Raw genomic sequence first — 56276 nt, forward strand, 5'->3', positions numbered from 1 at the left:
TAAAAAAGTCCTGTTTGATTTTTTACTGTTATAGATATTGTATATATTTTTTGATTTTCAAGAAAAATTTAATACTTGCCGTATAAGACACCCAGTTCCACCGAAAAAACAGATGGCCGCTTGTATGGTTTGTTTTGATTTGTTATAATATTTCTATACTTTTTAGGCAAGAGTTAAACAAAATGGTAGCCCAAAAGAATTTGTGTGTGTTAATTCTCGCGGCCGGAAAAGGCACGCGAATGAAATCTTCTCTCCCCAAACCACTACACCCGGTTTGCGGGTTTCCGATTATCTCATATATTTTAAAAGCCGCCCATGCGTTGCGCCCGGCGGCCATTGGCATTGTAGTAGGAAACGGGGCCGAACAAGTTATGCAGACCGTGAAAGACGGTTTGCAAGCATGGGGCGTAAATACACCGTTAGTATTTGCCGAGCAAACCGAACTGACCGGATCCGGCTCTGCAGTTAAAGCGGCTGTGCCTCTTCTAAAAAAATTTGAAACCGTACTTATTCTAAATGGCGATACGCCGTTACTTCGCGCCGAAACATTAGAAAAAATGGTCACTGATTTTACTAACCGCCAAAGCGGAGCGATGGTATTGGGTGTCAATGTGCCTAACCCGTTTGGATACGGACGCGTTGTTCGTAACGCGCAAGGCGGGTTTGAGTCTATTGTAGAACAAGCCGACGCGGATGAAGAAACCCAAAAAATTACCGAAATTAACAGTGGTATGTATATTTTTAAATCGGATTTATTGCAAACCGCGCTGACACAATTAACTCCGCAAGGGCCGAAGAATGAGTATTATTTAACCGATACCCTTTATCTGATTAAACAAATGAATCAGTCGGTAGATGTCTTTTGCGCAGATGACTTTACCGAAGCATTAGGTATTAACAGCAAAGCACAATTGGCCGAGGCCGGACAAATCTTATATGCCCGCACCGCTGCTCGTTTAATGAACGAGGGCGTTACACTTATCCAACCCGAAAATACCTTTATTGATGAAGGTGTCCAAATCGGGGCCGATACCATTATTTACCCCGGTACTTATATATTAGGGAAAACGACTATCGGCAAAAACTGTGTGCTGGAAGGCGGCGTGTATGTAAAAGATTCCGTACTTGGCGATAACGTAACCTTAAAAATGGGAACGTACGTGGAAGAATCTACGGTGGAAGCAACGTGCCAATTAGGGCCGTATGCACATTTGCGTCCGCAATCGGTACTTAAAAAAGGGGCCAAAGTAGGTAATTTCAGCGAAGTAAAAAAATCAGTCATCGGTGAAGGCTCCAAAGTAAATCACTTAAGTTACATTGGGGATACCCAAATGGGGGCCGGCGTGAACGTCGGTGCGGGAACGATTACCTGCAATTACGATGGTAAAAATAAACATCAAACGATTATTGAAGACCATGTGTTTGTGGGATCTAATGTCAATTTTGTGGCACCTGTAACGGTGCATGAGTATGCAAAAATCGGTGCGGGCTCTACTATTACCAAAGAAGTAGCAGCCAAATCGCTGGGCATTGCCCGGGCGCGCCAGGTCGTATTAGAAAACAAAGGGGTCAAAAATGACTAAAAGTGTAAACGGTGATTTGCGGATTTTCTCGGGCAATTCCAACATTGCATTAGCGCAGAAAATTTGCGGACATTTGAATATGGACTTGGGCAAATTGCGTGTGGAGCGGTTTGCAGACGGCGAAATTGATGTGCAGATTTTGGAAAGCGTCCGCGCGCACGATTGCTATATCGTACAGCCCACCTGCCCGCCCGTCAATGAAAATTTGATGGAACTGCTGATCACTATTGACGCGTTCAAACGCGCCAGTGCCGGAAAAATTACGGCGGTAATTCCGTATTTCGGTTATGCCCGTGCAGACCGGAAATCTTCCCCGCGCGTGCCGATAACGGCTAAACTGGCCTGTAATTTAATTACCGAAGCCGGAGCCGACCGTATTATGACGGTAGATTTACATGCCGGACAAATTCAGGGTTTCTTTGATATTCCGGTGGATCATTTGCGGGCACGCAAAGTATTTTTAGACTATTTTTCACAATTTGACCACAAAGACATTGTGGTCATCTCTCCCGATGTGGGCGGCGTGGAACGCGCCCGCAAATTTGCCGCACGCATGGATGCGGGGCTCGTGATTATTGATAAACGCCGCCCCAAACCCAATGAAGCGGTGGTGTATAACGTCATCGGGGACGTGCAAGATAAAGTAGCCATTATTTTTGATGATATCGTGGATACGGCCGGAACGCTGACGACCGTAGCCCAAAAAATCAAAGAACGCGGCGCGCGTGAAATCTATGCGGCTTGTACGCATGGCCTTTTGTCGCGCAATGCAATAGAACGCATCAATAAATCCGATATCAAGAAGTTGGTCATTACCGACTCTTTGCCTATCCGCGATTTAGGGCCGAAAGTGGACGTGTTGTCGGTTTCGTATTTGCTGGCCGACGCTATCAAACGTAACCACGACGGACGTTCAATCAGCGATATGTTCAATTAACCCTTTTGATAAAGGAGTTGGAGGAAAAAAATGGAAAAAGTAACTATACAAGCCGAAAGCCGTGAAGGTATCGGCGTCAAAGGAACGCTCTCGCAAATCCGCGCAGAGAAAAAAGTTCCGGCCGTAGTTTATGGCGGTCATAAAGAACCCGTAAGCATTACCGTAGCCGTAAAAGATTTAGAAAAAATCATGAAAGCCGGTAAAAATACTTTGGCAGAAATGGACTTGAACGGTGCTAAAGAATTAGTGCTCGTTAAAGAAGTACAATTCCACGCCGTAACCGATAAACCGATTCACGCCGACTTTCAACGCGTCAGCATGAAAGACAAAATGGACGTTGTCGTTCCGCTTAAATTGGAAGGTATGCCTGCCGATGTGGCCCAATACGGTGCTATTATTGAACACATCTTGCGCGAAATTGAAGTGCGCGCTTTGGTCAGTGCTATCCCGCACGAAATCGTGCTTGATATTACGCCCATGACCATTAACAAAGGTCTTTTGGCCGGGGACATTAAACTGCCCGAAGGCGTAGAACTCATTACCGATGCGCAAGCGCCTGTGGTGCACTTGGCTATCCCGAAAGATGATACGCCGGCGCCCGCTCCCGCTGCCGATGCGGCTGCAGCCCAACCGGAAAGTTCTTCTACCAAAGGTAAAAAGGACGAAGAAGGGAACTTGGCTAAAGACAATAAAGACGCCGCCAAGGACGCTAAGAAATAATCTATGGCCATTCTCCTGGTGGGGCTGGGAAACCCCGGTGACCAATATGCACGTACGCGCCACAATGCCGGTTTTCGGGTGGCAGATGCGTGCGGAGCAAAATGGGGAGCCGAGTGGAAGGACTGGCAAAAACTGGGAGAATATGCCAAAGTTTGTGTGGGCGGAACAGACGTATATTTGTTAAAACCGCTTACCTATATGAACGAATCGGGCCGGGCTGTTAGCAGCCTGGCCCGGTTCTATAAAATCGCGCCGCAAAATTGCGTGATTTGTTTTGATGAAGTTGCGTTGCCTATCGGGCAACTACGCTTACGCAAAAGCGGATCGGCCGGCGGTCAAAAAGGCATGAAAAGCGTGATTGAGCAATTAGGCACGCAAGATATCGTACGTTTGCGCGTAGGTATCGGGCCGAAACCCGAAAAAATAGACCTTGTCAATTTTGTGCTCGGCAAATTTTCTGCCGCCGACGAAGAAATCCTAAAACCCACCCTTGAACGCGCTGTCGGCGCATTGGAAACATTTCTTACCCAAGGCATTGAAAGAGCCATGGGCCAAATCAATTAAATTTTTCATACAACACTATTTTTGCGCCAAGTTATTGATTAAGCGTGTAGTACATATATCCAGTTTTTTGGCCTTCGGGCGTGAACGCACCCCACCCCGCTCGTTGAACTCCCAAGGATTTACATAATTTAACGGCCTGCTTATTTGCCAGATTGGCTACACAATACGCCGCACCGTCTTCTACTGTCATGTGATGAAAAGAAAAGGATAGATCGGATCTCCCACATACGACTGCCGGTGTGAAACCGCTGCTATGTATAATACAACAATACATTTCGTTATTTGACCCACAAGTGTTGCCATCTACTTGTGAGGAAGTGAATCCGGCGGGCAAATCTACGGCTAAAGAATCAAAATCGGTGGCCCAGGTACCATTGGCGGTAAAATATATTTCTGAGGCTTTAACTAATGCGTTGGCGGTACTGCGCAAGTTGGCAAACCGCGATTTGTTGACGGCTTGTGTATATTGCGGCAAGGCCACGCTCGCTAAAATACCGATAATCAAAACCACTACTAATAATTCAATAAGCGTAAATGCTTTTGTGTTCATATAAAATTCTCCTTACTGATTTTTTGTTACTATAATTATTATCGTTTTTTTTTTTGATTTGTCAAGGGCGATTTGGCAGAGTGCGCAAGTTATTACGTATTTGCGCGTTTGTATTGCCCCGAAATTCAATTAGATAGATTCTTTATTATAAAATATCCCCCGGATATTCTGCCGGGGGACATTTTGTGTTAATGAATAGTGTAGTAATTATAACCCGTTTGATTTCCGGTAGGAGAATTGGTGGAATCGGTTTTGATAAAAGTGGAGCCCACCAAACTTTTACATAATTTATCGGCGTTGGCATTAGTGGCTTTGGCTGCGCATAAATCTTTTTCTTTCAAAGGATTCACTGCCTCAATGGTATCTAACAAGTAAATATAAGAGAAAGAATAGTCTGCCCGACCGCAAGTTACACTGGTGGCCCAAGAAGCATCCTTTTGGCGCAGACAACAAAAGAAATCATTATTATAAGCGCAAGAACGGTGGGGACTGTCTGTATGTACCATTGTTAACCCGGCAGGAGCATCCACACTTAATTCATCAAAATTGTCGGACCATTCTCCGTTAGCCAAATGATAGGCTTCCATGGCTTTGATGTATGGTTGGGCCATACTTCGCAAGTTAGCAAAGCGCGATTTATTGACGGCAAGCGTATATTGCGGCATGGCCACGCTTGCCAAAATACCGATAATCAAAACCACTACCAATAATTCAATAAGTGTAAATGCTTTTGTATTGTTCATAATTATTTATTCGCTTTATTTTTTATAAAAAATTATTCTAACACACAACCCAAATCTTTTCGTTTTTCTCCGCCAAACCATTGGCAAACTTCCAATGGGGCTGGATACGTTTGTTCCATCATAACGGTGGTCTCTTTTTTTTGCAGAAACCAAACGGTACGCGCTTCCATAATGATTAACGGGGCCGTTTTATTACCGTTGACGGTCAAACGCAAAATCGGGGTGATGCCTTCCAAATCATCCGACCCGTAAAATTTTCGTTTGCGCTCGGCATCTACTTTGCATTGTTTGGCAGTACATTTGAAAAAATAGTCCCAAGGCGTTTTTTCGGGCAAAGAAATTCCCAACAGAAAAAATTTTGTTTCGGAATCGTTTGTATAGGGCATCTTTTTGTGAACGGTATAAAAGCGTTCCAGTTGTTTGCCGATGGCTCGTAATGTTTTGGTGGCTTGTTGCACTTGCAGACGTGTTTGTTGCGGAGTAACTTCCGCATGAAGGGCTGCCGTCGCAACTACAAAACAAATTAAAAGAATGATTTTTTTGAACATAACCTACTCTTAAACATAGTATAGTATTTTTTCTGTTTATTGTCTTAAAATGCAGGGCCGGGTGATGCGCGTGTGCCGGATTTTGCAAATTAAATTACTGCAGGACTAGGCCTACCCCAGTTGCAGGATTTTTTGAGTAAAATTTAGTGCAAGGCTAGGCGACAGGCATATGCCGGATTTTGCAAACTAAATTACTGCAGGACTAGGCACGAACGAAGGAGTAATACTGTAGGAACTCGCGCGTTAGCGCGGAAGTATGCGACTGAGTGAGTAACAACGTCCTGCAGCAATTTAGGACGCAAAATAAACCCCCGCGTATTATTTCGGGGGTTTAGCTCATTGTCGTTTTCATTTGACGTATGTTCCTCTTTCCGCCGGGGGCTACAATTCCGGGTCTTCACGCAATCGGGGGATACGCCGTACCCGCCACAACTGCAACCAAGGAAAAATGTGCATTCCCTGCGTACTTGTAATGATAGTATAAACGATTTGTAAAAAATTTCAAGGGGTATTTTGAAAAAATTTTTCTCGTCGGAAAAATCAATTATTTATTAAATTTTTCCAATTTATGCGCGAGCCATTTTTCAAATAAACGGTTGCTCAGCCACAACGGTGGGGTGGCAAGCAGTGTCAAATAAATAGTACTGCGCGGAATTTTTACACGTTGTGTTACATCTAACAAACAAGTTGTTTTATTTATTTTTTGTAACGTGTCGGCGGCCCATAATACCGGCCATGCTACGGCGGCACGTTGCCCCGGATGTGTTTTAGGCAGTAACCGGAAATACTTTTTCCCGGCTTGCAAACGGTTGATCCCCCAGGAAATCCACTTTTGTTTAATAGGTTCAAATCGCGCACTGTTTTTTGTATCCAATAAATCATGGGGGGTTAAATTGTATTTTTGTAAATCTTCCAGCGGAAAATAACAACGGCCGATTTGTAAATCTTTGGGCAAATCGCGCAAAATATTGACGATTTGTAAAGCATCCCCGATGTGCTCGCCGAGTTCAAAAAATGTTTCTTTGTCGGCGGGAATTGTAGCGGTTTGATAAATTAACTGACTCCAAAATTTCCCCGGTTTTCCGCCCATTAAACGGCAATAATTTTCCAATTCTTGCTCGGTTTGAAAAGCAACGACGGACGCATTTTTCTCTTGCGGAAAAGTTTGTAAATCAATTTTCATTCCGTTGCACACGGCACGGGCTACTTCCAAAATAAACGGCTTTTGTTCTTCGGAAATTCGGTTGAATGCGTTTAGGCACGGGCGTAAGTTTTCAATCAAAATTTTTTCGTATGGGTTTTCGCTGCCGCCTTCAATTTCGTGAGCGAGTTGGGTGATATCGTCCGCAGGTTGCTTTTCAATAATAATCGGGAATTTTTCTATCCAAAACAAGCGGCGTTCGGCGGGGAGCAAAGGCGTATCGGCAATCGTGTCGGCATACCTACATAATAAATAGGCCACCGAAAACGCCGGGCGCATCGCTCGCGGAAGCGCTTGCACGCTTAAATATAAACTGCGTGACGTGTTTTTTAATAACGTTTCCAAGTCCATATATATAAGGATAGCAAAATATGGATAACGTTGTTACATATTCATGGAATAATAATTGTAAGCAGATTTTCCGCCGTCCGGCGTCCAAAGCCCTTGAGCAGAAGCAAGTTTGGTCCCGCCGAAACTTTTGCACAATTTTTCAGCGTTGGGGTCAGTCGTTTTGGAAAAACATAAATCTTTGTTCAGGATAGTTGCTCCCGCATTATCAAAAACGTACACGTAAGCAAAAGAGTAATCTTTCCGTCCGCAAGTGAACGAATTGGCCCATGACCCTTGCGTATATTTTATACAACAAAAAATATCATTATTGTACGCGCACGAACTAACCGTTCCCGCGTTGGTTTGTACGGTTAATCCAGCCGGCGCTTCCACGCTCAACTCGTCAAAGTTGTTAGGCCAATCTCCGTTAGCCAAGTGGTACGCTTCAATGGCTTTTATATAAGGATTGGCCATGCTGCGTAAATTGGCAAAGCGCGATTTATTGACGGCAAGCGTATATTGCGGTAACGCCACACTGGCCAAAATACCGATGATTAAAACGACTACTAATAATTCAATAAGTGTAAATGCTTGGTTGTTTTTCATAAAAATCTCCTTATTATATTATTATGTTTTTTTTGCAATATATCAAGAGAAATTGTGTTGAGTAAATAATCCGCTTGTTTTTATCTGTTGCAATTTGTTATAATAAATAAGTAATAAATTAAGCAGTTATATGTGCGTTGCGAAACCGCGCAGAAACCGCAAAAAAATAGTAAGTTCTTTTTTATAATGTCAAAAAATGTTGATTTCTCCGACGGAGAAAAAAATAGTTGACAAGTTTGCTAAAAACTGCTATACTAATTACATAAGGAAACAAAAAGGTTTGTTTCCATAGAAGTTTTCAAGAACCCTTTTTCAAGTTTTGAAAAGATAAGAAAAACGGGTCTTGACATTTCTGTCTTTTTTTGATAGACTATTTAGGTAGTCTTAAATTGATCTTTGTAAAAGCAAAAACTTCTGTAGTAAAGTAAATTGCAAACAGAAAACTTTTCGGCAGCGAAACATCTCCTTATATTAGAAAAGGCAGCCGATGGACTGAGCCGAGCTGATCAAGTTAGTTTTGCAACTTACCTAAACTTAATATGTATTTAATCTTATCCCTTCGGCCTTAGCGCCATGACCGGTTTGAATAACCAAACGGTACATAAAAGATTAAATGTTTCGTATTTTTTCCAAGGCAAAAAGTAAGCCGTTCGAAGTAAAACAAGAAAATACTTGACAAACTTTGAAAAATATGCTTTAATATATATGTAGCCGAGAGAAAAGGCTACAAATGAAGTTAAAAATTCCATTGCTTTTTTGAAATAAAGAAAAAGCAACGAGGAATTTTCGCTCTGTGAAAATTTGAAGCAATGTGCGAATGGGCGATTTGAACCGGAAGAACCCGCAAGGGTAAAACAGTTCAAGGCTCATTAAGTTAAGTCCTATACTTTTAAAAATAGGACACCAAGTTAATTCAAACAAGTAGAGTCAAAAGTCAACAGCTCAATGTTAGCGATTGGTTGCCTTTAAACCGCTTGCGATTTAAAGGTAATTAATTCTAATGGAGAGTTTGATCCTGGCTCAGAGTTAACGCTGGCATCGTGCATAACACATGCAAGTCGAACGGGACTTTGCGCTGTAGCAATACAGTGTAAAGTTTAGTGGCAGACGGGTGAGTAATGTATAAGAAACCTACCTCTGAGTGGGGAATAACAGTCCGAAAGGATTGCTAATACCCCATAACATAATGAAAAGGCATCTTTTTATTATCAAAGATTTATCGCTTGGAGATGGTCTTATATTCTATCAGCTAGTTGGCAGTGTAACGGACTACCAAGGCAACGACGGATAGCCGGCCTGAAAGGGCGACCGGCCACAAGGGCACTGAGACACGGGCCCTACTCCTACGGGAGGCAGCAGTGGGGAATTTTGGACAATGGGCGCAAGCCTGATCCAGCAACGATGCGTGGAGGATGAAGGTTCTCGGATTGTAAACTCCTTTTGTAAGGGAAGAAAAAAATGACGGTACCTTACGAATAAGCCACGGCTAACTACGTGCCAGCAGCCGCGGTAAGACGTAGGTGGCAAGCGTTACTCGGAATTACTAGGCGTAAAGCGCGCGTAGGCGGAATGTTAAGTCTGTTGTGTAATCTCTGGGCTCAACCCAGAAACTGCAACGGAAACTGGCGTTCTTGAGTGAGGCAGAGGAGATCGGAATTCCTAGTGTAGCAGTGAAATGCGTAGATATTAGGAGGAACACCGGTGGCGAAGGCGGATCTCTGGGCCTTTACTGACGCTCAAGTGCGAAAGCTAGGGGAGCAAACGGGATTAGATACCCCGGTAGTCCTAGCCGTAAACGATGATAACTAGGTGTGGGAGGTATCGACCCCTTCCGTGCCGCCGCTAACGCATTAAGTTATCCGCCTGGGGAGTACGGCCGCAAGGTTAAAACTCAAAGGAATTGACGGGGACCCGCACAAGAGGTGGAGTATGTGGTTTAATTCGACGCTACGCGAAAAACCTTACCTGGGCTCGAACGACTGGTGGTAAGTTTTATGAAAGTAGAACTGACCCGCAAGGGAGCCAGCCGAGGTGCTGCATGGTTGTCGTCAGCTCGTGTCGTGAGATGTTGGGTTAAGTCCCGCAACGAGCGCAACCCCTATCCTGTGTTGCCTAGCAATAGGATCTCTCAGGAGACCGCCGCGGATAACGTGGAGGAAGGTGGGGATGACGTCAAATCATCATGGCCTTTATGTCCAGGGCTACACACGTACTACAATGGTATAGACAGAGGGTAGCAATACCGTAAGGTGGAGCCAATCCCTAAACTATGCCCCAGTTCAGATTGTGGGCTGCAATTCGCCCACATGAAGCCGGAATCTCTAGTAATCGCAGATCAGCACGCTGCGGTGAATACGTTCCCGGGTCTTGTACACACCGCCCGTCACACCACGAAAGTCAATGGCAACAGAAGTATCCAGGTCGTCTGGGTCCTAAGTTGTGATTGGTGATTGGGGTGAAGTCGTAACAAGGTAGCCGTACCGGAAGGTGCGGCTGGATCACCTCCTTTATTCTTTTTTCTTCGGAATTAAGAATAGGTCGGTAGTCTTAAATTGGTGCGCTAACGCGCTATCCGTTTCAAGTCGGCCACTCGCACATAGCAAGGTTTATAGAGCTTAGGCTCTTTATTTTGAAAATAGCTTGGGCTCGTAGCTCAGCTGGTTAGAGCGCACGCTTGATAAGCGTGAGGTCGAAGGTTCAATTCCTTCCGGGCCCACAGCAACTTGTTTAAGGGGCTGTAGCTCAGTTGGGAGAGCGCCTGCTTTGCAAGCAGGAGGTCGTCGGTTCGATCCCGATCAGCTCCACAACTTTCACCTAACTAAAACCTTGCAACCATAAAACGTTGCGTCAAATTTGAAGTTCTTTGAAAATCAGATAACTTATACTCAATCGTCTCTTGTAAGACTCCGAAAGTCCTAACTTATAACGAATAAAAAGTCAGGCGGGCAGCAAAGAGAATGAAAGTATATTTTAGAAAAGCCAAGCGTTTGTATATTTGATATGTGATAAAAATATACTTACACTTACACAATGATGCATGAGACAATTAACTTAATGTTAATGGTTATCATACCTAAAAATATAGATAGCAATATCTAGCATTTGAAATGACCAAAATCTGTAGGATTAAAGAATATGGTCAAGCTACAAGGGTGTATGGTGAATGCCTTGGTGCCAGAAGTCGATGAAAGACGTGATAAGCTGCGATAAGCCACGGGTAGGAGCAAATATCCTTTGATCCGTGGATCTCTGAATGGGGGAACCCTTACAGGTGAGAGCCTGTAAATCATCACTTGAAGGTTAAGTCTTCGGACTTGAAGATAGGGTGATAGAAGACAACGTAGGGAAGTGAAACATCTCAGTACCTACAGGAAAAGAAATCAAAGAGATTCCCTGAGTAGTGGCGAGCGAAACGGGAACAGCCTAAACCAACTCCCGCACGGTGCGCATTACGGTGCGTAACGTGCGTGGGTTGGGGTTGCAGGGCTTGCGATATGGAATGTGTTGACGGTTAGTTGAATGGTCTGGAAAGTCCAACCATAGCGGGTGATAGTCCCTTAAACGAAAACTGAAGACCTCCTAGCGAGTACCTAAGTACCACTGGTCACGTGCAATCCGGTGGGAATCAGGGGAGACCACTCTCCAAGGCTAAATACTCTCTGGCAACCGATAGTGAACCAGTACCGCGAGGGAAAGGCGAAAAGAACCCCGAGAGGGGAGTGAAATAGAACCTGAAACCGTACATCTACAAGCTATTGTAGCACTATGCCCGCAAGGGAATGTGCGACAGTGTGCCTGTTGAAGAATGATCCAGCGAGTTAATGTGCCGAGCAAGGTTAAGGGCTGATGAAGTCCGCAGCCGTAGTGAAAGCGAGCCCGAATAGGGCGATTAGTTCGTCATATTAGACCCGAAGCCAAGTGATCTAACCCTGTCCAGGCTGAAGTTTGCGTAACAGCGAATGGAGGGCCGGAGTGTTAAACGTTGAAAAGTTTCTACATGAGGTGGGGTTAGGGGTGAAAGGCCAATCGAACTTGGTGATAGCTGGTTCTCCCCGAAATAGCTTTAGGGCTAGCGTTGAAATTTAACCCGAGGGGGTAAAGCACTGGTAGATTTAGGGGGAGCGACCCTCCTTCCGATGTCTGTCAAACTCTGAATACCTCGGCGTATATTTCAGCAGTCAGTTCGTGAGGGATAAGCTTCACGTGCGAGAGGGAAACAGCCCAGACCGTCAATTTAGGTCCCAAAATGTATGCTAAGTGGTAAAGGATGTGGATTTACTTAAACAGCTAGGAGGTTGGCTTAGAAGCAGCCATCCTTTGAAGAGTGCGTAATAGCTCACTAGTCGAGTGAATCTGCGCCGAAGATGACTCGGGGCTAAGCATACTACCGAAATTACGGATTGCATAGAAGTTCGCTTTTATGTAGTGGTAGGGGAGCGTTCTTGGCCGCTGCGAAGGTATACCGTAAGGAGTGCTGGAGCGCCAAGAAGTGAGAATGCTGGAATGAGTAGCGATAAGGAAGGTGAGAATCCTTCCCGCCGAAAATCTAAGGTTTCCTTGAGCAACGTTCGTCGGCTCAGGGTCAGTCGGGCCTAAGCTCAGGCCGAAAGGCGTAGGCGAAGGACATCCGGTTAATATTCCGGAACTATGATAAGCGCGTCATAACCTAGGGAGGGACGCAGGAGAGTAACCCCGTTGGCTACATGCCAATGAAAGGCCGTAGGCATCTTCGGATAGGCAAATCCGTCCGGAGGCTAAGCCGAAAACCGAGACGAGTGATCGCAAGATTACAAAGGGGGCCAATCACGCTGCCTAGAAAAACTTCGTAGGGAGTTCTTATCATAACCGTACCGTAAACCGACACAGGTGGATGGGGTGAAAATCCTAAGGCGCGCGAGATAACCATCGTCAAGGAACTAGGCAAACTAGCTCCGTAACTTCGGAAGAAGGAGTGCCCAAGTACTGGCTAGCAATAGTTGGGAAAGGGTCGCAGTGAATTGGGCTTCGTGACTGTTTAACAAAAACTTAGGGCTCTGCTGAAATCTCAAGATGATGTATAGGGCCTGATGCCTGCCCGGTGCCGGAAGGTCAAGGGGAGTGGTTAGCCGCAAGGCGAAGCTGCGAACTTAAGCCCCGGTAAACGGCGGCGGTAACTATAACCGTCCTAAGGTAGCGAAATTCCTTGTCGGGTAAGTTCCGACCTGCACGAATGGCATAACAAAGAAGCCGCTGTCTCGACGGTGGGCTCGGCGAAATTGTGGTTCAAGTGAAGACGCTTGATGCATGCAACAAGACGAAAAGACCCTATGGAGCTTTACTGTAGCTTGTTATTGACTTACGGTTTACAATACGTAGTATAGCTGGGAGCCTTTGAAACATCCTTTGAGGAGGGTGCGGAGGCAACAGTGAAATACCAGCTTTTGTGGATTGTGATTCTAACCTATTACCCGTGAATCCGGGTTGGGGACAGTGGCAGGTGGGCAGTTTGACTGGGGCGGTCGCCTCCTAAAGAGTAACGGAGGCGTTCTAAGGTTCCTTCAGGCCGTATAGAAATCGGCCATTGAGCGCAAAGGTAGAAAGGAGCTTGACTGTGAGGACGACGGTCCGAACAGGTGCGAAAGCAGGACTTAGTGATCCGGTGGTCCCTCGTGGGAGGGCCATCGCTCAACGGACAAAAGCTACCCTGGGGATAACAGGCTGATCGGGCCCAAGAGTTCACATCGACGGCTCGGTTTGGCACCTCGATGTCGGCTCATCACATCCTCCCGCTGAAGCAGGTGGGAAGGGTTGGGCTGTTCGCCCATTAAAGTGGTACGTGAGCTGGGTTCAGTACGTCGTGAGACAGTACGGTCTCTATCTGTTGTATGCGCAGGAAACTTGAGAGGAGTTGTCCATAGTACGAGAGGGCCTGGATGAACGAACCTCCTGTATATCAGTTGTCTGTAAACAGGCATAGCTGATTAGCGGTGTTCGGTAGGGATAAACGCTGAAAGCATATAAGCGTGAAACCCGCCTCAAGATAAGGTTTCCCTGGTAGATTAACTACCCAGAAGACCCCCGGAAGACTACCGGGTTGATAGGCAGAGTGTGTAAGCACAGTAATGTGTTCAGCTAATCTGTACTAATAGGTCGTGAGGCTTGGCCATATTCTTTAATCCAATAGAATATGTAAGTGAAACACTTGCGCTTTTCTATTATCTGACGTTAGAAGTCCGCGATGACCCGTCTAGACAACGGCGAGCAAGATTCTAGCGAGAAAGGAATTGTTGTAGCAACGGTTCCTTCCAAATTTGTTCTTTTAACATAGAGGCTTTGATGAGACTGATATTAATTCCGACGAGGTCACACCCGTTCCCATTCCGAACACGGCAGTTAAGCTCGTAAGGGTCGATGGTATTGGCACCCAATTCGGTGCTGAGAGAGTAGATCGATGTCGGTCTCATCAAAGCCTTTATCCTTTTTATATAGGAATGTATTATAAATCAATATGCACCGAAACAGTAATTTTTACTGTTGCGGTATTTTTTTGTTTTATTGTATCAAGCGAGATTTTTTGCTATATTTATAAAAATCCCAACGAACGAGGAATTTTCTCATGAAAAACAACAAAGCATTTACGCTCATTGAATTATTAGTTGTCGTGTTAATCATCGGTATTTTAGCGGCGGTAGCGTTGCCACAATATCAAAAAGCGGTGGAAAAATCACGCGCGGCGCAAGCGCTTGTTGTATTAAAGGCGGTGTATGATGCGGCCGAGGCCTATTACGTAGCCAATGGCACGGCTCCTACCACCATGGAAGATTTGAGCGTAGAAATTCCTTGGACAGGATCTGAAAACTGGGCATGGGGAGAAGCGCACTCCAATGCGGATTGGACGGTTGAATTTTATACTTCCTCTGCAGGGACGCCGGCGGTAAGTGTAGGGCGGCTGACCGGGAAATATGCCGGAGCCGGTTTCTTTATCTTCTTAAACGAAACCCACTCTGCCGATATCCCGGCGGGGGTTCCGGTTTGCGCAGAAAGAATTACCTATGGCTTTAAGCAATTTTCCGCTCCGGCCGGCTCGTATTGCCATGACATTTTCAAAGGCACGCTGGTTTATACAGATGCTTCCCGCTATTATACATTGCCTTAAAGGCTCTTGCGCGGGCAACTTGATTTTGTTATAATAATTATAAGAGTTGCGGATAACACGTTTGCAAAAATGTTTGCAATTGGCAACTTTTATTGATAAAATATAAAAGAAGTTAGTTATCAGATTTAACGAGAACCATGATTCCCCCCGACGAAGAAACGGAGGATGGGGAGTCTGTGGCTGTCGTTTTCTCGCTCTAAAAACGAGCAAAACAACAGCGGTTCTTGATTAAAAAAACAGGCAAGAAAATGAACCTGACAAAAGACCAAAAGAAACAAAAGTCGCAAGACCTTGCTTCTGAAATTACCACAGGCGGCACGGTATTTTTCACAGCCTATCAAGGTTTGAAATTTACCGAAATGGAAGCCGTTCGCCAAGCGTTAAACCCGGCGGGAGCCAAATTCCGCGTGGAACGCAACGCGATTGTGGAACATGCTATCAGCCAAGCCAAAATTGAAGGAGCCGATACGAAACTCTTTCAAGGGCCGACCGCTATTGCGGTAGGTGGCGATATCGCCGCCGTAGCCAAAGCGCTGGTTGATTTTCAGAAGAAGAATGCGGCTTTGAAGCTTCGTGCTTGCTATTCCGAAGGTGTCTGGTACAACGAAGATCAAGTTAAACAACTCGCTACCATCGGTACGAAAGAAGAAAACTTGTCCAAGTTGGCCGGCGCGCTTTACAGCGTGGTTGCACAATCGGCGCAAGTATTGCAAGCTCCGATACGGGATTTTGCCTACGTTATCAAAGCTGTTGAAGACAAGCAAAAATAACGCAACAAGGTATCAGTTGGCTTAGTGCCAACTGATGCCCGGTAAAATCTAAACCCGCCAAGTGCGGTAGTAGTCCCGCAAGGGGTAAAGGTACGGGCTTAACCCGGTTAAGCAGAAGGCCGCTACTCTAGAAATAAAAGGAAAAAATAAAAATGGCTAAAATGACCAAAGATGAATTAGTAAATGCTATCGCTGAAATGACCGTTTTGGAACTCTCCGAACTCGTTAAAGCGATCGAAGAAAAATTCGGCGTAAAAGCTGCTGCTCCGGCCGTTGCCGTAGCCGCTGCTGCTGCCCCGGCTGCCGGTGCTGCCGCTGAAGAAAAAGACGAATTCAACGTCGTGTTGACTGCGGTTGATGCCGCCAAAAAAATCGCGGTAATCAAAGTGGTGCGCGAAGTAACCGGTTTAGGCTTGAAAGAAGCCAAAGACCTCGTAGAAGGCGCCCCGAAAGCCGTAAAAGAAAACGTTGCCAAAGCCGAAGCGGAAGAACTCAAAAAGAAAATCACCGAAGCCGGCGGCACCGTCGAACTCAAATAGTTCAACCGATGCACTATATCCCAACCCCCGGTTTTGGGGGTTGGGATGAGATATCCCCCCGATTTTGGGGTTGGAATTCGTACCCTCGGGTACGCTAACGGAAAAGCGCGGGTGCGCGCGCTGGAAAAAACCGTTACAATTTCAGGAAGATAAACGATGATTGAAAAACAGACCAATTTTGGCAAAATTTCCACTAAACTACCGTTACCGGATTTGTTGGATATGCAAAAGCAATCTTTTGTGGACTTTTTGCAACGTGATGTGTCCCCTTCCAAACGGGAATTAAAAGGCTTGCAAGCCGCTTTTGAAGATGTATTTCCTATCGAAGCCCCCGACGGAAGCATGCGCTTAGAATTTTTAAAATATGAACTGGGTACTCCCCGGTACGCTACCCCGGCTGAAGCCACCGTACGCGACAGCACTTATTCTGTCCCGCTCAAAGCGTGGTTACGTTTGTATGTCAAGCAGAAAAACGGGAAAATGAAAGAAGCGTCCGACCAAGATGTTACCTTGTGTGATTTGCCCATGATGACCGATGCCGGCTGTTTCGTTTTCAACGGCGCAGAACGCGTTGTTGTCAGCCAGATGCACCGCTCGCCGGGCATTATTTTTGAAGAAGATGAAGAAAAGAAACAGTCCACGTTTGGTAAACGCTTATACGTCGCGCGTATTATTCCGTATCGCGGCGCGTGGATTGAATTTTCGTTTGACTTAATGAACGCCTTGTGGGTTCGCATTGACCGCAAGAAAAAAGTACTCGCGTCCACCTTCCTGCGCGCGTGTGGTTTGGAAACGAACGCACAAATCATCCAAACCTTCTATAAATGCGAAGATGTAGAAGTCAAACCGACCCATATTGATTCCATTATCGGCCGCTATGCCGCCGACGATATTTATGATCCGCAAACGGGTGAAGTTTTGTGGAACTTAGATGAAAAAGCCGCTTTACCGATTGATGATAAATTATTCAAAACTTTAATTGAAAAGAAAGTCAAAACGATTAAAGTTATCTGCGGCAAACCGCGTCAAGATGACCCCGGTATTTTGGCTACGTTAGAGCACCGCAAAGATTCTATCCGCACCGCGGCCGAAGCGCAAGCCGAAATCTACAAGAAAATGAGAGGGCAAGATTTCGTCGTAAAAGAACAAGCGGAATCGTATCTTAACAACTTGATTTTTGACAACATCCGCCGCTACGATTTAAGTTTCGTCGGTCGTTATAAAATCAACAAAAAGTTTGCTAACATGTTTGATTTGATTAGCAAATTCAAATTCAAAAAATTCCAAAAACCGGCTGACAACCGCCGCACGCTCGCGCCGGAAGATGTCATCGTTACCGTTAAATACTTGCTCGCGCTTAACGCCGGGGAAGATATTCAAAAAGAATATGGTGATGATTTCTCGTTCAAAGTGGACGATATTGACCACTTGGGCAACCGCCGTGTTCGCGGAATTGGGGAATTGTTAGAAAACCAAATTCGTATCGGTTTAAGCCAAATGGCCAAAACCGCGCGTGACCGCATGAACCGCGAACTTACGTCGTTCACACCGCGCGCTTTAGTTAATGCCCAACCGGTACAAGCGATTGTCCGCAAATTCTTCGGTACGTCGCAATTGTCGCAATTCATGGATCAAATTAACCCGCTGGGCGAACTTACGCACAAACGCCGTTTATCCGCGTTAGGCCCCGGTGGTTTAAACCGTAAACGCGCCGGATTCGAAGTGCGCGACGTACACTATACGCACTACGGACGTGTCTGCCCGATTGAAACGCCGGAAGGTCCGAACATCGGGTTAATCACTTCGCTCGCGTGTTATTCTAAAGTTAATAAATACGGACTTATTGAAACACCGTACCGCAAAGTTGTCAACGGAAAAGTAACTAACCAAATTGACAATTTGACCGCCGATACGGAAGATGATAAATTCGTCGCGCAGGCCAACACGCCGCTCAAAGCCGACGGCACCATTGCTACCGATGCGGTAGCGTGCCGCTTGCGCTCCGATTATCCGGCTGTGTCTCCTAAACAAGTTAACTATATGGACGTCTCGCCCTTGCAAGTTATCAGTGTGTCTGCCGCGTTAATTCCTTTCTTGGAACACGACGACGCCAACCGTGCTTTGATGGGTTGTAACATGCAACGCCAGGGCGTACCGCTGCTCATGCCGGAAGCCCCGTATGTGGGAACCGGTATTGAACACGAAGTAGCGCGCGACTCCGGTACCTCTATGGTAGCCAAACGCGACGGACGTGTCCAATTTGCCGATGCTTCCAAAATTATCATTGAAGCCAAAGACGGCTCTACGGACGTATATGATTTGTTGAAATTCAAACGTTCCAACAACGATACTTGTATCAACCAACACCCGATTGTTAAAACCGGCGATAACGTAAAAGCCCGTCAAGTAATTGCCGACGGTCCGTCTATGGATAACGGCTATTTGGCTTTAGGGCGCAATATGCTCGTCGGGTTTATGTGCTGGGAAGGGTACAACTACGAAGACGCTATCTTGGTATCCAGCCGCTTAGTGAAAGATGATGTGTTCACCTCTATTCACTTGCACGAATTTACGTTAGATGCGCGTAACACCAAATTGGGTGCGGAAGAAATCACCCGCGATATCCCCAACATTGGTTCGGATGCGCTTTCTCACTTAGACAATGAAGGTATCGTATTACCGGCTACCGTAGTAGAACCGGGTGATATCTTGGTTGGTAAAGTGACGCCTAAAGGCGAACAACAATTAACACCGGAAGAACGGTTGTTAAAAGTTATCTTCGGTAAAAAAGCCGACGACGTGGTGGATGCGTCCTTGCGCGTACCGCCCGGAACGAGCGGTAAAGTAGTGGGTACCCGCGTATTTGTACGCAAAGAAAAACTCACTAAAGCCGAAGAAAAAGCGCGCTTACAAGCGTTGGAAACGGAAAAAGATGCGACGTTGGACTTGCTCAAAGAACAACGCAAACGCGCATTAGATAACGCCAAAGCCACGATTAAAAATGCCGCCGCCTTGCAAAAAGAAACGGCCCGCATTACGTCGCTTTATAAATTGATGGAAAAGAAAGCGGTAGAACATTATGAACGGGAAATGGAATTCTCCAAACAAGGGGACGAACTCCCGGTGACCGTTAATAAATCTATCAAAGTATATATCGCTTCCAAACGCAAATTGCACGTCGGTGATAAAATGTCAGGCCGCCACGGAAACAAAGGGGTGGTAGCCCGCATCTTGCCGCAAGAAGATATGCCTTTCTTACCCGATGGCACGCCGCTTGATATTGTGCTTTCGCCGTTAGGTATTCCTTCTCGTATGAACGTCGGCCAGTTGTTAGAAACGATGCTCGGCTGGGCTGCGCACTACTTGCACTACAATGCCGCAACGCCTGTGTTTGACGGTCCGAGCGAAGCCGAAGTAGTCAACGAAGTCCGCAAAGCCAAAGAAAAAATCTTGGATGATAAAGGGCTTAAAGGCAAAGCGCGTGAAGAATATGCCGCTAAATACTTGCCGGACGATTACTGCCGTATTACGCTTTACGACGGACGCACCGGGGAACCTTTTGAAGAAAAAGTGACCATCGGTTACATGTATATGATGAAACTGATTCACTTGGTAGAAGACAAGGTTCACTCCCGCTCTACCGGTCCGTACAGCATGATTACCCGCCAGCCGCTTGGCGGTAAAGCCCAATTCGGTGGTCAGCGCTTCGGGGAAATGGAAGTGTGGGCCATGGAAGGGTACGGCGCAACGTACACCTTGCAAGAGTTCTTGACGGTTAAGTCTGACGATTTCGCCGGCCGTACGAAAATGTATGAATCTATCGTCAAAGGCGATGCACCTGCTCAACCGGGTGTACCGGAATCTTTCAAAGTACTTGTTAAAGAACTTCAAGCGTTAGGTTTAAGCGTGGACTTGCTTAAAAACGTAAGTGAAGATGAAAAAGAATCCGCCTCCGAAACCGAAGGAAAAGCGGCGGAAAAACCGCAAACCGAAAAGGAGGCCAAGGCCGATAAATAAGCCGGGGATTTGAAACCATGCAAACGAAAAAAGTAAAACAATTAAGCGAATTAAATTTCTTTGACTTTGATGCTATCAAGTTAGGGATTGCCAGCCCGGAACAAATCTTGGGTTGGTCTTATGGGGAAGTAAAAAAACCGGAAACGATTAACTATCGCACACTCAAACCGGAGAGAGACGGTCTGTTCTGCGAACGTATTTTCGGGCCGACCAAAGATTACGAATGTTCCTGCGGTAAATATCGTTGGGTTAAATTCAAAGGTATTAAGTGCGACCGCTGCGGTGTAGAAATTACCGAATCCAAAGTCCGCCGCGAACGTATGGGACATATTGAACTGGCCGTGCCGGTTGCCCATGTGTGGTTCTTACGTAAAAATCCGTCACGTATCGGTATCATGTTAGATATGCGCACGATGGATCTTGAACGCGTGGTCTATTATGCTTCTTACGTCGTTATTGAAGATTGTATTGATAGCGTTACCGGACGTGTCCTTTTCAAAAAAGGCACCTTGCTTTCCGACAGCCAAGTCCGTGAAGCCCGCAAAAATTACGGGGCCCGCTTAAAAGTAGATATTGGTGCGCCGGCTATTAAAACGCTTTTGGAAGGTATTGATTTTGATAAAGAAATCCCTGCCTTGCATGAACAACTTAAAAATACGCAAAGCGAAGTGGAACGCACGAAACTTATCCGCCGTGTAAAAACGATGGAAGAGTTCAAAGAAAGCGGCAACCGCCCCGAATGGATGATCATTAGCGTATTACCGGTTATTCCGCCGGACTTGCGCCCGCTCGTGGCGTTAGACGGTGGCCGTTTTGCCGCGTCTGACTTAAACGATCTCTATCGCCGTATCATCAACCGCAACAACCGTTTGAAACACATTGAAACGTTGCGCGCTCCGGAAGTGATGATTTACAACGAAAAACGCCTCTTGCAAGAAGCCGTTGACGCACTTATTGAAAACGGTGCTCGCGGTAAGTTCTTCATCGGCGCCGGTGGCAGACCGCTTAAATCGTTATCCGATAACATTAAAGGTAAACACGGTCGTTTCCGCCAAAACTTACTCGGTAAACGTGTAGACTATTCCGGTCGTTCCGTTATCGTCGTCGGGCCGAACTTGAAACTCCACCAATGCGGTCTTCCGAAACTCATGGCGCTCGAACTTTTCAAACCGTTTATCATTGGCGAACTCATGAAGAAAGAAGGCGTAACCTTGAAATCGGCCAAGAAGATGTTGGAACGTGTCCGCCCGGAAATTTGGGATATTTTGGAACAAGTTACCAAAGCCCACCCGGTCATGTTAAACCGCGCTCCGACGTTGCACCGCTTGGGTATTCAAGCCTTTGAACCGGTACTTATTGAAGGTAAAGCCATTCAGTTGCACCCCTTAACTTGTGCGGCGTTCAACGCTGACTTCGACGGTGACCAGATGGCTGTGCACGTACCGCTCTCGTTAGAAGCGCAAATGGAAGCCCGCACGTTGATGTTGGCGTCCAACAACATTTTGTCGCCCGCTTCCGGCAAACCGATTGCCGCTCCGTCTCACGATATGGTATTAGGTATCAACTTCTTGACCAAAATCAAAGACGGCGATATCGGTGAAGGTTCTATCTTCGGCAGCAAGGAAGATGCGCTTGTCGCGCTTGAATATGGCAAACTTTCGTATCACGCCAAAATCAAAGTGCGCGGCATTAACGCGATCCCCGAACCGGGCCTTTCCGCCAAAGATGAAAAAGATGCTTCCAAATGGAAAGATTATACTTCCGTCGGTCGCATTATTTTCAACCAAATCTTGCCCAAAGGATGGGAATATATTAACAAGACCATCGGTAAAAAAGAATTGGGTGCCTTGGTAGATGAATGCTACAAGAGCAAAAAATACGGCCGCTACGAAGCCGTGCAATTCTTGGATAAGATTATGAAGATGGGGTATCACTATGCTACCTTGTCCGGCTTATCTATCTCTATTGCCGATATGACGATTCCGTCCGTCAAACAGAAATATATTGACGACGCGAAAAAACAAGTCAAACAAATTCAAGCGCAAGCCGAAGCCGGTATTATTACCGAAGGCGAACGCTATAACAAAGTGATTGATATTTGGACGCGTGTAACCGATGATGTGGCCAACGAACTCTTCAAAGAAATGAAAAAATTTGAAGAAGCCAAGTTTGACCCCACCAACAAGGAACACAGCGGACAACGCTTTAACTCCGTCTATTTAATGGCTGACTCCGGTGCCCGCGGTTCGCGCCAACAGGTACGCCAGTTAGCCGGTATGCGCGGTCTAATGGCTAAACCGCAGAAGAAACTGACCGGTGGTCAGGGTGAAATTATTGAAAACCCGATTACCGCCAACTTCCGCGAAGGGTTGTCCGTATTAGAGTACTTTATTTCCACGCACGGTGGACGTAAAGGTCTTTCCGATACGGCGTTAAAAACCGCCGACGCGGGTTACTTAACCCGTCGTTTGGTGGACGTAGCGCATAACGTAGTTATTACCGAAGAAGACTGCGGTACACATAACGGTATCGTAGTAAAATCTTTGATGAGCGGTGAAGAAATGGTGGAACCGTTAGATGAACGCATTTTGGGCCGCACTTCGCTAGAAGATGTGGTAGTCAAAGTGAAAAAAGCCGACGGCACCGAAGAAGAAAAAACCATCATCAAAGAAGGCGATTTAATTACGCTTGAACAAAGCAAACAGGTTAAAAAATACGGGGTTGAATCGGTACGTATCCGCTCCGTACTTACCTGCGAAGCGCCTTACGGCGTATGTGCTAAATGCTACGGTTTGTCGTTAGCGACATCTGCTAAGAGTAACCCCGGCGACTCGGTGGGTATTATTGCCGCCCAGTCCATCGGTGAACCGGGTACGCAGTTAACCTTGCGTACGTTCCACATCGGTGGTACGGCCTCGCGCGTGCTGTCCCGCAGCCAAGCGGTGGCCGAAATTGACGGTAAAGTTACTTTCAAAGATGTTAAAGTAATTACGAACCGCTATGATAACAAAATTTGTATCTCCCGCAACGGCTCTATCTTTGTGACCGCCGGAAATGGTACAATAAAAGAATATAAGATTCAGTACGGTGCTTCTATCTATGTAAAAGATAAAGAGACCGTCAAAAAAGGTTCCTTACTGGCGGAATGGGACCCGCACTCTATCCCGGTGTTAGCCGAAGTCACCGGTAAAGTCCGCTTGACGGACGTGGTGGAAGGTATCACCTTGCAGGAAGAGCGCAACAAAGTAACCGGCGTCATTGAACGCAAGATTACCGCCAGCCGCATGGGCAAGAAAAACCCGCGTATCAGCATTGAAGGCAAAGAAAAGAAAATCAATTTCCCGTTGCCTATTGATACGATTTTGATGGTAGAAAACGGTGAAGAAGTAGAACCCGGCGACGTGCTTGCCAAAATCGGGCGCGAAGCGGGCGGCACCAAAGACATCACGGGCGGTTTGCCCCGTATTGCGGAATTGTTTGAAGCGAGAAGACCGAAAAATCCGGCGATTATCTCCGAATTTGAAGGGATTGTCAGTTTGGAAACGTCTCCGCGCGGGTTGATTGAAGTTGTTGTACGCAACGAAGAAACCAACCAAGTCAAACAATACAGTATCCCGCAAGGGAAACACCTTGTAGTATATGAAGGCGACCATGTCGGCGTAGGGGAAGCCCTTACCGACGGCGCCATTGACCCACACGACGTGCTGCGCGTGAAGGGTGAAAAAGAAGCACAAGAGTTCCTGTTAAACGCCATCCAAGAAGTGTACCGCTTGCAGGGCGTAACAATCAACGACAGACATATCGAGGTTATTGTCCGTCAGATGTTAGGGAACGTAAAAATTCTGGATGCTGGGGATACCCACTTCCTAAAAGGTGAAGTTTTAAGCCGCGCCAGCTGGCTCAGAGAAAACGCAAAAATGAAAGCCGCCGGCAAACGCATGGCGGAAGCCGAAACGATCCTTTTAGGTATCAGTAAGGCCTCTTTAGCATCTGAATCTTTTATCTCCGCGGCTTCGTTCCAAGAAACCACCAAGGTTTTGACGGACGCCGCGATTACCGGGCAAGTAGATGAACTTGCCGGTCTGAAAGAAAACGTCATTGTAGGCCATTTGATCCCGGCGGGAACTGGTATTTCTGCCCGGAAAATTGCCCATGAGTTTGAACAAAAACGTAAAGAAAAATAAACAGGAGAGAAGTAATGCCAACAGTAAACCAATTAGTAAAATACGGACGGGCGAAAGAGTCCACCCGGACTAAATCCCCGGCGTTGCAAGCCTGCCCCCAACGGCGCGGCGTTTGCACCCGTGTTTATACCACGACCCCTAAAAAACCGAACTCTGCGTTGAGAAAGGTCGCCCGTGTAAAACTCACTTCCAAGATGGAAGTAACCGCTTATATTCCGGGTGTGGGCCACAACTTGCAAGAACACTCCATCGTGCTCGTACGCGGCGGACGTGTGAAAGACTTGCCGGGTGTGCGTTATCACATCATTCGCGGTGCGCTTGATGCGTCGGGCGTAGAAAACAGAAAACAAGGCCGCTCGCTTTACGGTGTAAAACGCCCTAAAGCCGGTAAATAATTTTTAGGAGTTAAAAGAGAATATGCCAAGAAAAGGTTTAAGACCCAGAGACAGAAGACCGCAACCCGCGCCGGATTATAAATATAATTCCGTGCTCGTGTCCCGGTTTATTAACAAATTAAATTTTGAAGGTAAAACTTCCACCGCCGAACGCATTTTAGATGATGCGATGGCTATTATTGCGGAAAAAACGAAAGAAAATGCGTTAGACGTATTTACCAAATGCATTGAAAACGTCCGCCCGCTCGTAGAAGTAAAAGCCCGCCGCGTAGGTGGTGCGAACTATCAAGTTCCTACCGAAGTAAAACCCTTACGCAGCACCTCTTTGGCGATGCGCTGGTTAATCGGTGCCGCCCAAAGCCGCAAAGGCCGCCCGATGGCTGAAAAATTAGCCGAAGAAATCATCTTGGGCGCCAAGAAAGAAGGCACCGCGTTCAAAAAACGCGAAGACGTGCACAAAATGGCTGAAGCCAACCGCGCGTTTGCCCATTTCAAATTTTAAGCGGGAACTCAACTATGGCTGAATTTAAAACCTATCCGTTAGAGAAAATCCGCAACATCGGTATTATCGCGCACATTGACGCCGGTAAGACCACCACGTCCGAACGTATTTTGTATTACACCGGTAAGGTGCATAAAATCGGTGAAACGCACGACGGTGCGTCTGTAACCGACTGGATGGAACAAGAACGCGAAAGAGGTATTACGATTACCTCCGCCGCTATTTACTGCGTTTGGAAAGATTGCCAACTCAACATTATTGACACTCCCGGCCACGTGGACTTTACGGCCGAAGTGGAACGCTCGCTGCGCGTGCTCGACGGCGCGGTATGCTGCTTTGACGGCGTACAGGGTGTAGAACCGCAATCTGAAACGGTATGGCGTCAAGCGGATAAATATCACGTTCCGCGTATTGCCTATATTAACAAAATGGACCGCATCGGGGCTGATTTCATCCGCTCGGCGAACTCCATTAAAGAAAAACTGGGCGGTAATGCGTGCCCGATCCAATTGCCTATTGGCGCGGAAGACAAATTTGTTGGCGTCGTTGACCTCGTCAAGATGAAAGGGATTATCTGGGATGGAGACCATAACGGTGCTACCTTCAACGAAGTAGATATCCCGGCAGACCTCGTGGATCAAGCCAAACAATACCGTACAGAAATGATTGAAAAACTCGCCGATTTTGACGAAGCCATTATGGAACGTTACTTAAACGGCGAAACCGATTTTTCTGTTGAAGAAATCAAAAAAGCGATTCGCCGCGGTACCTTAACGGGTAAATTCTTCCCGGTAATTTGCGGTTCTTCGTACAAAAACAAAGGGGTACAACCTTTGTTAGACTGCGTTAATGACTATCTACCCTCTCCTGTGGATGTCCCCGCCGTCAAAGGTACGAACCCCAACACGGGCGAAGAAACGTTCCGCAAACCGTCTAACAGCGAACCGTTCTGCGGGTTAATCTTTAAAGTACAAACCGACCCGTTTGTAGGTAAACTCAGTTTCTTCCGCATTTATTCCGGTACGATTAAAGCCGGTGATGCGGTGTTCTTCCCGGGTAAAAATGCCACCGAACGTTTCGGCCGTATGATGCGTATGATGGCGGATAAACGTGAAGAAGTTAAAGAACTTTCCGCCGGGGAAATTGCCGCTACGGTGGCTATCAAAAACTCCCGCGTAGGTCAAACGATCTGCTCGCCGGATGCCCCGATTGTGCTCGAAAGCATCACGTTCCCGGAACCGGTAATTTCTATTGCCGTAGAGCCGAAATCTAAAGCCGACGAAGAAAAAATGTCCAACGCGTTGGCGCGCCTCGCTGAAGAAGACCAAACCTTCCGCGTCCGCACCGATGAAGAAACCGGCCAAACCGTTATTAGCGGTATGGGCGAACTTCACTTGGACATCATCGTTGACCGCATGAAACGCGAATTCAACGTGCAAGCCAACGTCGGTGCGCCGCAAGTCGCCTACCGCGAAACCATCACCAAGACGGTGGAACAAGAAACCAAATTCGTCCGCCAGTCCGGTGGTCGTGGTCAATACGGGCACGTATTCTTGCGTTTGGAACCGCAGGAAAAAGGTAAAGGGTTTGAATTCGTTAACGAAATCACCCAAGGCCGCATTCCGAAAGAATATATCCCGGCTATTGAAAAAGGTTGCCGCGAAGCATTGGACTCCGGTGCTATGGCAGGCTACCCCTTAGTGGATATTAAAGTGGCCGTATTTGACGGTTCGTTCCACGAAGTAGACTCTTCCGAAATGGCGTTCAAAATCGCTGCTTCTATGGCTCTCAAAGAAGGTGCCAAAAAAGCCAACCCGGTCATTTTGGAACCGATTATGAAAGTGGAAGTAGTCGCGCCGGAAGCCAACCTCGGTGATATCATCGGGGACCTCAGCAGCCGCCGCGGTCAAATCGGCGAAATGGGTGTACGCGGAAACGTCCGCTACGTCCGTGCCGAAGTGCCGCTTGCCGAAATGTTCGGTTACGCTACGAACGTACGCTCCTTGTCTCAAGGCCGTGCGTCGTTCACGATGGAACCGAGCCACTACGCCGAAGTGCCGGCCAACGTTGCCAAAGCGATTGTTGAAAAACGCTCTGCCGACAAAGCCGCCGTCGCCGCGTAAGTTAACTAGATTGCAACAAAAACCCCCGCTCATTCAAGCGGGGGTTTTTTATATGTAAGTGTTCATAGTTTATGGGGCTTTGTCCGTAATAATTTTTTCTTCCAATAAATCGTAAGCCACGTAGCGTGCTTCCAACAGATTTCCCCCTTCTACCAAACCGGAGCCCGACCACCATACCTTTTCAATATATAATTCCAAATACTGGGCATTCGGTAAATGTTCCACGATGGTGGAATAGGGGAATTTGTTTTTGATGGACTTGCTGAAAATAGTTTTTCCGTTTTCATCTTTTAGTCTAACCAGAGAAACAAATTCTTCGGGGCGCAAATCTACGATTTTTTTCCCGTCTAAAATAAGGGGGAAAGTAGCATGTGCCGTATCGCCATGATATGCTGCTACTAATGTTTGCAAATACAAATTGCGCGCAGCGTAGCCGGTATGAAAAGTGGGGGTATTTTCTCTGCGCACGGCCCCCGTAACGGTGCCGACCACTTCTCCGGCGGCATTGAGTAACGGACTTCCGCACAATCCGGGCAATACGTCCGGATCACCTGCCATGGGGAAACGTAATGAAATCAACGTGTTTTCCAGCAAAGGGATATGAGACATAAGCGTCAATTGTTCGGTGGAAAAGCCAACCAGTTGCAAAAGTTCCCCTTTTCGCGGCTCTTGCGTGGCTAAAGTTAAAGGTGTGAGAAATGCTTCATCTTCCGGCCGGAATTTTACTAAAGCAATATCCGGTAAGGTGGGGGCGGACAGTTGAACAATTTCTGCGGGAATATCGGTTTCAATTCCATCTTTTAGTATGCGGGCGGTAAACGATTTCCCCACTTTTCCATGACCGTTCCATAAAGGCATGGCGTGTTGGGCGATGACGCCGAAAATTTCTTCTTTCCCTTGATAGGTTGTCTTAAAGACAAAACCGGAATGTGCGTGTGCGTCTTCTTGCCCTTTGGGAAGCGCCCGAAACACACTTTTGATAAATAAAACTTGCTTTGGCGTAATAGGGGCAGGCGGTATGGGATCGTTAACGGGCGGAATAGTAACTGCCGGTACGTTTAGGCCGTTGGGGACCACGTTGCTAACTTCGGCCGGCAAAGAGCGTGTCGCTTGCGCCATATTCATTTGGATACGGGTGGCCGTTGTGGTAAGTTGGGCGGTAATTTCTTCTATTTGCCGAGTGCTTCCGTAAAGAACGGTATGAACAATTTCTTCCGGAGATAAAATCGTTCGGGTAACAGTAACGACCGCGTTGCCGCCTTGTGCGTTTGCCAAAGCCGCGCCAAAAATAAACAAAATAACTGCCCAAAGAAAGTTCAACTTTCGCATACTTTATTTTATCTTACCTGCCTGGGGACAACAAGGGTCAAAAGGCCCATATTAAGGATGGGCCTTTAAATAGCATGTGTATAGGTTTTATAAGATAATTTCTATCGGTAGGCCGCGTAACTCGGCGTTACTCTCGCGCATGGCTTTTAAGTCGGCCACGTCGGTTAAATGAACGGAAAGCACAATTTCTTTTCCCTTGGCTTTTAAGGCTTGGCGCACCGCGGCTAATGTTTGCCCGGTAGCCAAAATATCATCAATATAGATAAATTGGGAAAAGTTATCTAATAAATCGCTATCCACTTCCATATTGTACGAGGTATATTCGTTGGTAATATGAAACGCATAGGGGTTGTTGGGAATTTTGCCCTGTTTGCGAATCAAAATCAAGGGCAAGTGTAAAGTGTGTGCCACGGGCGCGGCAAACAGAAATCCGCGCGCTTCGGGAGCGATAATGGCGGTTTTGGTTAAGTCAGCGCCGGACTTTTTAATCGTATCGCAAAAAGCGTCAATAACAGCCGCATATTGCGACGGGTTTTGTAACAGCGGGTTAATATCAATGAAATTGATACCCGGTTTTGGATAATCTTTTACAATGTTAAGTTTGAAGTTTAATGTCATAGTATTTATTTTTTTAACAACAGTATTGTATCCTGTATAAGAATATAAAGAGATAAATATAAAGATAATGATAAGGGATGAAGGAGTAATTGCGCTCCGATTAGTTGCCAATTGCCGCTAAAAAGAACCCGGACCATAAGACCTAATGATAGCAATACAAAGGGCAACGCCATCAAAGAGAGTATAATAAAGTTTTTACGTTCATCAATTCGGTTGATAATTTGCCCGGTACAATGGATGGTTTTCTTAAAGTACAGAACGGCTAAAATGGCCAGTCCGATAGTTACCAATATTATCGGCCATGACATCAAGAGCGAAAATCCTACCGATAAAACAACCCCGGGGACCACAATCAGCCCTATAAGAATTGTTTTGGCGATGGCGGACATCTTCATCATATTAAAAATCCAATCCTGCTTCGGCGCGTTGCCGGGCAGATGCCTTTTGGGCTTTCTCCAGTGTGGCGCGCACGTGATCTACGGTTTGTTTGGCTTGGCTTTGGGTTTGAATATGCTGCGGCTGATTAGTGTTTGTAGTCGTTTTTTGATACGGCGCAATCATCAGTTTAAGCAAAAGGCCGATCAGTAACGCGGCCAGTAAAAATCCGATAAGCGAAAATCCTTTTTTCATATCTTCCCCAAAACAGTTTTTCCGCTAGTTAGTATAGCAAATTTTACAAGGTTTCATTCCGAAAAAAGTAGATGATAAGATGATTTTTCAGATTTGAGCCGTATTTGCGGGGCAAGTTGCCCGTATAGGCGTGCCTGTATGGCCCGTCAAGGGCAAGGGACCGCAAAGACGGCCAAATGTGGAAAATTGTATCGGCGGTAAGCAACAAAATTCAAAAAATTGTTTTTTGAATTTTGTGCGTTTGATAAATTATTGCGTCAAGCCGTTATTTATAGTACAATATATCCATCAGGATTTTAGTGCGGCGCAATTTTATGCGCAAGGGTGAAACCGCTAAAAATTGCGTGCACAAACGCCCGCTAATTTGATATAATAAAATGGTATTAAATTAGCAGTAAGGCAAAAAATTCCTAACCGGCTCGACGAAGAAATCGAACCGGAAAGGGGTTTTCTGCCGATAAATTTTTTGTAGAAATTTGTTACAAAAACAGAGAAGGAAAAATTAAAAATGGCAGAAAAAACAGCAAAAAAAGCCAATACTATTGGCCAAGAAAGAATCCGCATTAAATTGCGTTCTTATGACCATCGCATGTTAGACGCCTCTGTTGCGCGCATCGTAGAAACCGCGCAAAAAACAGGTGCGCTCGTAGCGGGTCCTGTCTTGTTACCGGTTCGGATTAAAAAGTACACCGTACTTCGCTCTCCTCATACCGATAAAAAGAGCAGAGAACAATTTGAGATGCGCATTCACAAACGTCTCATTGACTTGAAAAGCCCCACCTCTAAAACCGTGGACGAACTCATGAAATTGGATTTGCCCGCCGGTGTAGATGTGGCCATTAAAAGCAACTAATAGGAAGAAACAAGAACTATGACAGAAGAAATGCAAAATGCTGCTGGTGCCCAAGAGGCAACGCCCGTTGCTGAACCGGCCAAAGCAGAAACTGTCAAAGAGGCTCCTGAAACTTTCCGCTTTGTAATCGGCGAAAAAATCGGGATGACGCAACTCTTTGATGAAAAGGGCAATCTGCATGGTGTATCCGTTGTAAAAGCGGGCCCGTGCAAGGTTGTGCGTGTCAGAACCCAAGAAAAAGACGGCTACAATGCCGTTTGTGTGGGTTTTGGCGAAGTGAAAGAAAGCAAACTGAACAAACCTGAACTCGGTTATTTCAAAAAAGCCAATGTGGCTCCGGTCAAACACATGAAAGAATGCCGTGTTGCCGATGTAGCCGGCTTTGAAATCGGTCAAGTCATTTCACTCGATAAAATCTTTAAACCCGGCGACTATGTGGACGTACAAGGGAAAATCAAAGGGCACGGCTTTGCCGGCGCGATGAAGCGTCACGGCTTTGCGGGCCAACCGGATTCGCACGGTCAATCCGACCGCTCTCGCGCTCCGGGGTCTTTAGGTTCCCGCCGCTCGTTAGGTAAAGTATTGTCCGGTCAACGCATGGCTGGTCACTATGGTACCACTACCCACACGGTAGCCAAAATTGAAGTTATCAAAGTGGACAACGAAAACGGTCTTTTATTCTTAAAAGGTTCCGTTCCGGGAGCCAAAGGCTCTATCGTTTCCGTTTTAGAAACTTCTAAATTCAAAAAACACTATGTGGCTCCTCAAGAACAGAAGATCTCTGCTTCTAAGGCTGCTAACAAGAAATAAGGACTTTGACCATGGAAACGAAAGTTTTAGATATCAAAGGTAAAGAGAAAGGGACATGTAACCTGCCCGACAGTTTGTTCGGTGTAAAACCCAATCCCACTTTCTTGCACGAAGTCGTCACCGCTTTTTTGGCCAACCAAAGACGCGGCACCGCGGATACCAAAACCCGCAGCGAAGTTTCCGGTACCGGTAAAAAACCGTGGAAACAGAAAGGCACCGGCCGCGCCCGCCAAGGGTCGTTGCGTGCTGTGCAATTCCGTCACGGTGGTATCGCCTTCGGGCCGACTCCGCATTCGTTCCGCCAATACTTGCCCGTGGCAAAACGCCGCGCGGCCTTAGCAATGGCGTTATCTGCCAAAATGGCGGAAGGAAACGTGGTGGTATTAGATTCTTTGAAACTCAAAGAACCCAAAACCCATGCGTTTGCTGAAATTATGAACGTGTTATCTGCCGGGCGCAAACCGCTCGTGATGGATAATTTTGCTGACGAAAATGCCGCTTTGGCCAGCCGCAATATTGCCGGGTTAACCCGCTTGTTGCCGCAAGATGCCAATGCTTATACGGTGCTTAACTGCACGAAGGTCATTTTGACCCAAGAAGCGGTAGAAAAATTAACCAGCACGTTCGGCAAGGAGGCCAACTAATGACCACCTATACAACCTTGAAAAAACCGCTCTTAACGGAAAAAAGCCTCATTGAACGCGATACACATAACCGCTACGGCTTTATCGTAGCCGCCAATGCGTCCAAAGGCGAAATCAAAACCGCGGTGGAAACCATCTTTAACGTAACCGTTACTAAGATTAACACGATTTCCGTCACGGGTAAGACCCATCGTATGGGTCGCTTTGAGGGCAAACGGCCTGACTATAAAAAAGCGTTTGTGACCTTGAAAGAAGGCGATAAAATCGAAATGGTGGAAGCCGCTTCGAAGTAGAATAAGGAGAACTACTAACTATGCCTATTAAATCATTTAGACCTTACACTCCTTCCCGCCGCACGATCACGGTGTCGGATTATTCCGATATTACCAAGACCACGCCCGAGAAGCGCTTAACGAAAGGTCTTCGCAAAACCGGTGGAAGAAACAATACCGGTATGATTATGGTTCGCCACATCGGTGGTGGACACAGACGTGCTTACAGACAAATTGATTTCAAGCGCGAAAAATACGGTGTGCCGGCCAAAGTCGTATCTATTGAATACGATCCGAACCGCAGCGCCCGTATTTGCTTGTTAAACTATGCCGACGGCGACAAGAGATATATCTTGCATCCGCTCGGTGTAAAAGTGGGCGATACGTTAATGTCCGGCCCGGCTGCAGATATTAAAGTGGGTAACTGCCTTGCTCTTAAAAACATTCCTGAAGGTACTTTTATCCACGCAATTGAACTTAAAGTCGGCAAAGGTGCGCAACTTGCGCGCAGCGCCGGCAGCCAAGCGCAACTTATGGCCAAGGAATCGGACTATGCCCATATCAAGATGCCGTCCGGCGAAATCCGCTTAGTGCCCAGCGATTGCTGTGCGACTATCGGTCAAGTCGGTAACATCGACCATGGCAACATCGTAATCGGTAACGCGGGGCGCAACCGCCATCGCGGAGAACGTCCTACCGTACGCGGTAGCGCGATGAACGCTGTGGATCACCCGATGGGTGGTGGCCGCGGTCACGGTAAAGGCGGAAACATCCCGCGCTCTCCGTGGAACCAACAAACCCGCGGTTTGAAGACCCGCTCCACCAAAAAAGCCTTCGGCTGGATGATTGTGAGCGATAGAAGAAAAAACAAGGTTAAATAATTATGGGAAGATCAACTAAAAAAGGTCCGTTTGTGGATTTAAACCTGTTGGAAAAAGTTCAAGCAATGAACGCTTCCAATGAAAAAAAACCTATCAAGACGTGGGCAAGAGCCTGCACGATTGTACCGGAATTTGTAGGTCATACTTTCTTGGTACATAATGGCCGCAAGTTTCTTCCCATTTACGTTTCCGAACGTATGGTAGGATACAAACTCGGTGAATTTTCGTTCACGCGTTTGTTCAAAGGTCATGGTGGTATGACGAAAGATTCCACCGCCTTAAAATAAGAGTTGAGGATTTGATATGGAAGCTTGTGCAAAAGCAAAATTTCAACGCTTCGGTAGCCGCAAGGTGAACTTAGTGCTTGACCAAATCCGCGGAAAAAACGTCAAGGCGGCGGAAGATGTACTTCCTTTCGTAGCCAAACGTACTGCTGATTTAGTAGCCAAGACGCTTCACAGCGCTGCTGCCAACTTAGAAGTAAAAGCCGGCAAGAAACTGGATTTCAGCAAAGTATTCATTAAAGAAGCCTTTGCCAACTTAGGCCCCAGCGGCCACTTGAAAAGAGTGCAACCCGGCCCGCAAGGTCGTGCGATGCCCTATAAAAAGAGCATGTGCCACTTGACGGTTATTGTAACCGACGAAAAAAAGGGAGGTCGCTAAACTATGGGACATAAGATTCACCCCCGGTCAATTCGCTTAGGTTATATTCAAGATTGGCGTTCCAGATGGTTCGCTCCGAAGAATATGCCCGCTTTGATCAAAGAAGATTTTGAAATCCGCAAAATCGTTGAGAACAAATTCAACATGGCTGCTATCAGCTATGTAGGTATTGAAAGAGCCGGTGCGTTCTTGCGTGTGAACATTCACACGGCCCGCCCGGGTGTGGTTATCGGTAAAAAAGGTGCTGATATTGAAGCGTTACGCAAAGAGTTAGAAGCCTTCACCGGCAGCAAAACCTTTGTGAACGTAGTAGAAATCAAAAACCCGGAAACCGATGCCCAACTCGTTGCGCAAAATATCGCCATGCAACTTGAAAAACGTGCCCACTACGGTGCCGCTATCAAGAAAGCGATTGAAAAAGCCCTTTCCGGCAAAGCGCTGGGTATTAAAATTATGGTATCCGGTCGTTTAGGCGGTGCGGAAATTGCCCGCACGGAATGGAAACGTGAAGGCCGCGTACCGCTCCACACGCTGTGCGCCGATATTGATTACGGTTTTACCGAAGCGAACACCGTTAGCGGTAAAATTGGTATCAAGGTCTGGATTTTCAAGAGAACTCACTTCGCCAAATCTCCCAAAGAGATTATGAATGAACTCAAGAAACACCGCGACATGGAAACCGCCGCTACGGAAGGCGTCGTTGAAGAAACGGTTGCTGCCGTAGAAGCGAAATAAGAGGAATTTGACTTATGTTGATGCCTAAAAGAGTTAAATACCGCAAACCCTTCAGCGCCCCGCGCATTAAAGGCAATGCCAAACGCGGAACGGAAGTGGTCTTCGGCGAATATGGGTTGAAAGCATTAGAACCCAAATGGATTACCGCCCGCCAAATTGAAGCGGCCCGTGTAACCTTGTCCCGCTTTATTAAGAAAAAAGGGAAATTGTGGATTCGCATTTTCCCGGATAAAGCCATCACCAAACACCCGGCCGAAACCCGTATGGGTAAAGGTAAAGGTGCGCCCGAATATTGGGCTGCCGTCGTAAAACCGGGCCGGATTTTGTTTGAATTGGAAGGGGCTTCTGAAGAAGATACGAAGCGTGCAATGCGCTTGGCTTCTGATAAACTGCCCATCAAAACCAAATTAGTAACGAGAAGGTAGTTTATGAAAACGAACGAAAAAGAAGCTTTGAAAAACAAAACCGTGGCTGAACTGAGCGAAGCGCTTAGCAAAGCCCAAGAAAAGAAATTCAACCTTCTTTTCAAACACAGCACGACGCCCATCGCCAACCCGATGGAAATCCGCGCTGTAAGACGCGAAATTGCTCTGTTGCAAACGCTGATTAACCAAAAGAAAGAGCAAAAATAGAGGCTAAACCATGGAAAAAGAAATTCGTGGCAAAAGAAAAGTGCTGACCGGCGTCGTCGTGTCCGATAAAATGGACAAAACCCGCACCGTTTCCGTAGAACGCTTGGTGCATGATGAACGCTACGGCAAAACGCTCAAAAGAGCAGCCAAATTCCACGCGCATGATGAAGCAAATGAAAGCAAAATCGGCGACAAAGTGGAAATTATGAGCACCCGTCCCGTTTCTAAAACGACGAAATGGCGTGTTTCCAAAATTGTGGAAAAAGCCAGAGCTTAGTTTGTAAAAACTGGAGTTAGAAAAGTATGATTCAATTAAGAAGCATCCTCAATGTGGCCGACAATTCCGGCGCCCGTAAAGTACAATGCTTTAAGGTGCGCGGTGGCCACCACCGGGATATCGCAACTTTGGGAGACGTCATTATGTGCTCCGTCAGAGATGCGATCCCGACCTCTGCCATTAAAAAAGGCGACGTGGTACGCGCGGTAGTAGTGCGCGTAGCGCGTGAAAAGAGAAGAAAAGACGGTTCGTACATTCGTTTTGATGACAATGCCGTTTGCATCATCAACGATAATGGCGAACCCAAAGGCACCCGTGTATTCGGCCCGATTGCTAGAGAGTTGCGCGAAAAGAATTTCTTGAAAATCATTTCGCTCGCTCCTGAGGTGGTATAGTATGATTATCAAGAAAAAAGATACCGTTTTAGTTTTGTCCGGTAAAGACAAAGGCAAGAAGGGTGAAGTGAAATCGGTCAATCCGTCTAAAAATACCGTTGTGGTAACCGGAATTAACATGATTTCCAAACACGTGAAACCTTCCCAAAATAAGCAGGGCGGCATTATCAAGATGGAAGCCGCGTTAGACGCTTCTAACGTTGCTGTTGTCTGTGGCAAATGCAAAAAAGCCATGACGCCCAAAGTGCAAATCGCTGCTGACGGCACCAAAACGCGCGTCTGCCGCAAATGCAATGAGCCGATCATTTAATCTAGGTAAGTAACATGACGAAAAAAGAAACAAAAACCGTAACGAAGGCTCCCGCAGGGTATCAACCCCGCTTGCAAGCCCTCTATAAAGAAAAAGTGCTTCCGGCTTTGCTTAAAGACATGAACGTCAAAAGCCCGATGGCCGTACCGAGAATGACCAAAATCGTCATCAACATCGGTGTAAAAGATGCCCGCGAAGACATCAAAGCGTTGGAACTGGCCAAAGAAGATTTGACCGCTATTGCCGGTCAAGCCGCTCAAGTGCGCCGCGCTAAAAAATCTATCTCTAACTTTAAGTTAAGAGAAGGTATGCCGATTGGTGTGCGCGTAACGTTACGCGGTGCCAAGATGTATGAGTTTATGGAACGCTTCATCTGCATTGCTTGCCCGCGCATCCGCGACTTTCAGGGTTTCAATGCCAGTTTTGATGGCAAAGGCAACTTGAACTTGGGTATTAAAGAACATTATATTTTCCCGGAAATTGACGTGGAAAAATCGCCCAAGGCTCATGGTATGAACATTACGTTCGTTACCACTGCCCAAAACGACCAAACCGGCCGCATGCTCATGGATTACATGGGCTTGCCGTTCCGCAAGGCGACCAAATAAGAGGAGCAAAACTTTATGGCTACTAAAGCATGGGTTGCAAAAATGGCGAAAGACCAAAAGTTCGCTGTGCGCTATCACAACCGCTGCCAAATCTGCGGACGTGCGCGCGGATACTATCGCGACTTCGGCCTTTGCCGTATCTGCCTGAGAAAGATGGCACACCAGGGTTTAATCCCGGGTCTTAGAAAATCGAGCTGGTAATTTACAGGAGGAAGTTTCGCTTTCGGGCCAACTCTTGAAAAAGAAAGTGGCTTGGGACGAAAACTTAAGTATATGGATCCAATTGCAGATTTCTTAACCAGAATAAGAAATGCCAATATGAAGAAAAAAGAAAAAGTGGATATCCCTTTTTCTAAAATCAAAACCGAAATTGCGCGCGTACTCAAAGAAGAAGGGTATATCGCCAATTTCAAAGCCGTCCACAATGAAACCAAAGGCGGCGTGGTACGGGTATTTTTGAAATATACGCCGGAAAACGAATGTGTAATCCAAGGTTTGAAACGTATTTCCAAACCGGGTTCTCGCGTGTACAGTGCGTATAACAATATCCCCAAAGTCCGCGGTGCCTTCGGTGTGACGATCTTGTCCACTTCCAAAGGTGTTATGACGGACGCACAAGCCAAAGCCGAAAAAATCGGCGGCGAATTGTTGTGCCAAGTGTGGTAAGGGGGGAATATGAGCAGAATCGGTAAAAAAGTAATCAATATTCCCGCTAAAACCAAAGTGGAAATTAAAGACAATTTAATCACCGCTACGGGTGCGTTAGGTTCGTTGTCTTACACAGTACCGGCCGGTATTACCCCGGAACTTAAAGACGGCGCCTTGACTTTCACCGTAGCCGAAGGCCGCGTAAAAGAACTCAATGCCTTACACGGTACTACCCGCGCTAACGTATTCAACATCATTGAAGGTGTAACAAACGGTTTTTCCAAAGTATTGGAAATCAACGGTTTAGGATACCGCGCCAGCGTAGCCGGCAAAAAACTCAATTTGGAATTGGGTTTTTCTCACCCCGTCAATTTGGATATTCCCGAAGGGTTAACCGTCGTGGTAGATCCGAAATCCGGCGCGGTAACGATTAAAGGCAGCGACAAATTCAAAGTAGGTGATTTCGCGGCCAAAATCAGAAGAATCAGACCTCCGGAGCCCTATAAAGGCAGCGGTATTAAATACCAAGGCGAACACATCGTCCGCAAAGCCGGTAAGACTGCGGCGGGAGGTAAATAATTATGGCTACTAAACAAGCAAGATACCAATTCCGCAAAGACCGCAGCCGCGAGCACTTGTTGAAAAACGGTGCGCATCGGCCGCGCTTGTCGGTGTATAGAAGTTTAAAATACATCTATGCCCAAATCATTGACGACAACACCCACAGCACGTTAGTGTCTGCTACGACGTTGTCTAAAGAATTTGAAGGCAAATTTGAAACGTCCGGCAAAAGCATTGAAGCGGCCAAAGCCCTCGGTGCTGCGATTGCTAAAAAAGCCTTAGACAAAGGCATTAGCGAAGTGATGTTTGACCGCGGCGGACGTGTCTATCACGGCAGAATCAAAGCGTTAGCCGATGCTGCCAGAGAAGCAGGATTGAAATTCTAAGTTACAGGTGAATTTAATGTCCAATGAAACGCTCGTGAAAAGCGAAAATAAAAAAGAAGCGAAAGGCAAAAGAGCCGAGTTTCAAAAAGCAAAACCGGCGGTAGAAGGTAAAACCACGGTTATCCACGTTGCCAGAACGGCCAAGGTAGTCAAAGGCGGTAAACGCTTTGGCTTCCGCGCGCTCGTAGTTGTCGGAAACGGCATGGGCAAAGTGGGCGTTGCTATTGGCAAGGCGAATCAGGTTCAGTTGGCTATTTCCAAGGCTGAATCCCATGCGCGCAAACACATGATTACGTTCCCGATTGTCGGCGAAACGATTCCGCATGAAACGATCGGTAAATTCGGGGCTGCGTCGGTTTGGATGAAACCGGCTGCTCCCGGTACCGGTGTAATCGCGGGAAGCGGTGTGCGGTTGTTGTTTGAAGCCGCCGGCATTAAGGACGTTTTGGCCAAGAGTTTAGGTAGCACCAACCCGTGCAACTTGGTCTATGCGACGTTAGAGGCTTTCAAGCAACTTAAAAGCAAAGAAGCCGTCAATGTAATTCGCGGCAAAGCCGCCCCGGCGCAAGAAACCCCCAAAGCGGAAGAAGTAAAAACCGAATCCGCTGAGGCTAAATAAGGGGAGGAGAAAATATTATGGTAAGTTTAAATACACTTTTCCCTAAACATGGGTCTAGAAAAGAAAGAAGACGCTTGGGCATCGGGCCGGGTTCCGGTTTGGGCAACTACTGCACCAAAGGGATGAAAGGTCAAACCTCCCGCTCCGGTAACACCCGCAAAGAAAGCAAAGAAGGCGGACAAATGCCTTTGATCCGCCATACGCCGAAAAGCGGTTTTTCCAATAAAGATTTTGCCAAACGCTACGATTATGTAAACGTTGGCTCGTTGGAAAAAGTTTTTGCTGCGGGAACGGAAGTTACCCCCGAAGCCTTGAAAAAAGCCGGTATCATTCATGATGTTACCCGCGTGAAAGTGCTTGCAAACGGCACCCTCACCAAGGCGTTAAAAGTGTCTGCTCATGGTTTTTCCGCTACCGCGAAAGCGGCCATTGAAAAAGCCGGCGGCACCGTAACTGTTATTGAACAGAAGACCAAATAATGGCAAATAATACAGTTGCAAATATCTTGAACGCACCCGAACTCAGAAAGCGCTTACTTTTTGTGTTCGGGGCGCTCGCTGTTTTCCGGATTGCGGCTGCAATCCCTATACCCGGTATCAATACGGAAGTATTAAAACAATTGTTCCAAGCCCACCAAAACGGTATTTTAGGTTTTATGAATATCTTTTCGGGCGGTGCATTGGGGCGTTTTTCCATATTGGCGCTAGGTATCATGCCGTACATTAACGCTTCCATCATTATGGGGTTGGTGCGCGGGGCTCATATTTTCCCGGCATTGGACCGCATGCATAAAGAAGGGGAATCCGGCAGAAGAAAAGAAAACCAGATTACCCGTATTTTTGCACTGTTTTTAGCCGTCTTGCAAGGCTCTATGATGACGTTTGCCATCACCCGCGTAACGGGTGTGGGCGGCGTATCGGCGGTGGTCAATCCGTCCTTTTTGTTTTTTGTGACGACGGTTTTAACCTTGGCTGCAGGCACGATGTTTGTGATGTGGCTGGGTGAACAAATTACCGAAAAAGGCGTCGGAAACGGTATCTCGCTTATCATCTTTGCGGGTATCGTGGATCGCTTGCCCAGTGCTATTATGGAAGTCGTTAAACGCGTACAAACCGACGAAATGGATTTGTTTGTCGCGTTACTTATTTTCGGCGCAGTGGCTGTGGTAACGGCCTTGGTGGTGTGGTTGGAAACGGCCCAACGCCAAATCCCGGTACAATATGCTAAACGTCAAGTAGGCAATAAAGCGTACGGCGGACAAACCAGTTATTTACCGCTTAAGATTGATCAAAGCGGTGTAATCGCGGTTATCTTTGCGTCGTCTGTAATTTCGTTGCCGCTCACGATTGCAAGTTTTAACCAAGAAGCCGAATGGGCACAAAAATTGCTCGGTGCCATGAACCATAGCAGTACATGGTACATGTTGCTGTTTTCGGCGCTCATTATTTTCTTCTGTTATTTCTATAACTCTATGACGATTAACCCGTCTGATTTAGCCGATAACATGAAGAAATGGGGCGGTTTTATTCCCGGAATCCGTCCCGGTGAACCGACTAAAAACTACATTGAATGGGTCATGAACCGCTTGACGTTCTGCGGCGCCATCTTTGTTTGTTTGATTGCGGTCTTGCCGGACTTCTTCCGTGCGTATTTTAACGTGGACTTTTACTTCGGTGGCACCGCGCTGCTCATCGTAGTCGGCGTGGCGTTAGATACCGTTGGGCAAGTGCAAGCGCACTTACTCGCGCGTAACTATGAACCGCTGATGAAAGGGTCCAAAAGAATTAAAGGCCGCTGGTTTAACGTCGGCCAATAGTTTTGTGTTTTTGGGAGATTGCGTTGTTGTTACGCGGCTCGCTTAACGAAGTAAGCTTCGCCGCTACACGCCTAGCAATCTCCTCAAAAACCCATAAACTATTAAGTTGGATGTGGAGGGAAGAAATTCCCAAAAATTCCACAAACTATCCCGGTTTGGCAGGAAAAATTTTAGCAGTAAAAGAGTAATTTATGAACATTATTTTAATGGGATGTCCGGGTGCCGGTAAAGGCACACAATCTGCGAAATTGTTACAAACATTTCCGTTGCATCATATTTCTACGGGCGATGTCTTGCGCGCAGAAATTGCATCGGGATCGCCGTTAGGTAAACAATTGGGCGAAATTGTCAATAAAGGCAATTTGGTACCGGATGAACTGATGGTGCAGATGTTGGAGAAAATCGTCAAATCTACGGACAAAGGAATTATTTTTGACGGGTTTCCGCGTACGGTTCCGCAAGCCGAAGCATTAGATGCTATGATGCAACGCTTGAACCGCGCGATTACACACGTCATTATGATTGATCTTCCCGCAGAAGAAGTTGTCAACCGCATTTGCTCGCGCAGACAATGCAAAAAATGCGGTGCGATTTTGCGTGTAGATATAAAAAACCCGTTAGAAAAATGTTCGGCTTGCGGCGGCGAATTATACACGCGTCCCGATGATACTCCCGAACGTGCTACACACCGTTTAGAAGTATATCGCAACAGCACGCTGCCGGTAAAAAATTATTACCAGACCAGCGGGAAATATGTGGAAGTGAACGGCAATCAAACGCCGGAAAAAGTTTTTGAGGATATTACAAAAATCCTTGAGAAATAAAATGATTGAAGTAAAAAACGAACAAGAACTTGAACGTATGCGCGCCGCCGGAAAGGTGACGGCTGCGGTTCTTAAGCAAATGACCGAGCTAGTCAAACCGGGCATTTCTACGTTGGAGTTAGACAAAGCTGCGGAAAAAACGATTCGTTCCTTCGGAGCGACGCCGCTTTTTCTGGGGTATTACGGGTTTCCGGGCAGTATTTGCGCGTCTGTGAACGAAGAAGTCGTGCACGGAATCCCAAAAAAAGATAGAATATTAAAGAGTGGTGATATTATCAGTATCGATACAGGAGCCCGCCTTGACGGTTTCTGTTCGGATGCCGCAATCACGCTCGGCGTGGGAAAAGTTTCTGAGGAAGCCCAAAAATTGATGGACGTAACGAAAAAATCGTTATACAAAGCCATCGGGCAAATCAAACCGGGCCGCCGTCTTGGTGACGCGCAGCACGCGGTGGAAACATTTGCCATGCAACATAACATGGGAGTCGTTCGCGATTATTGCGGGCATGGAATCGGCCGCAATATGCACGAAGAGCCAAACATCCCCAACTTCGGCAAACCGGGCACCGGCCCGATATTAGAAGCGGGAATGACCTTGGCGATTGAGCCCATGCTTACTGCGGGAACTTATAAAGTCAGGGAGTTGGATGACGGTTGGACGGTGGTCACATTGGACGGCAGTTATGCGGCCCACTTTGAACATACGATAGCCGTTACCGCTAACGGCAGTGAAATTCTCACTGCTTTTGAATAACACATCGGACGCGTTTAAGAAGTAAAAAACGCGACGCGGTGTTTGTTCCGACAATTTAATCCGAACTCGGAGTTGTATGAGTGACAAAATAGAAGTTGAGGGTAAAGTCTTAGAAGCGCTTCCCAATGCAATGTTCAAAATTGAAATTGCAGGCGGCAAAGTCATTCTGGGACACATATCCGGCAAAATGAGAGTTCATCATATAAGAATTCTGCCGGGAGACAGCGTGAAGTTGGAATTATCTCCGTACGATTTAACCCGTGGCAGAATAACTTATAGGGAGAAATAAATGAAAGTCAGAGCCAGTGTAAAAAAGATATGTCAGAAATGCAAAATTATTAAACGCAACGGCGTAGTTCGTGTGGTTTGCGAAGTAGCAAAACACAAACAACGCCAAGGTTAATTTACAGGAGTTTTAGAGAAATATGGCTAGAGTCGCAGGTATTGATTTACCGAAAAACAAAAGAATTGATGTCGCATTGGAATACATTTACGGCATCGGCAAGAAAAACGCCAAAGAAGTGCTTGCTAAAGTAGAAGGCCAAATTGACCCCGCTACCCGCGTGAAAGATTTGACCGAACAACAAGCCGGTTTGCTCAACACCATTTTGCAGAAAGAATACAAAGTGGAAGGCGAACTGCGCCGCGAAGTCGCGCAAAACATTCACCGCGCGATTGAAATCGGCTCCTATCGGGGTCAGCGCCATCGCCGCAATCTGCCCGTACGCGGCCAACGCACCAAAACCAACAGCAGAACCCGCCGCGGCAGAAGAAAAACCGTGGGTTCTAAAACCAAATAACTTTTAGAAGGAATTTTACTATGGCAGAAGAAAAAGTAACCTCGTCCGCACCGGCCCAAGCGCCTGCGGCGAAAGCAAAAAAGAAAAACTCCAAAGCCCCGGCTTTTGGTGTCGTGCATATTTATTGCTCGTTTAACAACACCATCGTAACCGTTTCCGATGACAAAGGCAACACCGTTGCTTGGTCTACCGCCGGTTCCCATGGTTTCAAAGGTACCAAGAAGTCTACTCCGTTTGCTGCGCAAATCACCAGCAACAAAGCGGCCGAAAAAGCCTATGCGCTTGGTATGCGTGAAGTAGCCGTCAAGGTTTGTGGGCCCGGTCAAGGCCGCGAAACGGCCGTTCGTGCCGTCCAACAAGCCGGACTTCTCGTGTCTTCTATTAAAGACATCACCCCCATCCCGCACAACGGATGCAGACCGCCTAAAGCACGGAGAGTATAATTTTTATGTCAAGATATACAGGACCTGCCTGCAAAAAATGCAGAAAATTAGATTGCAAATTGTTCCTTAAAGGAACGAAGTGTTACACCAACTGTGTCATGGACAAGTTGGCCGCTGCCACCAAACGCGGTGGTAAAGTACGCAAAGCAAAAGTATCGGAATATGGTATCCGCTTACAAGAAAAACAGAAAGCCAAATGGCAATCTGGTATGTCGGAAATTCCGTTCCACAATTTGTTTGATGCTGCTGCCAAAGCCGAAGGACAAACCGGTGAAAATTTCTTACGCAAATTGGAAACCCGGTTGGATAACGTCGTTCGCCGCTTAGGGTTTGCTGTATCGCTCAAGGCCGCGCGCCAAATCGTGTTGCACGGGTATGTAACGGTCAACGGCAAAGCCGTCAATGTGCCGTCTTACCAATTGCGCATCGGCGACAAGGTAACTTTGGATAAATCTATGGCAGAAAACGTCATGGTCAAACAAGGTTTAACCGAAGCGGAAAAACATAACCAACGCCCGAGTTTCTTAGAATATGACGGCGAAAAAATGACCGGTAAATTGTTAAGATGGCCCGACAGAGCGGAAATGTCCTACCCTGTCAATGAGCAGCTCATTGTAGAATACTATTCTAAATAATAGTTTGGAGGCTTACATGGCTTTAAATGAATTGGTTCTTCCTCAAAAAATTCAGTTGGAAGAAAAAACTGCGTCTGATTTCTATGGCAAATTTATTGCCGAACCGTATGAAAGCGGTTATGGTCACACCGTAGGAAATTCCTTACGCCGGATTTTACTTTCCGGTATGGAAGGGGCCGCAGTTAGCGCCGTACGCATCGCGGGAGCCGTACACGAATTTAGCACGATTCCCAATGTGCGCGAAGACGTTATCAATATCTTGCTTAACTTTAAGCACTTACGTGTGAAAATGGAAGGCAAGGCCAAAGAATATGTGCAATTGCACGCTTCCAAACCCGGCGTTGTTACGGCGGCGGACATTGAAGAAGTGGACGGCGTAGAAATTGTCAATAAAGATCTCGTGCTTGCTACGTTAGAAGTCGGCGGGGCGCTTGATATTGAAATTGAACTTACCCGCGGCAAAGGATACGTTTCTGCCGAGGAACACGCCAAAGTCCAACGTCCGGCCGGATTTATCCCGGTAGATTCGTTGTACTCGCCGATTGTAAAAGTCCATTACGATGTGGAACCGGCGCGCGTAGGCCAAAAGACCGACTATGACCGTTTGATTTTGGAAATTACCACCGACGGTACATTAGAACCGGCCCGTGCCTTGCACCGCGCAGCGGTATTGTTATCGGGTTCTCTTCATATCTTTACGATTGAAGGCGAAGACGATTGCGTAGCCACCACCAGCGACCAAGTTGCCGAAGAATCGGTCGTTGCGCCGGCTGCTACGGCCGCTTCCAGCAAACAGGAAGATTTGCTCAATCAATCTATTGAATTTATTGAGTTATCTTCCCGTTCCATTAACTGCCTCAAATCCGAAAACATTCACACGGTACGCGATTTGGTTAAAATGACCGAAGACGACCTGAAAATGATTAAAAATTTCGGGGCAAAATCTATGGACGAAATCAAAGAAAGACTCACAGAAATGCACCTTTCTTTGGGTATGAAAATTTAAGGAGTAACTTTCAGTATGATTAAGAATACCGGATACCGGAAATTAGGCAAAACCGCCTCTCACCGCAAAGCGATGTTAAACAACATGGCTACCAGCATCATCTTGCACGAAGAAGTCAAGACAACGCTTCAAAAAGCCAAAGAAGTACGCCGCGTGGTGGAAGGGTTGATTACGTTAGCCAAAGCCAACAATATGGCTGCTGCGAAAGAAACCCTGAAAGATGAAGCGGCTTGCAAAAAATTAGCCGAAGTGTTGGCGGCCCGTTACGCCAACCGCCCGGGTGGGTTCTGCCGGATTTACCGCGCAGGGCTTCGCCAAGGGGACAATGCGGAAGTAGCCATTGTAAAATTAGTTGATTAAGAGGCAACCGATGGTAATAGACTATTTAGGAGGGCTTTTTTCCTCGGACTTAGGGATGGACTTAGGTACAGCCAACTGCTTGATTTACGTCAAGGATAAAGGCATTGTACTTCGTGAGCCGTCCGTCGTCGCGGTGGAAAGAGAAACCGGTGAAGTTAAAGCCGTAGGCGCTAAGGCCAAACAAATGTTAGGCCGCACGCCTGCCAACATCGTAGCCGTTCGCCCGATGAAAAACGGTGTAATTGCGGATTTTGAAGTAACACAAGAAATGATTCGTTACTTTATTCGTAAAGTACATAGCCGTAGCAGTCTGTTACGTCCCCGCATTGTAATCGGAATCCCTTCGGACATTACCGGCGTGGAACGCCGGGCCGTTGATGATGCCGCCCGCCAAGCCGGCGCGCGGGAAGTGTATTTGATCGAAGAACCCATGGCTTCGGCCATGGGTGCCGATTTGCCTATCGCCGAACCGCATGCCAGCATGATTGTGGATATCGGCGGAGGTACGACGGAAGTAGCGGTTATTTCATTAGGCGGCATGGTAGTAGCCAAATCTATTGATGTTGCCGGAGACGAATTAACCGAGTGTATTGTGCAATATTTCCGCAAAAAATACAGTTTAATCGTCGGCGAAACGACTGCCGAAGAAGTAAAGATTAATTTAGGTTCAGTTTATCCGTTAAAAGAAGAAAGATCCATGGAAGTAAAAGGCCGCGACCAGACACAAGGTTTGCCGCGTACCTTAACCGTAACTTCCGAAGAAATCCGTCAGGCTTTAATGGAACCGGTGCGTTTGATTTTAGATGTTATCAAAAGCACATTGGAAGAAACACCGCCGGAACTCGCTGCCGATTTGGTGGACAGAGGGCTTGTGGTGGCCGGTGGCGGAAGTCTTTTACGGGGTATTACCGAACTCATCCGCAAGGAAACAGATATCCCGGTGCACCGCGCAGCCGATCCGCTGAGTTGTGTAGCATTGGGGACGGGCAAGTTTTTGGAACAACTTAACGAAAAAGGAACGCGCTTTTTCAGTTCGCGCGGCAAATCTTTCTAACTTGCTCTACGGTTCTTATGGAAAGCGGACACTGCTTGAAAGAAAAGCCGTGTCCGCTTTTTGGTTTGTATAGATAAATTTTGATTTTATTATGGCTCTTGTTACACGAAAACGTACCCGAAAAGTTTATACAGGTAACCGACGCCGGTTTTTCTTTCCGGTAGTCTTTTTGCTCCTATCGTTTTTACTTATGATTTTGCCGTTGGAGGGCATTGTCGTTTCTGTCAAAACGGTATTGTCTTATATTTTTATTCCGCCGATACGGGCCGCGCACGGAACGGTTAAATATGCACAAGGGGTACACCAAACGGTACAGGAATTATTGGAAACCCACCAAGAAAATTTGCGCTTAAAACAACAAATAGAAATGGAACATCTTCGCGCTACACAAGCCGAAACTGTATTTAAGGAAAACGAACGCTTAACCGAAGAGTTAGATTTGGAATCGGCCTGGCCTTGGCAAGGTATATGGGCTAAGGTGGCTTACCGCGAGCCTAGCCAATGGAACACCGTCACCATTGATAAAGGATCGGCAGATGGCATTCGGGAACGCAGCGCTGTATTATCCTTGGAACAAGGCCAAGACGGATTAGCCGGTGTTGTGGTGGAAGTTTCGGAAAATACTTCTAAAGTGCTACTGGTCCGTGATGAAGATTTTTCAGCGGCGGTTATGTTGGAAAACGGGCAAGAAGAAGGATTACTTGTCGGTGGTGGATCCGGGGCCGTTCGCATTAAATATATTCCGCTGCAAGCCGAGGTTTCCAAAGGGGATAAAGTAGTTACATCTGCAAATAGCAGTATTTTCCCGGCGGGCATTTTTGTAGGAACGGTGCGTGCTATACGCGATGACGGCAGTTTCCAAACCGCCCGCACGATTGAAATAGACCCGGCTGTACGGTCGTCTGCCGTTAAGGAAGTTTTTGTGCTTTCTAAACAGGAGCCTGTTTATGTGGAAAATTTGTAAGTTATTTGTTTTATTTGTGTTAGCCACCATCTGCCACTGGGGATTTGCGACGCTGTTTTCGTATGCGGAACTTAACGTGAATTTTATGTTGGTTTTTGCGATTGCCTTGTGTACGGTTATTCCGTTGGAAATCGGTTACCCGATTGTGTTTTTATGCGGACTCTTTTTAGATTTCTTCGGAGTTAAATTGTTTGGCAATAACGCCTTTTTATTTACGTTTGTGGCACTTATTATGTACACCTTGCGCGACCGGATTGATTTTTCCGGAATCATATCGCAAGTAGTGATTGTATTTTTACTAACGTGTATGGTCGGCGTATGCAATCATATCTTGTTAGCCTGGTTTACGCCCGCATCTTTTTGGCCGGGAATTGGCAGTTTATTCGGCGGAGCCGTGGTGGGGGCATTGCTCGCCCCAATCGTCTTTGCTATCGTTCGGTTGATGTGCTACGATTTTATGACAGATGAACGATTGTAATAAAAAAACGTATGGCAACAGTTACCAAAATTTTATTTAATCAGCGTTTGAAAACTATGATGGTTTTGGCAGTAATCGCCGGAATTGTGATTGCTGTACGCCTGATTGATATACAAATTTTGCGTCATAACGATTATTTGCAATTGGCCGAACGTAACCGTACACAAATCTTATACCAAACGGCTCCTCGCGGCCGCGTATTTACGGCGGACGGTGTGGAAATTGCGTCTAATGCGCCGTCATTTAGTTTGTATTATTTGGGTGGCCAACAAGACCCTGCCTCTTTTTACCGTTTGGCGCGTGATTTTGCGCCCTATTTGCATGTGTCGCTTGTAGAATTGTTGGAAAAATTACATACGGGCGCCAAAAGCGGCAAATCGGTTTTGCTGGCGGAAAATTTATCTACTCCCAGCACGGTAGCGTTGCAAGAGTTGCAATACTATTATCCCGGTATTTATTTGATTGAGGAAACAAAACGCCACTATCCGTATGGTGATTTTGCCAGCCATTTGCTCGGGTATTTAGGAAGTATGGATGAACGCCAATGGCGTAAACGCGATAATAAATTAGGATATCGTTTAACGAGCAAAATCGGCAAGAACGGTATTGAACAAAAATACGAAAAAGAATTAAAAGGCAAAGACGGCGGCGTATTTTTGGAAGTAGATTACCGCGGCCGCGTAAAAAGTATTATTGAAGATAAAAAATGGGCAGCCGGCAGTGATGTATATTTAACACTTGATTTTGCCGTCCAAAAAGCCGCACAGGAAGGATTAAAAAACTCGCTTACGGGGCGTGGGGCCGCGGTGGCATTAGATCCTCGTACCGGGGCAGTACTTGCCATGGCCAGTGCTCCGGAATATGACCCGAATATTTTTGTTCCTTATAGCGATCAAATGCTTGCTCCTACTTCTAAAAAAATCAATGAATATAATTTAGCCATACAAGGTATTTATCCGCCCGCTTCTACTTTCAAGGTGATTACGGGTGCGGCGGCTTTGGAAAGCGATTCGTTTGATACGGAACGCAAAATTTCGTGTTATGGCAAATATGATTCCGGCCCGCGTATTTTCAAATGTTGGGGAACGCACGGACCGGTTGATTTTTGGGAAGGAATGGCTCACTCTTGCGACGTGTATTTTTATGCGATAGCCGCCCAAATGGGTTCTGCCGCTATTGAACGTGTGCAACGTATGTTTATGTTTGGCCGTCCGACCGGTATTGATTTGCCCGGTGAAAAAGCCGGCAATTTGTATGGACCTACGCGTCGGGCGCGTAATAAATCGTACTGGTTTATCGGAGATACGCTCAATTTATCTATCGGTCAAGGGGAATTGTTAGTTACGCCGCTTAAATTGGCGCAATTCGCGGCGGCTTTAGCCAGCCGGGGAAATGTGTACCGTCCGTATTATGTATCCAAAATCGTCAGTAACCAAACCGGAAAAACGAAGATTGTAGGTAAACCGGAAATTTTACAAGTGGCCGAGTTACAGCCCGAAACATATGATAAATTATTCAAAGCCTTAAAGCATACGGTGGATAACGGTACGGCGCGCCGCGCTAAAATTAAAGATATTGACGTTTACGGAAAAACGGGAACGGCCCAAAATCCGCATGGGGCTGATCACGGTTGGTTTATGGCCTTTGGGGCCTATCCGGGCGAAAAACCGTCTATTGCCGTAGTCGTGTTTGTGGAAAACGGAGAAGGCGGTTCTTCTGCCGCCGGCCCGATTGCTCATGATATGCTTAAAGCCTATTTTGATAATCCGCAACATAAACCGGTAGAAAAAGAACAAGCGGAAAAAACACAAGATGATTATGATGAATTATTAACAGGAGAAGATGCCTGATATGAGACAATTGGTTTCCGGCCGTAGCCGTATAGATTGGATGCTCTTTGGAGCCATGGTATTGTTGGTAGTCCTGGGGGCGTTATGTATTATGTCTGCGGTCAATAGTTTCTCGTGGACAACTCCGGTGGTGCGTACCCATTTTATTGCACTAGTCGCAGGAGCGGTTGCTTTTTTTGTCGGATGTAGTTTTAACTATCAAATCTATGATGAACAATGGAAAGCATTGTATGGGTTTATTCTGCTACTGCTGATAGGGGTATTGTTGTTTGGATCGTATCAGCGCGGGTCGCGCTCGTGGTTTGTGTTGCCGTTCTTTTCCATGCAACCTTCCGAAATTTGCCGCGTCGGAACAATTTTAATGGCAGCGGCTTTTATGGATAGACGCGGCCGTCGTATCCGTGATGTGGTGTCTGTATTTTATCTGGGGTTACTGTTACTGCCTATTTTCGGGCTGATTATGATGCAGCCGGATTTCTCATCGGTGGTAGTTACTTTACCGTCCATTATTATCTTATTGTTTTGCACAGGGATTAACTTGTTTTATTTGGGCCTTATTGCGCTTTTAGCCGGCGTGGCGGGGTTTTTTACGATTTCATGGACGTATATCTATCTGCACCCGGAATTGTTAGATTATGCGTGGATACGCGTGTTTAATGACTTGGCGCATAATGGGTGGTATATGGGTGTTTTTGCTGTAATTATTATGCTTTTGGGCTATGGTATGTGGTGGTTATTTAGGCAATTTCGTATTTTATTGCCGTCATTTTATTTTGTATTGGCAACAATAGTAGTGCTCATAGGATTAGTGGGGGGAATTTTTGTAGAGCACCAAATGAAACCGCACCAACGCAAACGCGTAGAAGCCTTTTTGGCTCCCAAATCCGATCCGCAAGGTGCCGGATATAATATCTTGCAAGCGCAAATTGCTATGGGCGCGGGTGGTATTATGGGTAAGGGGCTGTTTTCCGGTACCCAATCGCGTTTAGGGTTTGTGCCGGAACGACACACCGATTTTATTTTAGCCGTTGTGGGGGAAGAACTCGGCTTATGGGGCACGCTCCTGGTGCTTGGGTTATATTTTCTGATTTTATGGCGCATTATTGCCGTGGCGTATTTGTCGGGTGACAGGTACGGCTACCTAGTATGTGCCGGAATTTTTGGTATGTTTTTTACTTATATGCTAATCAACTATGGTATGTTGATAGGTATAGTGCCGGTAGCGGGGATACCACTTCCGTTTATTTCATACGGAGGATCTAACCTGGTGGCCAGTTTGTGGGCATTGGGGGTTGTGCAGTCGGTTTATGCGCGCCGCTTACGGGCATAAAAAAAGATGATAAACTCGCCAAAAAATTATAAAATGCGTATAGTGTTCCGTTGGGCAGATAATCAGGCGGAACATTCACATGCTTTGCGCGGTATAAAAAAAATGGTGCTTGACTCGGGTTTGCCATACGAGCCGTCTAAATTTGTAACAAGCCAACCGCGATTGGCTTACGGCCCGGCTCCCGCTAAAGGACAGCGGGCCGAGCGAGAGTACCTAGACATTTATCTGTTAGAACGGCGCAGCGAAGAAGAAGTGCGTGCTGCCTTGTTGCAAACGGCCCCCAGCGGGTTTGAGATTTTGCAACTGACGCGCGTGCCTTATCCGTTGCCTTCCGTACAGAACTTGATGGCCGCGATCAGGTACCGGGTGAAAGGCGATTTTTCGGCCTATATTTCGTCCGGGCGGAAGTTGGAAGATTGGAACGGCATGAGTCAGTTAGCGGTAACGGTGCAAGCCTTAAACGGTATTACATATGAAAAAAATTTAACCGACGGTTTGCTCGCATCGCGTGTACTCGGGCCGCAAGAGATAGAACTTACTCTTGTTCCGATAAGCGGACAATGGATACGTCCACAATGGTTTATGGCGGCGTGGCTGGATATTCCCGTCCCGGCGCAAGATGAAAACTTTACGGTAGAAGGGTTTGATTTTATCCGGCAGGAATTATGTTGGCGGGACACGCAAGGCGTGTACCACACGATATAAAAGGGATTTTTCCCTAAGCGAGGATTTTTTTACATGACAAAAACAATACCGGAACTTCCCGTAGTGGAAGCGTTAGTCAATACGTCGTTTGAAGAAACGCGTATTGCCATTTTAGAAGACGGGCGCGTCAATGAACTGTTATGGGAACGTCGCGGCGCGCTTAACATTGTAGGCAACATTTACAAAGGTACGGTAGAAAATGTACTCCCCGGTATCTCCAGCGCATTTTTGAATATCGGGTATGAAAAAAATGCATACCTGTATATTTCCGATGTAATCGGCGGGGACAAAAAGAACATTGATAAATCGTTACATAAAGGCCAAGAAGTGATGGTGCAAGTTGTTAAAGATGCCATCAGCACCAAGGGCATGAAAGTAACGATGGACGTGACTTTGCCCGGTCGTTATTTAGTACTTACGCCGCATCAAAGTTTTGTGGGAGTTTCCAAACATATTGAAGATTCCGAATCGCGCCATAAACTCAATGAAATTATGCAAGAGTTGGCTGAAAAACACTTAAACGGTATGGGGTGTATTGTCCGTACCGAAGCGGAAGAAGCCACGAAAGAAGAATTAGAACGTGAAGTGAAATACTTATATCGCCAATGGCAATCTATCGTCAAGAAATTTGAAACATCACGCTCTCCTAAACTCTTGCATGAAGATATGGACGCGGTCCTTCAGGTGGCGCGGGATGTGCTGTCCGAAAATGCCAAAGTCTATATGTTAGACAACGAAAAAGATTATGAACGCGTGATGGATTTTGTAAGTAAAAATTCGCCGGAACTGGCCGGACGCGTCAAACTCTACAAAGGCAAAACGCCGATTTTTGAAGCGTACGATGTAGAAAAAGAAATTGATAATTTGCGTAAAATTAAACTGCCGCTTCCTAACGGGGGCAGTATCATTATTCAAGAAGCCGAATCGCTCTGCGCGATTGATGTGAACACCGGAAAATTTACCGGTAATAAATCGCAGGAAGAAACGGTCACGCAAACCAACATTGAAGCCGCTAAAGAAATTGCACACCAATTACGTTTGCGCAACATCGGCGGTATTATCGTGATTGACTTTATCGATATGCGCAAGGCTTCCAGCCGCCACCGCGTTGTGGAGGCATTGGCCGAAGCCGTCCGCGGCGACCGCGCGAAAATACGTATCTTGCCCATTACGCGTTTAGGCCTTGTGGAAATGACCCGCGAGCGCAAACGCGCCAGCACCGGCAGTTTTATCAGTGAAGAATGTCCCCAATGCCACGGCTCGGGGCGCGTGTTATCTGCCGAAACCATGCGTATTAAAATCCAACGCGAAATTTACGATTTAACAAACGGGCGTCCCGGTGGAAATTTACGGGTGGTATTACACCCGGTGTTGGCCGAATCTATTAAGCAACGCCAAGAAGATATTGAGCAAAACATTCACCGCACACTCAAAATCCAAGCCGATCCGCAATTGGCGTGGGAAGATTACAAAATCGTATTGGAATAAAAACCAACGCGTATGAAACGGATGTTGCATTTCTTACAAGTTTTGGTAGCAGTTAGTTTCCTGTCCGTAGTTGCATACGGACAGGAAAAAGCGCCGTTTATCTTTTCGGGCCGCAAACAAGGAACGATAGAAACGGTACAAAAAAACGGCACTACTTATTTGAATTTGCAACAAACCGCCCGCAAGTTGGGGCTAAACGTAGAATTATTTGCCCGCTCCAAGCAAGCCAAACTGACCACCCGCGGTTTCTATGCCATTTTAACAGCCGGTATTAACGAACTGATTGTTAATGCACAGACCGTTAAACTGTCCGCTCCCGTTTTAATAGACGGGGGGGATATGTGGGCCCCCGCGGAATTTTTTGAGTTGCCCGTTTTGCAACAATCGCTGGCGAAAGAAATTGCATTTACAAATGGCGAATTGCAAGTGGAACGCCCCTACGATTTGGCACGGATAGATAATGAACTCTTAGCCAAAGAAGACCGTATTATTTTTAATCCGCGCCGCCAAGTAACGTGGACATCCGCGCAGCCAAATCCGCATACGGTAGAAATAACATTTCCCGATACGGGAATTAAACGGGTGGAAAATTTCCGACTTAAAACGGGGCATATTTCATCGGTATCTATCCGTCAAGATCGCGGAAATACCGTTGTCAAAACCATTTTGGGCAAACAGGGGAAACATTGGACGGTAGAAGAACACTCCGGGAAAATTTATTTCCGCGTAGGGCGCGAAAACTTGCAACCGATTCAAGACAAACCGGCTGCTCCGGCAGAAAAACCGGTGGCTAAAACACCGCAAACGAATGCGGTTAAAACTACTTCCGCGGCAGATGAACCGTTGCCCGCTCCGTCTGTAACGGACGATAGCGAAGATAGTATCCCGGCAGGTACGCCAACAATGGCCGTTGCCGCCGTGCCGGAAATGAAACCGACCCCGCAAACGGAAATCAAACCGACTCCGCAAACCGAAATCAAGCCCGCACCGGTAGCGGCTATTTCTCCGGTGCATAAAAAAATGCGTATTGTTATTGATCCGGGGCACGGCGGAAAAGATCCCGGGGCGGTACGCTCTCGCACGCGTGAAAAAGACCTTAATTTAGCGGTAGCCAAGGAATTATACAAATTACTGCAAAAGAAAAATTTTGAAGTCAAAATCACACGTGATAATGATACGTTTATCCCGCTTTCGGGTCGCTCCAAAATTGCCAATACTTTTAAGGCCGATTTGTTTATCTCGGTGCATACCAATTCGTCTAAGAATAAAAATGCCAACGGATTTGAAGTATATTTCCGCAGCGAAAAAGCAACCGATAAAGAAGCCGCTGATACGGCGGCATTAGAAAACGAAGCCATGCAATACGAAGAAGTCCATTACAATTTTGTGGACGCTTTGTTGCAGTCTTTGGCGAAAAATGAGTACATCAACGAAAGTTCCAAATTGGCCGGATATGTTAGAAATGCCGTATATAAACAGCCCGGTATCGGTATTGCCGTTAATCAAAATAGCAGTGTGCGTCAAGCCAACTTCTATGTGTTAAAAGGGGTGCAAAGCCCGGCTATTCTGGTGGAAATGGGATATATCAGCAGTAATAAAGACCGCGGCCGGCTGACGCAGAGTGCCGTGCAGAAAAAGATGGCACAAGGGATTTTTAATGGTGTATTAAACTACGCCAAGAACGAAGGTTGGATCAATTAGATTTTAGAATAGTTTTGTTAACACAACGCCTACAAAAGTGAACTAACTTTTGTGGGCTGTTTTTACGGGTTGGCGCAAATTTTTTGTCCCAAGGCGGTAGAACCCGAACAATCAATTTGACCGGGATGAGGTGACTGGTCCAACCAAACGGTATAGACAAATTCTTGTACGGATACGCAATCGCTTATCCGGGTATGTGTCTTGGATACCGTCGGGCAGTATCTGGCCAAAATGGCGTAATTGGCACTGGTGGCCGAGGCTTGCACTTGGCTGATGACATCAATATCAAAATAGGCATCACACGAGTAGGTAGTCCCGTCGTCGGCAGATAATTTTTTGCAGGTGCTTTCAGTGGCAAGTTCGTCCAAATCAAACGCATATTGGCCGTTGGCTAAATAATAGGCTTCCTGCGCGCGTTTCAAATCCGCAATAACTGTTTTCATGTTGGCCAGTCTTGCCTTTGTAACCGCTTTTTTATACTGCGGCAATGCCACACTGGCTAAAATGCCGATAATTAAAACAACAACTAATAGTTCAATCAGTGTAAAAGCTTTGTTGTTCATAAAATTCTCCTTTTCCCTTTCCACTATATTATCGTTTTTTTTTTTTGATTTGTCAAGGAAAATTTAGTATCCCGACGAAATGGCAAATCTGTAATAGAGACTTGCATTTAGTAGAGCGTCTCCGTGTTATTTATATCCAGGCATTACACAAGTTTTTTATAACAGCATCCGGTTTTTGTAAATGTTC

62 protein-coding genes, 2 tRNA genes and 3 rRNA genes (2 of these 67 cut by a window edge) are annotated in these 56276 nt (G+C 46.5%); 55 read left to right on the top strand and 12 right to left on the bottom strand.

Annotation, left to right across the window (positions count from 1 at the left end):
* Position 1, bottom strand: a 1-nt sliver of a protein-coding gene (locus ACQY3H_RS03825) for a prepilin-type N-terminal cleavage/methylation domain-containing protein (RefSeq protein ID WP_428075041.1). Its footprint begins 542 nt before the window's first position; only 1 of the gene's 543 nt is visible here; only part of the start codon is in view: it crosses the left edge, with 1 base visible at position 1; its stop codon lies beyond the left edge, outside the window.
* Positions 2–182: 181 nt separating this feature from the next.
* Here ACQY3H_RS03825 and glmU point away from each other — a divergent pair, with 181 nt between their 5' ends.
* The 4 genes from glmU to pth are packed head-to-tail and all read left to right on the top strand — an operon-like array spanning position 183 to position 3804.
* Positions 183–1583: a bifunctional UDP-N-acetylglucosamine diphosphorylase/glucosamine-1-phosphate N-acetyltransferase GlmU gene (glmU, locus tag ACQY3H_RS03830; RefSeq protein ID WP_428075043.1), complete on the top strand. Its 1401-nt coding sequence runs from the start codon at positions 183–185 to the stop codon at positions 1581–1583.
* The gene (locus tag ACQY3H_RS03835; protein ID WP_428075045.1) at positions 1576–2520 is read left to right on the top strand and encodes a ribose-phosphate diphosphokinase; all 945 of its coding nucleotides are present in this window, start codon (positions 1576–1578) and stop codon (positions 2518–2520) included. Before glmU ends, ACQY3H_RS03835 begins: the two co-directional genes overlap by 8 nt.
* Before the next feature lie 30 nt (positions 2521–2550).
* Positions 2551–3240, top strand: a complete 690-nt coding sequence (locus tag ACQY3H_RS03840) for a 50S ribosomal protein L25 (RefSeq protein WP_428075047.1) — start codon at positions 2551–2553, stop codon at positions 3238–3240.
* A gap of 3 nt (positions 3241–3243) precedes the next feature.
* Entirely contained in the window at positions 3244–3804 is a 561-nt protein-coding gene (pth, locus tag ACQY3H_RS03845; RefSeq protein ID WP_428075049.1) for an aminoacyl-tRNA hydrolase, read from the top strand.
* Between the two features lie 31 nt (positions 3805–3835).
* Here the strand turns inward: pth and ACQY3H_RS03850 are convergent, their stop codons facing one another.
* From ACQY3H_RS03850 to ACQY3H_RS03870, 5 genes are all read right to left on the bottom strand, one after another.
* Positions 3836–4354, bottom strand: a complete 519-nt coding sequence (locus ACQY3H_RS03850; protein ID WP_428075051.1) for a type IV pilin protein — start codon at positions 4352–4354, stop codon at positions 3836–3838.
* A 188-nt stretch (positions 4355–4542) separates the two neighbouring features.
* Positions 4543–5097 carry a type IV pilin protein gene (locus ACQY3H_RS03855; protein ID WP_428075053.1) on the bottom strand — a complete coding sequence of 185 codons (555 nt, stop codon included), beginning with the start codon at positions 5095–5097 and terminating at the stop codon, positions 4543–4545.
* 32 nt (positions 5098–5129) lie between these two features.
* Positions 5130–5645: a hypothetical protein gene (locus tag ACQY3H_RS03860; protein WP_428075055.1), complete on the bottom strand. Its 516-nt coding sequence runs from the start codon at positions 5643–5645 to the stop codon at positions 5130–5132.
* Positions 5646–6189: 544 nt separating this feature from the next.
* Positions 6190–7197 (bottom strand): phytoene/squalene synthase family protein, encoded by a 1008-nt coding sequence (locus ACQY3H_RS03865; RefSeq protein WP_428075057.1) that lies wholly within the window; start codon positions 7195–7197, stop codon positions 6190–6192.
* 33 nt (positions 7198–7230) lie between these two features.
* Positions 7231–7782, bottom strand: coding sequence for a prepilin-type N-terminal cleavage/methylation domain-containing protein (locus ACQY3H_RS03870; protein WP_428075059.1), 552 nt, complete (start codon positions 7780–7782; stop codon positions 7231–7233).
* Between the two features lie 997 nt (positions 7783–8779).
* Here ACQY3H_RS03870 and ACQY3H_RS03875 point away from each other — a divergent pair.
* The 13 genes from ACQY3H_RS03875 to fusA all read left to right on the top strand — a co-directional run bounded on the left by ACQY3H_RS03875 (position 8780) and on the right by fusA (position 27447).
* Positions 8780–10291: ribosomal RNA gene (locus ACQY3H_RS03875) — 16S ribosomal RNA — on the top strand.
* Between the two features lie 133 nt (positions 10292–10424).
* A tRNA-Ile gene (locus ACQY3H_RS03880) sits at positions 10425–10498 on the top strand.
* A gap of 15 nt (positions 10499–10513) precedes the next feature.
* Positions 10514–10586, top strand: a tRNA-Ala gene (locus ACQY3H_RS03885).
* Positions 10587–10919: 333 nt separating this feature from the next.
* A 23S ribosomal RNA gene (locus ACQY3H_RS03890) occupies positions 10920–13928 on the top strand.
* A 174-nt stretch (positions 13929–14102) separates the two neighbouring features.
* A 5S ribosomal RNA gene (gene rrf, locus ACQY3H_RS03895) occupies positions 14103–14221 on the top strand.
* Together the 16S, 23S and 5S rRNA genes with 2 tRNA genes alongside form the textbook arrangement of a ribosomal RNA operon.
* Before the next feature lie 156 nt (positions 14222–14377).
* The gene (locus ACQY3H_RS03900; protein WP_428075061.1) at positions 14378–14917 is read left to right on the top strand and encodes a type IV pilin protein; all 540 of its coding nucleotides are present in this window, start codon (positions 14378–14380) and stop codon (positions 14915–14917) included.
* A gap of 248 nt (positions 14918–15165) precedes the next feature.
* Positions 15166–15687 (top strand): 50S ribosomal protein L10, encoded by a 522-nt coding sequence (gene rplJ, locus ACQY3H_RS03905; RefSeq protein WP_428075063.1) that lies wholly within the window; start codon positions 15166–15168, stop codon positions 15685–15687.
* A 161-nt stretch (positions 15688–15848) separates the two neighbouring features.
* Complete coding sequence (gene rplL / locus ACQY3H_RS03910) at positions 15849–16226, top strand: 50S ribosomal protein L7/L12 (RefSeq protein WP_428075258.1); 378 nt, start codon at positions 15849–15851, stop codon at positions 16224–16226.
* Positions 16227–16382: 156 nt separating this feature from the next.
* Positions 16383–20243: a DNA-directed RNA polymerase subunit beta gene (gene rpoB, locus ACQY3H_RS03915; RefSeq protein ID WP_428075065.1), complete on the top strand. Its 3861-nt coding sequence runs from the start codon at positions 16383–16385 to the stop codon at positions 20241–20243.
* A 17-nt stretch (positions 20244–20260) separates the two neighbouring features.
* Positions 20261–24427 (top strand): DNA-directed RNA polymerase subunit beta', encoded by a 4167-nt coding sequence (gene rpoC / locus ACQY3H_RS03920; protein ID WP_428075067.1) that lies wholly within the window; start codon positions 20261–20263, stop codon positions 24425–24427.
* Between the two features lie 14 nt (positions 24428–24441).
* A complete protein-coding gene (gene rpsL / locus ACQY3H_RS03925) occupies positions 24442–24822 on the top strand; it encodes a 30S ribosomal protein S12 (RefSeq protein ID WP_428075069.1) in 381 nt (126 codons plus the stop codon).
* A gap of 22 nt (positions 24823–24844) precedes the next feature.
* On the top strand, positions 24845–25324 hold the full coding sequence (gene rpsG, locus ACQY3H_RS03930; RefSeq protein ID WP_428075071.1) for a 30S ribosomal protein S7: 480 nt from the start codon (positions 24845–24847) through the stop codon (positions 25322–25324).
* 14 nt (positions 25325–25338) lie between these two features.
* Positions 25339–27447 carry an elongation factor G gene (fusA, locus tag ACQY3H_RS03935; protein ID WP_428075073.1) on the top strand — a complete coding sequence of 703 codons (2109 nt, stop codon included), beginning with the start codon at positions 25339–25341 and terminating at the stop codon, positions 27445–27447.
* Positions 27448–27516: 69 nt separating this feature from the next.
* Here fusA and ACQY3H_RS03940 read toward each other — a convergent pair whose 3' ends face one another.
* The 4 genes from ACQY3H_RS03940 to ACQY3H_RS03955 all read right to left on the bottom strand — a co-directional run bounded on the left by ACQY3H_RS03940 (position 27517) and on the right by ACQY3H_RS03955 (position 30024).
* Positions 27517–28776, bottom strand: a complete 1260-nt coding sequence (locus tag ACQY3H_RS03940; protein WP_428075076.1) for a S1 family peptidase — start codon at positions 28774–28776, stop codon at positions 27517–27519.
* 87 nt (positions 28777–28863) lie between these two features.
* Complete coding sequence (locus ACQY3H_RS03945; protein WP_428075078.1) at positions 28864–29394, bottom strand: adenine phosphoribosyltransferase; 531 nt, start codon at positions 29392–29394, stop codon at positions 28864–28866.
* A 5-nt stretch (positions 29395–29399) separates the two neighbouring features.
* Positions 29400–29792, bottom strand: coding sequence for a hypothetical protein (locus ACQY3H_RS03950; RefSeq protein WP_428075080.1), 393 nt, complete (start codon positions 29790–29792; stop codon positions 29400–29402).
* Position 29793: 1 nt separating this feature from the next.
* The gene (locus tag ACQY3H_RS03955) at positions 29794–30024 is read right to left on the bottom strand and encodes a hypothetical protein (protein WP_428075082.1); all 231 of its coding nucleotides are present in this window, start codon (positions 30022–30024) and stop codon (positions 29794–29796) included.
* Between the two features lie 508 nt (positions 30025–30532).
* Between ACQY3H_RS03955 and rpsJ the strand changes: the two genes are divergently transcribed.
* The 38 genes from rpsJ to ACQY3H_RS04145 all read left to right on the top strand — a co-directional run bounded on the left by rpsJ (position 30533) and on the right by ACQY3H_RS04145 (position 55526).
* The gene (rpsJ, locus tag ACQY3H_RS03960; protein ID WP_428075084.1) at positions 30533–30877 is read left to right on the top strand and encodes a 30S ribosomal protein S10; all 345 of its coding nucleotides are present in this window, start codon (positions 30533–30535) and stop codon (positions 30875–30877) included.
* A gap of 18 nt (positions 30878–30895) precedes the next feature.
* Positions 30896–31687: a 50S ribosomal protein L3 gene (gene rplC / locus ACQY3H_RS03965; protein ID WP_428075086.1), complete on the top strand. Its 792-nt coding sequence runs from the start codon at positions 30896–30898 to the stop codon at positions 31685–31687.
* Between the two features lie 11 nt (positions 31688–31698).
* Positions 31699–32331: a 50S ribosomal protein L4 gene (rplD, locus tag ACQY3H_RS03970; protein ID WP_428075088.1), complete on the top strand. Its 633-nt coding sequence runs from the start codon at positions 31699–31701 to the stop codon at positions 32329–32331.
* Entirely contained in the window at positions 32331–32624 is a 294-nt protein-coding gene (locus ACQY3H_RS03975; protein ID WP_428075090.1) for a 50S ribosomal protein L23, read from the top strand. The genes rplD and ACQY3H_RS03975 overlap by 1 nt, the downstream gene beginning before the upstream one ends.
* Before the next feature lie 20 nt (positions 32625–32644).
* On the top strand, positions 32645–33484 hold the full coding sequence (gene rplB / locus ACQY3H_RS03980) for a 50S ribosomal protein L2 (RefSeq protein ID WP_428075092.1): 840 nt from the start codon (positions 32645–32647) through the stop codon (positions 33482–33484).
* Between the two features lie 2 nt (positions 33485–33486).
* On the top strand, positions 33487–33771 hold the full coding sequence (gene rpsS / locus ACQY3H_RS03985) for a 30S ribosomal protein S19 (protein ID WP_177746033.1): 285 nt from the start codon (positions 33487–33489) through the stop codon (positions 33769–33771).
* Positions 33772–33787: 16 nt separating this feature from the next.
* A complete protein-coding gene (gene rplV, locus ACQY3H_RS03990; protein ID WP_428048662.1) occupies positions 33788–34147 on the top strand; it encodes a 50S ribosomal protein L22 in 360 nt (119 codons plus the stop codon).
* 3 nt (positions 34148–34150) lie between these two features.
* Positions 34151–34882, top strand: a complete 732-nt coding sequence (rpsC, locus tag ACQY3H_RS03995; protein WP_428075094.1) for a 30S ribosomal protein S3 — start codon at positions 34151–34153, stop codon at positions 34880–34882.
* 14 nt (positions 34883–34896) lie between these two features.
* Positions 34897–35307, top strand: a complete 411-nt coding sequence (gene rplP, locus ACQY3H_RS04000; RefSeq protein ID WP_428048664.1) for a 50S ribosomal protein L16 — start codon at positions 34897–34899, stop codon at positions 35305–35307.
* A 3-nt stretch (positions 35308–35310) separates the two neighbouring features.
* The gene (rpmC, locus tag ACQY3H_RS04005) at positions 35311–35514 is read left to right on the top strand and encodes a 50S ribosomal protein L29 (protein ID WP_428075097.1); all 204 of its coding nucleotides are present in this window, start codon (positions 35311–35313) and stop codon (positions 35512–35514) included.
* A gap of 10 nt (positions 35515–35524) precedes the next feature.
* Positions 35525–35791, top strand: a complete 267-nt coding sequence (rpsQ, locus tag ACQY3H_RS04010; protein WP_428075099.1) for a 30S ribosomal protein S17 — start codon at positions 35525–35527, stop codon at positions 35789–35791.
* 26 nt (positions 35792–35817) lie between these two features.
* Positions 35818–36186: a 50S ribosomal protein L14 gene (gene rplN / locus ACQY3H_RS04015; protein WP_428075101.1), complete on the top strand. Its 369-nt coding sequence runs from the start codon at positions 35818–35820 to the stop codon at positions 36184–36186.
* Position 36187: 1 nt separating this feature from the next.
* Positions 36188–36496, top strand: a complete 309-nt coding sequence (gene rplX, locus ACQY3H_RS04020; RefSeq protein WP_428075103.1) for a 50S ribosomal protein L24 — start codon at positions 36188–36190, stop codon at positions 36494–36496.
* A 14-nt stretch (positions 36497–36510) separates the two neighbouring features.
* Positions 36511–37104, top strand: a complete 594-nt coding sequence (rplE, locus tag ACQY3H_RS04025; protein ID WP_428075105.1) for a 50S ribosomal protein L5 — start codon at positions 36511–36513, stop codon at positions 37102–37104.
* A gap of 15 nt (positions 37105–37119) precedes the next feature.
* Positions 37120–37305: a type Z 30S ribosomal protein S14 gene (locus ACQY3H_RS04030; RefSeq protein ID WP_087289315.1), complete on the top strand. Its 186-nt coding sequence runs from the start codon at positions 37120–37122 to the stop codon at positions 37303–37305.
* A 72-nt stretch (positions 37306–37377) separates the two neighbouring features.
* Positions 37378–37770: a 30S ribosomal protein S8 gene (gene rpsH / locus ACQY3H_RS04035; RefSeq protein WP_428075107.1), complete on the top strand. Its 393-nt coding sequence runs from the start codon at positions 37378–37380 to the stop codon at positions 37768–37770.
* Between the two features lie 9 nt (positions 37771–37779).
* Positions 37780–38331 (top strand): 50S ribosomal protein L6, encoded by a 552-nt coding sequence (gene rplF / locus ACQY3H_RS04040; RefSeq protein WP_428075110.1) that lies wholly within the window; start codon positions 37780–37782, stop codon positions 38329–38331.
* A gap of 2 nt (positions 38332–38333) precedes the next feature.
* Positions 38334–38699 (top strand): 50S ribosomal protein L18, encoded by a 366-nt coding sequence (gene rplR, locus ACQY3H_RS04045; RefSeq protein ID WP_428075112.1) that lies wholly within the window; start codon positions 38334–38336, stop codon positions 38697–38699.
* Between the two features lie 16 nt (positions 38700–38715).
* Positions 38716–39318 (top strand): 30S ribosomal protein S5, encoded by a 603-nt coding sequence (gene rpsE, locus ACQY3H_RS04050; protein WP_428075114.1) that lies wholly within the window; start codon positions 38716–38718, stop codon positions 39316–39318.
* Positions 39319–39335: 17 nt separating this feature from the next.
* On the top strand, positions 39336–39797 hold the full coding sequence (gene rplO, locus ACQY3H_RS04055) for a 50S ribosomal protein L15 (protein WP_428075116.1): 462 nt from the start codon (positions 39336–39338) through the stop codon (positions 39795–39797).
* A complete protein-coding gene (gene secY, locus ACQY3H_RS04060) occupies positions 39797–41134 on the top strand; it encodes a preprotein translocase subunit SecY (RefSeq protein ID WP_428075118.1) in 1338 nt (445 codons plus the stop codon). Before rplO ends, secY begins: the two co-directional genes overlap by 1 nt.
* A 191-nt stretch (positions 41135–41325) precedes the next feature.
* Entirely contained in the window at positions 41326–41958 is a 633-nt protein-coding gene (locus ACQY3H_RS04065) for an adenylate kinase (protein ID WP_428075120.1), read from the top strand.
* Position 41959: 1 nt separating this feature from the next.
* The gene (gene map / locus ACQY3H_RS04070; RefSeq protein WP_428075122.1) at positions 41960–42712 is read left to right on the top strand and encodes a type I methionyl aminopeptidase; all 753 of its coding nucleotides are present in this window, start codon (positions 41960–41962) and stop codon (positions 42710–42712) included.
* 76 nt (positions 42713–42788) lie between these two features.
* Positions 42789–43001 carry a translation initiation factor IF-1 gene (infA, locus tag ACQY3H_RS04075; protein ID WP_428075125.1) on the top strand — a complete coding sequence of 71 codons (213 nt, stop codon included), beginning with the start codon at positions 42789–42791 and terminating at the stop codon, positions 42999–43001.
* Positions 43002–43115, top strand: a complete 114-nt coding sequence (gene rpmJ / locus ACQY3H_RS04080) for a 50S ribosomal protein L36 (protein WP_177746066.1) — start codon at positions 43002–43004, stop codon at positions 43113–43115.
* A gap of 22 nt (positions 43116–43137) precedes the next feature.
* Complete coding sequence (gene rpsM / locus ACQY3H_RS04085) at positions 43138–43512, top strand: 30S ribosomal protein S13 (RefSeq protein WP_428048679.1); 375 nt, start codon at positions 43138–43140, stop codon at positions 43510–43512.
* A 20-nt stretch (positions 43513–43532) separates the two neighbouring features.
* Positions 43533–43955 carry a 30S ribosomal protein S11 gene (gene rpsK, locus ACQY3H_RS04090; protein WP_428075128.1) on the top strand — a complete coding sequence of 141 codons (423 nt, stop codon included), beginning with the start codon at positions 43533–43535 and terminating at the stop codon, positions 43953–43955.
* A gap of 5 nt (positions 43956–43960) precedes the next feature.
* A complete protein-coding gene (gene rpsD, locus ACQY3H_RS04095; RefSeq protein ID WP_428075130.1) occupies positions 43961–44590 on the top strand; it encodes a 30S ribosomal protein S4 in 630 nt (209 codons plus the stop codon).
* Between the two features lie 16 nt (positions 44591–44606).
* On the top strand, positions 44607–45596 hold the full coding sequence (locus ACQY3H_RS04100) for a DNA-directed RNA polymerase subunit alpha (RefSeq protein ID WP_428075132.1): 990 nt from the start codon (positions 44607–44609) through the stop codon (positions 45594–45596).
* Between the two features lie 15 nt (positions 45597–45611).
* Positions 45612–45956 carry a 50S ribosomal protein L17 gene (rplQ, locus tag ACQY3H_RS04105; protein ID WP_428075134.1) on the top strand — a complete coding sequence of 115 codons (345 nt, stop codon included), beginning with the start codon at positions 45612–45614 and terminating at the stop codon, positions 45954–45956.
* Between the two features lie 10 nt (positions 45957–45966).
* On the top strand, positions 45967–47010 hold the full coding sequence (locus ACQY3H_RS04110; RefSeq protein WP_428075136.1) for a rod shape-determining protein: 1044 nt from the start codon (positions 45967–45969) through the stop codon (positions 47008–47010).
* Between the two features lie 190 nt (positions 47011–47200).
* Positions 47201–47974 (top strand): rod shape-determining protein MreC, encoded by a 774-nt coding sequence (mreC, locus tag ACQY3H_RS04115; protein ID WP_428075138.1) that lies wholly within the window; start codon positions 47201–47203, stop codon positions 47972–47974.
* On the top strand, positions 47958–48452 hold the full coding sequence (locus ACQY3H_RS04120; RefSeq protein WP_428075140.1) for a hypothetical protein: 495 nt from the start codon (positions 47958–47960) through the stop codon (positions 48450–48452). The genes mreC and ACQY3H_RS04120 overlap by 17 nt, the downstream gene beginning before the upstream one ends.
* A gap of 11 nt (positions 48453–48463) precedes the next feature.
* A complete protein-coding gene (gene mrdA / locus ACQY3H_RS04125) occupies positions 48464–50302 on the top strand; it encodes a penicillin-binding protein 2 (protein WP_428075142.1) in 1839 nt (612 codons plus the stop codon).
* Position 50303: 1 nt separating this feature from the next.
* Positions 50304–51632, top strand: coding sequence for an FtsW/RodA/SpoVE family cell cycle protein (locus ACQY3H_RS04130; protein WP_428075144.1), 1329 nt, complete (start codon positions 50304–50306; stop codon positions 51630–51632).
* Between the two features lie 33 nt (positions 51633–51665).
* A complete protein-coding gene (locus tag ACQY3H_RS04135; RefSeq protein WP_428075146.1) occupies positions 51666–52337 on the top strand; it encodes a DUF2344 domain-containing protein in 672 nt (223 codons plus the stop codon).
* 33 nt (positions 52338–52370) lie between these two features.
* Positions 52371–53825, top strand: coding sequence for an Rne/Rng family ribonuclease (locus ACQY3H_RS04140; RefSeq protein ID WP_428075148.1), 1455 nt, complete (start codon positions 52371–52373; stop codon positions 53823–53825).
* 12 nt (positions 53826–53837) lie between these two features.
* The gene (locus ACQY3H_RS04145; protein WP_428075150.1) at positions 53838–55526 is read left to right on the top strand and encodes an N-acetylmuramoyl-L-alanine amidase; all 1689 of its coding nucleotides are present in this window, start codon (positions 53838–53840) and stop codon (positions 55524–55526) included.
* Positions 55527–55588: 62 nt separating this feature from the next.
* On the opposite strand, the gene ACQY3H_RS04150 is transcribed toward ACQY3H_RS04145, so the two are convergent.
* Positions 55589–56089, bottom strand: coding sequence for a type IV pilin protein (locus tag ACQY3H_RS04150; protein WP_428075152.1), 501 nt, complete (start codon positions 56087–56089; stop codon positions 55589–55591).
* 130 nt (positions 56090–56219) lie between these two features.
* Positions 56220–56276, bottom strand: the 3' end of a protein-coding gene (locus ACQY3H_RS04155; RefSeq protein ID WP_428075154.1) for an ankyrin repeat domain-containing protein. Its footprint extends 1011 nt past the window's final position; 57 of the gene's 1068 nt are visible here — the last part of the coding sequence; its start codon lies off the right edge, out of view — the gene reads right to left on this strand; its stop codon occupies positions 56220–56222.

This window comes from Candidatus Avelusimicrobium luingense, assembly GCF_902757105.1.
Taxonomy (GTDB): domain Bacteria; phylum Elusimicrobiota; class Elusimicrobia; order Elusimicrobiales; family Elusimicrobiaceae; genus Avelusimicrobium; species Avelusimicrobium luingense.

Bases quoted from the DNA above. Each gene is read 5' to 3' on its own strand.
- glmU (WP_428075043.1), top strand. From the start codon at position 183: ATGGTAGCCCAAAAGAATTTGTGTGTGTTAATTCTCGCGGCCGGAAAA.
- ACQY3H_RS03835 (WP_428075045.1), top strand. From the start codon at position 1,576: ATGACTAAAAGTGTAAACGGTGATTTGCGGATTTTCTCGGGCAATTCC.
- ACQY3H_RS03840 (WP_428075047.1), top strand. From the start codon at position 2,551: ATGGAAAAAGTAACTATACAAGCCGAAAGCCGTGAAGGTATCGGCGTC.
- pth (WP_428075049.1), top strand. From the start codon at position 3,244: ATGGCCATTCTCCTGGTGGGGCTGGGAAACCCCGGTGACCAATATGCA.
- ACQY3H_RS03850 (WP_428075051.1), bottom strand. From the start codon at position 4,354: ATGAACACAAAAGCATTTACGCTTATTGAATTATTAGTAGTGGTTTTG.
- ACQY3H_RS03855 (WP_428075053.1), bottom strand. From the start codon at position 5,097: ATGAACAATACAAAAGCATTTACACTTATTGAATTATTGGTAGTGGTT.
- ACQY3H_RS03860 (WP_428075055.1), bottom strand. From the start codon at position 5,645: ATGTTCAAAAAAATCATTCTTTTAATTTGTTTTGTAGTTGCGACGGCA.
- ACQY3H_RS03865 (WP_428075057.1), bottom strand. From the start codon at position 7,197: ATGGACTTGGAAACGTTATTAAAAAACACGTCACGCAGTTTATATTTA.
- ACQY3H_RS03870 (WP_428075059.1), bottom strand. From the start codon at position 7,782: ATGAAAAACAACCAAGCATTTACACTTATTGAATTATTAGTAGTCGTT.
- ACQY3H_RS03900 (WP_428075061.1), top strand. From the start codon at position 14,378: ATGAAAAACAACAAAGCATTTACGCTCATTGAATTATTAGTTGTCGTG.
- rplJ (WP_428075063.1), top strand. From the start codon at position 15,166: ATGAACCTGACAAAAGACCAAAAGAAACAAAAGTCGCAAGACCTTGCT.
- rplL (WP_428075258.1), top strand. From the start codon at position 15,849: ATGACCAAAGATGAATTAGTAAATGCTATCGCTGAAATGACCGTTTTG.
- rpoB (WP_428075065.1), top strand. From the start codon at position 16,383: ATGATTGAAAAACAGACCAATTTTGGCAAAATTTCCACTAAACTACCG.
- rpoC (WP_428075067.1), top strand. From the start codon at position 20,261: ATGCAAACGAAAAAAGTAAAACAATTAAGCGAATTAAATTTCTTTGAC.
- rpsL (WP_428075069.1), top strand. From the start codon at position 24,442: ATGCCAACAGTAAACCAATTAGTAAAATACGGACGGGCGAAAGAGTCC.
- rpsG (WP_428075071.1), top strand. From the start codon at position 24,845: ATGCCAAGAAAAGGTTTAAGACCCAGAGACAGAAGACCGCAACCCGCG.
- fusA (WP_428075073.1), top strand. From the start codon at position 25,339: ATGGCTGAATTTAAAACCTATCCGTTAGAGAAAATCCGCAACATCGGT.
- ACQY3H_RS03940 (WP_428075076.1), bottom strand. From the start codon at position 28,776: ATGCGAAAGTTGAACTTTCTTTGGGCAGTTATTTTGTTTATTTTTGGC.
- ACQY3H_RS03945 (WP_428075078.1), bottom strand. From the start codon at position 29,394: ATGACATTAAACTTCAAACTTAACATTGTAAAAGATTATCCAAAACCG.
- ACQY3H_RS03950 (WP_428075080.1), bottom strand. From the start codon at position 29,792: ATGATGAAGATGTCCGCCATCGCCAAAACAATTCTTATAGGGCTGATT.
- ACQY3H_RS03955 (WP_428075082.1), bottom strand. From the start codon at position 30,024: ATGAAAAAAGGATTTTCGCTTATCGGATTTTTACTGGCCGCGTTACTG.
- rpsJ (WP_428075084.1), top strand. From the start codon at position 30,533: ATGGCAGAAAAAACAGCAAAAAAAGCCAATACTATTGGCCAAGAAAGA.
- rplC (WP_428075086.1), top strand. From the start codon at position 30,896: ATGACAGAAGAAATGCAAAATGCTGCTGGTGCCCAAGAGGCAACGCCC.
- rplD (WP_428075088.1), top strand. From the start codon at position 31,699: ATGGAAACGAAAGTTTTAGATATCAAAGGTAAAGAGAAAGGGACATGT.
- ACQY3H_RS03975 (WP_428075090.1), top strand. From the start codon at position 32,331: ATGACCACCTATACAACCTTGAAAAAACCGCTCTTAACGGAAAAAAGC.
- rplB (WP_428075092.1), top strand. From the start codon at position 32,645: ATGCCTATTAAATCATTTAGACCTTACACTCCTTCCCGCCGCACGATC.
- rpsS (WP_177746033.1), top strand. From the start codon at position 33,487: ATGGGAAGATCAACTAAAAAAGGTCCGTTTGTGGATTTAAACCTGTTG.
- rplV (WP_428048662.1), top strand. From the start codon at position 33,788: ATGGAAGCTTGTGCAAAAGCAAAATTTCAACGCTTCGGTAGCCGCAAG.
- rpsC (WP_428075094.1), top strand. From the start codon at position 34,151: ATGGGACATAAGATTCACCCCCGGTCAATTCGCTTAGGTTATATTCAA.
- rplP (WP_428048664.1), top strand. From the start codon at position 34,897: ATGTTGATGCCTAAAAGAGTTAAATACCGCAAACCCTTCAGCGCCCCG.
- rpmC (WP_428075097.1), top strand. From the start codon at position 35,311: ATGAAAACGAACGAAAAAGAAGCTTTGAAAAACAAAACCGTGGCTGAA.
- rpsQ (WP_428075099.1), top strand. From the start codon at position 35,525: ATGGAAAAAGAAATTCGTGGCAAAAGAAAAGTGCTGACCGGCGTCGTC.
- rplN (WP_428075101.1), top strand. From the start codon at position 35,818: ATGATTCAATTAAGAAGCATCCTCAATGTGGCCGACAATTCCGGCGCC.
- rplX (WP_428075103.1), top strand. From the start codon at position 36,188: ATGATTATCAAGAAAAAAGATACCGTTTTAGTTTTGTCCGGTAAAGAC.
- rplE (WP_428075105.1), top strand. From the start codon at position 36,511: ATGACGAAAAAAGAAACAAAAACCGTAACGAAGGCTCCCGCAGGGTAT.
- ACQY3H_RS04030 (WP_087289315.1), top strand. From the start codon at position 37,120: ATGGCTACTAAAGCATGGGTTGCAAAAATGGCGAAAGACCAAAAGTTC.
- rpsH (WP_428075107.1), top strand. From the start codon at position 37,378: ATGGATCCAATTGCAGATTTCTTAACCAGAATAAGAAATGCCAATATG.
- rplF (WP_428075110.1), top strand. From the start codon at position 37,780: ATGAGCAGAATCGGTAAAAAAGTAATCAATATTCCCGCTAAAACCAAA.
- rplR (WP_428075112.1), top strand. From the start codon at position 38,334: ATGGCTACTAAACAAGCAAGATACCAATTCCGCAAAGACCGCAGCCGC.
- rpsE (WP_428075114.1), top strand. From the start codon at position 38,716: ATGTCCAATGAAACGCTCGTGAAAAGCGAAAATAAAAAAGAAGCGAAA.
- rplO (WP_428075116.1), top strand. From the start codon at position 39,336: ATGGTAAGTTTAAATACACTTTTCCCTAAACATGGGTCTAGAAAAGAA.
- secY (WP_428075118.1), top strand. From the start codon at position 39,797: ATGGCAAATAATACAGTTGCAAATATCTTGAACGCACCCGAACTCAGA.
- ACQY3H_RS04065 (WP_428075120.1), top strand. From the start codon at position 41,326: ATGAACATTATTTTAATGGGATGTCCGGGTGCCGGTAAAGGCACACAA.
- map (WP_428075122.1), top strand. From the start codon at position 41,960: ATGATTGAAGTAAAAAACGAACAAGAACTTGAACGTATGCGCGCCGCC.
- infA (WP_428075125.1), top strand. From the start codon at position 42,789: ATGAGTGACAAAATAGAAGTTGAGGGTAAAGTCTTAGAAGCGCTTCCC.
- rpmJ (WP_177746066.1), top strand. From the start codon at position 43,002: ATGAAAGTCAGAGCCAGTGTAAAAAAGATATGTCAGAAATGCAAAATT.
- rpsM (WP_428048679.1), top strand. From the start codon at position 43,138: ATGGCTAGAGTCGCAGGTATTGATTTACCGAAAAACAAAAGAATTGAT.
- rpsK (WP_428075128.1), top strand. From the start codon at position 43,533: ATGGCAGAAGAAAAAGTAACCTCGTCCGCACCGGCCCAAGCGCCTGCG.
- rpsD (WP_428075130.1), top strand. From the start codon at position 43,961: ATGTCAAGATATACAGGACCTGCCTGCAAAAAATGCAGAAAATTAGAT.
- ACQY3H_RS04100 (WP_428075132.1), top strand. From the start codon at position 44,607: ATGGCTTTAAATGAATTGGTTCTTCCTCAAAAAATTCAGTTGGAAGAA.
- rplQ (WP_428075134.1), top strand. From the start codon at position 45,612: ATGATTAAGAATACCGGATACCGGAAATTAGGCAAAACCGCCTCTCAC.
- ACQY3H_RS04110 (WP_428075136.1), top strand. From the start codon at position 45,967: ATGGTAATAGACTATTTAGGAGGGCTTTTTTCCTCGGACTTAGGGATG.
- mreC (WP_428075138.1), top strand. From the start codon at position 47,201: ATGATTTTGCCGTTGGAGGGCATTGTCGTTTCTGTCAAAACGGTATTG.
- ACQY3H_RS04120 (WP_428075140.1), top strand. From the start codon at position 47,958: ATGTGGAAAATTTGTAAGTTATTTGTTTTATTTGTGTTAGCCACCATC.
- mrdA (WP_428075142.1), top strand. From the start codon at position 48,464: ATGGCAACAGTTACCAAAATTTTATTTAATCAGCGTTTGAAAACTATG.
- ACQY3H_RS04130 (WP_428075144.1), top strand. From the start codon at position 50,304: ATGAGACAATTGGTTTCCGGCCGTAGCCGTATAGATTGGATGCTCTTT.
- ACQY3H_RS04135 (WP_428075146.1), top strand. From the start codon at position 51,666: ATGCGTATAGTGTTCCGTTGGGCAGATAATCAGGCGGAACATTCACAT.
- ACQY3H_RS04140 (WP_428075148.1), top strand. From the start codon at position 52,371: ATGACAAAAACAATACCGGAACTTCCCGTAGTGGAAGCGTTAGTCAAT.
- ACQY3H_RS04145 (WP_428075150.1), top strand. From the start codon at position 53,838: ATGAAACGGATGTTGCATTTCTTACAAGTTTTGGTAGCAGTTAGTTTC.
- ACQY3H_RS04150 (WP_428075152.1), bottom strand. From the start codon at position 56,089: ATGAACAACAAAGCTTTTACACTGATTGAACTATTAGTTGTTGTTTTA.